We start from the raw sequence: 55,773 nt of genomic DNA on the forward strand, positions 1-55,773 counted from the left end.
GCCGGTGCCGATCTCGACCACGCGATCAGACGCGGTGAGCTGCAGCTGCTCGCAGATGCGGGCCAGCTTGCGCTCGGACGCCGCCTCCAGCGTGTCTTCCGGGCTGGCATACAGCGCCGAGGAGTACATCAGGTCCGGCGACAGGAACAGCGAGAAGAACGGATTGCCGAGGTCATAGTGCGCGGCGATGTTGCGGCGGCTGCCTTCGCGCGTGTTGCGGCGCAGCCGGTTCCAGCCTTTCAGCAGCCAGCCGCCGATGCGCGCCGGGCCACCCTCCATGCCATCGAGCAGATCCCGATTGCGCACCAGCAGCTGCACCAGCGCGACCAGGTCATCGCAGCGCCAGTCACCGCGGATGTAGGCCTCGCCTGCACCCACGCTGCCCTGTGCGGCCACCGCGCGGTAGAAACCGGGGTCGTCCACCCAGACCGTCACCTGGGGCGTGGCGTCGGGATCGCCGATCACCACATCGCCCACGGCATCGCGCAGCCGCAGATGCCCACCGCGCAGCGGTGCCAGCTGCGCCAGCAGGCGCCCGCGGAGGAACCCTTCAAGGGCGGACGGTTGCGGCACGGCCACCGCGCGTGTCATGTCGTTCATGGGGATTTTCCAGCAAGCGAAGGATGGTCGTGAACGGGGTTGCGCTTGAGCCACAGGCGCAGCGCCTGCCAGTGGATCGCGGCCACCACCTTGAGGGTCATCAGCGGGTAACGCAGCAGCACGCCCGCCAGGCCACGACCGGTGAGCGGATGGCGCTGCATCACCAGGTCGGCATCGAACTGGCACACGCCCTCTCTCCACACCTGCATATGCACGTGCAGGTCATCGCCCGGCGCGGTGAAGCGCCAGCGGTACTCGCAGTCCATCTGCATGAAGGGAGAGACGTGGAACTGCTTGTCGAAGGACCAGCACAGCGCGCGGCCCTGGGCATCGGCCTGCGCCACCGGCAGTACGTAGGCGTGGCGCTCCTTCCACGGCGTGTTGGTGATCTCCGCCACGATGCTGTCCAGCGTGGTGCCATCGGCGGCGTAGCAGTAGTAGAAGCTCACCGGATTGAACACATGGCCGGCGTAGCGCGGATGCGTAAGCAGGCGGATCGGGCCGGCAGGCGCGCGGCCCAAGGCCTCGGTGATGCGTGCACGCACGGCATCGGCCAGCGACTGATCGGGCTTACCGAGATAGTCGCTGCGGCGGAACTCGACCACGTTGCGACGGCCCACCGACCACAGCCAGCGCCGCTCGAACAGGCGCGGCAGTTCGTCCAGATCCAGCAGCAGCTGCGCGATCGGGTAGCCAAACGCGTGCGCGTGCGGCGCGTGCCGCCGATGGCGCATCCAGCCGCGATAGATCGCACTGGCGGTCATGCCGGCAGTGCCTCGGCCAGTGGCCAGTAGGACTCGGCGTCCAACGCCTGCAATGCATCGACCACGCGGCGGGCACTGCGGATGCCATCTTCGTGGAAGCCCCAGCCCCAGTACGCGCCGGCGAACCAGGTACGGCGATGGCCCTGGATCTCGGCCCAGCGCTGCTGGGCGCGCACCATCGCGTGATCGTGCACCGGGTGGGCGTACTGCAGGCGACGCAGCACGGTGGCCGGATCGACCGCCTCGCTGCGGTTGAGCGTGACCACCAAGGGCGTGGGCGTATCGATGCCCTGCAGCAGGTTCATGCAGTAACTGACCGTGCACGGCGCCATTGGGTCGCGCGGCACATGCGCGTTCCAGGCGGCCCAGGCCTTGCGGTCACGCGGCAGCAGGCTGGCGTCGGTATGCAGCACCACCTCGTTGGGCTGGTAACGGATCGCGCCCAATACCGCGCGCTCGGTGAGATCGGCATCGGACAACAAGGCCAGTGCCTGGTCGCTGTGACAGGCCAGCACCAGCTGGTCGAAGCCTTCCAACCCGGCAGCGCTGTGAACGCGCACACCATGCTCGTGGCGCTCCACGCCGAACACCGGGCACTCCAGCCGTTCGCGGACCTGCCAGCGGCGGCGCAGCGCCTCGACATACCGCGCCGAGCCGCCTTGGACCACGCGCCACGGCGCGCGCCCGGTCATCTGCAGCATCTGGTGGTTGGCCATGAACTGCACGAGGTAGCGCGCCGGGAAGGCGGCCAGGCTGGCCGTCGGCGACGACCACAGCGCCGAGGCCATCGGCAGCAGGTGTTCGTCGATGAAGGTACGGCCATAGCCGCCATCGGCCAGGAAATCGCCCAACGAAGGGCCCTCATCGTCGCTGTCCAGCAGCGCCGGTGCCTCGCGGTAGAACCGGCGCAGGTCGCGCAGCATGCCCCAGAAGCGTGGCGAGACCAGATTGCGACGCTGGCAGAACAGCGTGTCCAGCGAGGTCGCGTTGTACTCCAGCCCGCTGCGCTCGCTGTGCACCGAAAAGCTCATCGTGGTCGGCTGCGAAGCCACACCCAGCTCATCGAACAGGCCGGTCAGCAATGGGTAGTGGGCGGGGTTGAACACGATGAAGCCGGTGTCCACCGCCTGCGTGCGGCCATCGACCTCCACCTCATGCGTATGAGTGTGGCCCCCCAGGTAGTCGTTGGCCTCGAACAGCGTCACTTCGTGCTGCTGGCTCAGCCACCACGCACTGGAGAGGCCGGCGATACCCGATCCAATCACGGCGATCCGCATGTCAGTGCTCCGCCTTGGCCAGCACCCAGGCCGGCACGGGTTTGAGGTCACGCACCAGGCCGAGCGCGGCCATCGCACGCAGGCCATACCAGGTGACATCCACTTCCCACCAGTAGAAGCCCTGGCGGGCAGTCCCCGGGAAGAAATGGTGGTTGTTGTGCCAGCCTTCGCCGAAGGTCAGCAGGGCGAGCCACAGGTTGTTGCGGCTGTCGTCACCGGTATTGAAGCGCTGGCGGCCGAAGCGATGTGCCAGCGAGTTGATGGTCACCGTGGCGTGGAACAGCACGACGGTGGAGATGAAGAACCCCCACACCAGCATCTGCCCACCGCTGGTGCCCCACGACGGCGCGACGCGCTCCAGCAGCGCGCCCAGGCCGAACAATGCCGCGGCCAGCGCGACCGGCACCAAGGTGTCGAAGCGGTCCAGCCAGCGCAGTTCCGGGTACCTGGCCAGATCGGGAATGCGCGACCAGTCGGTGCGGAAGCCTTCCACCGTGAGGAACCAGCCCATGTGGCTCCACCAGAAGCCATGCACCGAGGGCGAATGCGGATCGGCGGCGGTATCGGTATGACGATGGTGATTGCGATGATGCGCGGCCCACCACAACGGGCCGCGCTGCACGCTGGAGGCGCCGATCAACGCGAAGATGAACTGCACGGCGCGCGACGTCTGGAAGGTGCGGTGGGAAAAGTAGCGGTGGTAGAAGGCGGTGATCGCGAACATGCGCACCGCGTACAGCGCGACCGCCACGCCTACCGCGACCCAGGACACGCCTACCCAGATCACCGCCAGGCAGGCCAGGTGCATCGCCGCGAACGGAATCGCACGCACCCAGTCCACGCGCTGCGGCTGGTCCGTCGCAACAGCCGCATCCGTGCTGGTGTCGAACCAGCGCAGCAACGTCGCCCAGCGACGTGGCTGTACGGTGCGTCCTGCGTCCGGGGTGGGGATGTCCGACATGTCTCGCTTCTCCTGAGGCGTTAACAGGAGATACGGCAGGGCGTGACGTTTGGATGCACGGATCCGGAAAAAAACCGCGGACGCGTGCGATTACAGGTTGGCGATGTCGCCCTTGGCGATGATCGGGCCGGTCGGAATCCCCTGCGGCGCACCGCTTGACGGTTCCAAGGTGATCGCCAGCACCGAGCCATTCACGAGGGCATCACGCAGCGAGTCCGGCACGGCAACGGTATGGGCGCGATCGATCGACACCAGACCCAGCGAGCGCGGCGCGCCGCCGGCCGGGATCAGCCACAGCTCCGGTGCACGGCCTGCCGCATCAGCGGCAGCAGGTACCGGCACCATCAGCACCTTGCCCTGGGCCCTGTCGACGGAGGCCAGCCACCCGGGCGTGCCATCGTCGTGCAACAGCGGTGTGACCGGCTTGGTAGCCTGCTCCGGCTCGGCCGGGAGCGTCGGTGGGGTCGGCGCGATCGGCGTGACCGCCACCGGCGTCGGCGCAGGTGCGGTGGGCTCCAGATCGCGCCGACTGAACACCGCCACCAGGGCCAGCGCGGCGGCCAGCGCGGTCATGCCCTGCCAGAAGCCGGTGCGCTGCCAGACCCGGGGCGAGGCGATCGTTGCTGCGGGCCAGCCGAGCGAGGTGCGGATGCGGGGCCACAGATGCGCAGGCACCGCTTCACTGCCAAACGATTCAAGCAACGGCGCGAGGCGGTTCTCCCATTGCGTCACCAACCGCGCAAAGCCGGGATCGCCGGCGAGGCGGCGTTCCACGTCGATACGTTGGGCGGCATCAAGCACCCCCAGCACGTATTCGCCGGCCAGGATGTCGGCGCTCGGCGGCTCGCCGTCGTCATGCAGATCGTGGAGGTCGCGAACGTTCATCGTTCCAGGCACACCCGCAGTTGACCCAGCCCGCGGCGGATCCAGCTCTTCACCGAGCCCAGCGGCGAACCAATGCGGCGCGCGAGTTCTTCATAGCTCGCACCATCGAGGAAGGCCAGCCGGATCAAGGATCGACGGCGCGGTTCCAGGCGCTCCAGACAGTCCTGCAGGCGCTCGTGGTCGGAGGCCTGCTCGGCGGCATGCGCAGGCTGTGGGGCGAAATCGGGAATCTCCTCCGCCACGGAGAGGTCATCCAGCGCGCGCGGCGGCGCGGCCCGCAGGCGGTCGATCGAGCGGTTGCGGGCCATCATCGACAGCCAGGTCATGGCCGCCGCCTTGGCGCGGTCGAACTGTGCCGCCTTGTTCCAGACCGTGGTGAAGACGTCCTGCAGCACCTCTTCGGCATCGCCGCGGTCGCGCAGCACATGCAGGCAGATGGCGAACAAGCGTCCCGATGACAATTGGTAGACCGATTCGAACGCCTGGCGATCACCGCCGGCGACGCGGACGAGCAGCTCGTCCAGACGGTGTGATGCGGCAGCGGCGGCGTCCAGCTCGGGCATTGCAGGCTCAATGTCGATAACGGGCGTATCGGCATCCTCCCTGCTCCCGCCGCTGCCTGCAAGGGGGCGCTCAGGCACCGCATGTCTTCACCAGCGGCTGCGTACGCGCGGCGGACAACTCGGCCGCAGGCGTGGCAACGGGAGCCGCCGGAAACTCGACCCGCACCTGCGGGTACTTGCCCTTCTCATCGCGCACGTTGCCGGTGCCGGTGAACTGCAGCAGCCGCTGGTCCGCAGTGGCATAGACCAAGGTGACCGGGGGCACCGCGAAACCGAACCACGCATCGAGCTTCATCTGCAGCTGCTCGGCCGGTTGACCCTGCCACGTCACCGCGCCGGTGCGTTGCAGTTTCAGTGGCACCAGGCGCTGACGGCTGGGCAGCAGGAACTGGAACGCCACGCTCTGACCGGCCTGCAACGCAGCCCAATGGCTGCGCACCGCCGCGTCGAAACCGGCATCCACCACCGCGCCCGGCGGAACCGCGATCGCGCGGCTGAACGTCGGTGCCTGCGCGCTGGCGCGGACCGATACCTGGCGGGTGGCGGCACCGCCGCGCACGCCTTCCTGATAGCCATCGCGGCCATCGTCCAGGGTGAAATCCGGCGTCTGCGGGCTGCCCTGCGGGGTCATCCACTTGCGCGCGAAGGGGCGACCGTCGCTGCAGCGGTACAGCACCAACCGCGACTGGGCGCTTGCCGGCCCCTGCAGCCAATGGGTCTCGCGGTAGAGCAGGCGCCCATCGGCGGTAGCGTACGCGCGGCCTTCCTGGCGCTGCACGGTCTGATCGGCGGCACCTACGGGGGCGGCGATCACCGACAGCAGCAGGAACAGGCAGGACAAGGGCTGGCGCATGGGAGTCCAAACGGGCGGGCTTGCAGGGAGATACGCAGTTGGCAGTGGTTTGGATGCAGTGGGGAACAGATCGAGCGCGCACCTCCGCCTGCTCCCCTTGACCGACGCCTCAAGTCGGCCTACCTTGTGCTCGCCGAAGGTATCCATCGCTTCATGCAGATGAAGGGATGGATTTAAACGGGAATCCGGTGAAGGCGCATCCCGCGCCCATTCCGGAGCTGCCCCGCAGCGGTGAATGGAAACGACTCCTGCCAACAGCACTGGGCCTTAGCGCCTGGGAAGCGGCAGGTACTAGGTGGGCGTTCGCGCCCGTGTCCATCAGCCCGAATACCGGCCCCGGCCGGAGGACATGACCGTCCTCCGATTCGACCTGGAACGTCCGCGGGGAGGTTGCCGGGGCCTGCCGCCATGCCGCCTGCCTGGCGCTGCCCCCGTGCGTCCGCTTCACGGCATCCGGTTCGCCCGCGGGGGCGAAGGTCGCTGGCGGGGCGGAACGGGCTGCAAGGCCCCGGACGGCGCGCGGTTCCTTCGTTCCTCAATGCCCCTACGCAATGAGGACACGTTCCAATGACCACTGTTACCAACCTGGGTTTTCCACGCATCGGCGCCAAGCGCGAACTCAAGCGCGCGCTCGAAGCCTTCTGGTCCGGCGAAAGCACCGCCGCGTCGCTGCAGGACACCGCGGCCGAGCTGCGTGAACGCCACTGGCAGCTGCAGCGCGAGGCCGGCGTGGATGTGCCGCCGAGCAACGACTTCAGCCTGTACGACCAGGTGCTGGATGCGGCCTTCCTGTTCGATGCTATCCCGACCCGCTACCGCGCGCTCGCCGATGCCGAGCCGCTGAGCGGCTACTTCGCGATGGCGCGTGGCCTGCAGCGCGATGGCATCGACCTGCATGCGCTGGAAATGACCAAGTGGTTCGACACCAACTACCACTACCTGGTGCCCGAACTACATGCCGGCCAGACCTTCGCGGTGCGCGGCGACAAGCCGCTGGCCGAGTACCGCCAGGCCAAGGCGCTCGGGATCGAGACCCGTCCGGTACTGATCGGCCCGGTGACCTTCCTGCGGCTGTCCAAGACCACCGACGGCAGCAACGCGCTGGACCTGCTCGATGCGCTGCTGCCGGTGTACGTGCAGCTGCTCGGCGAACTCAAGGCTGCCGGCGCGGCGTGGGTGCAGCTGGACGAGCCGCTGCTGGTGCAGGACCTGGACGAGGCCACACGTGCTGCCTTCGAGCATGCCTATGCGGTGCTGGCCCAGGCTGCCCGCCCCAAGGTGCTGGTGGCGACGTATTTTGGTGCGCTGGAAGACAACCTCGCGCTGGCCGCCTCGCTGCCGGTCGATGGTCTGCATGTGGATCTTGTCCGCGCGCCGGAACAGCTCGATGCGGTGATCAAGGCGCTGCCCGCCGGTCGCGTGCTGTCGGCCGGACTGGTCAACGGCCGCAACATCTGGCGCACCCACCTGGACAACGCCCTGGTGCTGGCGCGTTACGCACACGGTCATGTCGGCAGCGATGCGCTGTGGCTGGCGCCATCGTGTTCGCTGCTGCATAGCCCGGTCGATCTGGACCACGAAAAGAAGCTCGATGACGAACTGCGCAGCTGGCTGGCCTTCTCCAGGCAGAAGCTCGGCGAGCTGCGCGTACTGGCCGACGCGATCGATGCACCGGCGCGTGCCGAAGCACCACTGGCCCACTCGCGTGCGTGCATCGAATCGCGCCGTCGTTCGCCGCGCGTGCACAACCCGGCCGTCGCCGCGCGTCTTTCCGCGCTGACCCCGGCCGATGCACAGCGCCACAGCCGCTACCCGCAACGCCACCTGGCCCAGGCCGCCGCGCTGAAGCTGCCGCGCTTCCCGACCACCACGATCGGTTCGTTCCCGCAGACGCTGGAGGTGCGTGAGGCCCGCGCCCGCAACAAGTCCGGCAAGCTCTCCGATGCGGACTACGATGCGTTCCTGGCCACCCAGACCGAGCACTGCGTGCGCGTGCAGGAGCAGATCGGGCTGGACGTGCTGGTGCACGGCGAGTTCGAGCGCAACGACATGGTGGAGTACTTCGGCGAACAGCTCGATGGCTTTGCGTTCACCAAGAACGGCTGGGTGCAGAGCTACGGCTCGCGCTGCGTGAAGCCGCCGGTGATCTTCGGCGATGTGACCCGTCCGCAGCCGATGACGGTGCGCTGGTCACAGTACGCGCAGTCACTCACCCAGCGGCCGATGAAGGGCATGCTGACCGGCCCGGTGACGGTGCTGCAGTGGTCGTTCGTGCGCGATGACCAATCGCGGGCGGACACCTGCCGCCAGATCGCGCTGGCGCTGCGCGATGAAGTGACCGATCTGGAAGCGGCCGGGATCGGCGTGATCCAGATCGACGAGCCGGCGATCCGTGAAGGCCTGCCGCTGCGCCGCGCGCAGTGGCGCGAGTATCTGGACTGGGCGGTGGAAGCGTTCCGGATCAGTGCCAGCGGCGTGCGCGATGCGACCCAGATCCACACCCACATGTGCTATTCCGAGTTCAACGACATCATCCACTCGGTGGCTGCGATGGACGCGGACGTGATCTCGATCGAAACCTCGCGCTCGCGCATGGAGCTGCTGGATGCCTTCGTGCGCTTCCAGTATCCCAACGAGATCGGCCCGGGCGTCTACGACATCCACTCCCCGCGCGTGCCGGACAAGGCCGAGATGCTGGCGCTGCTGCGCAAGGCCGCCGAAGTGCTGCGTCCCGAGCAGATCTGGGTCAACCCGGATTGCGGCCTGAAGACCCGTGGCTGGCCGGAAACCCGTGCCGCGCTGGAAGCGCTGGTGGCCGCCGCGCGCGAACTGCGCGAGGAAACCGCGGACGCCAACGCCGCCTGATCTTCCCTTTGTAGACCGCCCCAAGGACCCCATCGCCGCCGTTGCCGGCGGTGGGGTCGACGAGAGACGCATGACCCCGACCCACCTGACACCCATCGACCGCCCCACCCTGTCCCTGCCCGACGGACACACCCGACTGCTGCTGCATTCGTGCTGCGCGCCGTGCTCGGGCGAGGTCATGGAGGCGATCACCGCCTCCGGCATCGACTACACGATCTTCTTCTACAACCCCAACATCCACCCGGTGAAGGAGTACGAACTGCGCAAGCAGGAGAACATCCGCTTCGCCGAGAAACATGGCGTCCCGTTCGTCGACGCCGACTACGACACCGACACCTGGTTCTCGCGTGCGCGCGGCATGGAGAACGAACCCGAACGCGGCATCCGCTGCACGATGTGCTTCGACATGCGCTTCGTGCGCACTGCCCTGTATGCGCACGAGAACGGCTTTGCGGTGATCAGCAGCTCGCTGGGCATCTCACGCTGGAAGGACATGAACCAGATCAACGACTGCGGCCACCGCGCCGCCGCGCACTACCCGGGCATCCAGTATTGGGACTACAACTGGCGCAAGGGCGGCGGTGCCGCACGGATGGTGGAGATCAGCAAGCGCGAGCAGTTCTATCAGCAGGAATACTGCGGCTGCGTGTACTCGCTGCGCGACGCCAACCGCCACCGCCGCGAGACCGGCCGCGAGCGGATCAAGCTGGGCGTGCTGTACTACGGCGACGGGACCTCGAAGCAGGGCGACGCCGACTGACCGTTGCGGGGGCGTCGGCTAGACTGGGCGCCCCCACCGCCGTGAAGCCGCCATGAGCCGTTACCCCGCCGATGTCGCGTTGGTCGTGATCGACCTGCAGCCGGACTTCATGCCCGGTGGCGCACTGGCCTGCGTGGACGGCGATGCGATCGTGCCCGACATTGCCGCCCTGCTCGCCGAACGCCGGTACGCCACCGTGGTGGCGACCCAGGACTGGCACCCGGCCGACCACGCCTCCTTCGCCAGCCAGCACCCGGGGCATCTCCCGTTCGAAGCGATCCTGCTGCACGCCCAGCCGCAGACCCTGTGGCCGGACCACTGCGTACAAGGCAGTGACGGTGCGGTGCTGCACCCGGGCGTGGACTGGACGGTGGCCGACCTGATCCTGCGCAAGGGCACCCGCCGCGCGGTGGATTCGTACAGTGCATTCCGTGAGAACCATGGCCCTGACGGCACCCGCCCCGCGACCGGTCTGGCCGGCTGGCTGCACGAACGCGGCATCCGCGAGGTGCACGTGTGCGGCCTGGCGCGCGACTACTGCGTGCTCTGGAGCGCGCAGGACGCGGTGAAATCCGGCTTCCGGGTCAAGTTCCACTGGGACCTGACCCGACCGGTGACCGAGGCCAATGACGGCATGGTGCGCGAAGCGTTGGCCAAGGCGAAGATCGCGGTGATCTGACGGGCGAGCCCGGGCGCCGGCCGGAACGACGTACCCACCAACGGTGGGTACCTACCGGTCAGCGGAATACGACGGTGCGATGCCCGTTGCGCAGGATGCGGTGCTCTACATGCCGGCGTACCGCGCGCGCCAGCACCTGCGATTCGGTGTCGCTGCCCAACCGCACCAGATCGCGCGGCGTCATCGCGTGATCCACGCGCGCCACGTCCTGCTCGATGATCGGGCCCTCGTCCAGATCCGGGGTTACGTAGTGTGCGGTGGCGCCGATGATCTTGACCCCGCGCGCGTGCGCCTGGTGATACGGCTGCGCGCCTTTGAAGCTGGGCAGGAAGCTGTGGTGGATGTTGATCGCCCGCTCGGCCAGCGCTTCGCACAGCCGCGGCGACAGAATCTGCATGTAGCGGGCCAGCACCACCAGATCGATCTGCTCGCGCTCGACCAGATCGATGATCTGCTGCTCCTGCACGGCGCGGTTGTCGGCGTTGACCGGCAGGTGATGGAACGGCACCCCGTACGAACCGGCCAACGCAGCGAAGTCGTCATGGTTGGAGGCCACCGCCGCGATGTCCACCTGCAGCTGCCGGCTGTGCGCACGGAACAGCAGGTCATTGAGGCAATGCCCCTGCTTGCTGACCAGCACCAGCAGGCGCGCGCGGCGGCGGGCATCATGCAGCTGCCAGTCCATGCCGAACTCGGCGGCCAGCGTGGCCATGCGCGCTTCCACGTCGCCCAATGACTGCTCGGCGGCACGGTCGAAATGCACGCGCAGGAAGAACCGGCCACTCTCGTCGTCGCCGAACTGCTGGGCATCGAGAATGTTGCAGCCCAGCTCGAACAGCAGGCCGGACACACGGTAGACGATCCCGGTACGGTCCGGGCATGAGAGGGTGAGGATGGAATCGGGGCGCATCCTTTCAAGTGTAAAGGAGCGCCCGGATCCGCGGCACGGTTGCTCTCAACTGCAACCATTCGGCACGGCCATCCGCGTTACCGCGGCGGATGCACCGTCCACGCCACCAGCCGCATCACCACCGGGCGCACCATGAGCACGCAACAGAACGCCGTCGGCATCGCCAACTGGTAGGCGCCAAGCACGCGCGCGGGGTAGTCCGCGCCCACGCCGGCATTGGCGGCGGTGATCACCAGGCACATCAGCATGGCCATGATCGAGGCCATGAAGAAGGCGAACACGAATGGGGTAGCGCGGGCGCCGAGCTTCCAGCGGCGCATCGCCACAGCCTGGGGAGCGGTCATGCGTAGGGTTCCTTTGATCAGGCAACCAGCGGTTGCGGGACCGGCACGATAGCCAGCGCCCGGACGGCCCGGTAGACCGCGCCGGCTTGGCGCTTTATAAAGCAATTCTTTGCAATGACCATGGAAAATGGCCTTCAGCATGAACATTCTCCAGTCAATCCGCAGTTTCATCCGCACCGCCGATGCCGGCAGCCTGGCCGCGGCCGCGCGCACGCTGGGCATCAGCCCCGCCGCGGTCGGGCAGAATATCGCCCGGCTCGAAGCCCACCTCGGCGTGCGCCTGCTCAACCGCACCACCCGCCAGCTCGCGCTGACCGAGCGCGGCGCGGTCTATCTCGCCCAGGTGCGCCACATCGAGCGTGACCTGCAGCGGGCACAGGCCGCCGTGACCGATCTGGATGCCACGCCCGAAGGCCGGCTGCGCATTGCCAGCAGCGCGGCTTTCGGCCGTCATGTGCTGGCGCCGCTGATGCCCGCATTGCAGGCACGCTATCCACGGCTGGCGATCGAACTACTGCTGGCCGACCGCAGCGTCGACCATGCGCATGAAGACGTGGACGTCAGCATCCGCATCGAACCGCAGCTGGAAGAAGACCTGGTCGCACGGCCCATCGCGCAGGTGCCGTTCGTGGTCTGCGCGGCACCGTCGTATCTCGCGCGTGCCGGCATCCCGCTCACGCCAGAGGCGCTGCGCGAGCATCGCTGCCTGCTGTTCCGCTATCCGCTGGACGGCCGCTACCTGCGCTGGGGCTTCGTGCGGGACGGCATGCGCTTCGATGCCGAGGTGACCCCGGCACTGGCCAGTGATGACATCGACGCCCTGGCCGCGATGGCGGTGGCCGGTGGCGGCATCACTCGCCTGGCAGCGTTCGTGGCCGCGCCCTATCTCGCGCGCGGCGAACTGCAGGCGTTGTTCGAACCCGGCGATGCGCAGTGCACCCAGGCCTCACCGGAACCGATGCGGTTGTTCCTGTGCGTCAGCGATCGCCGCGATCTGACGCCGAAGGTGCGGGCGCTGATGCAGCACATCATCGAGGGTCTGCCGCCAGCGTGGCGGGTGGACGTCGGCTGAGTGCAGGGGGCACCCGGGATGCCGGCCAGCGGCCGGCACCCCCTTCAGCGTGTCAGCGCTCCGGCGCGATGAACACGCCGCGGGCTTCGCGCGGTTCGCAGCGCAGGTACTGCGGTGCCGGGGCGACCGAATCGCCCAGTGCCGCGGCGGCGTGCCACGGCCAGCGCGGGTCGTAGAGGATGCCGCGGGCCAGCGCGATCGCATCGGCATGGCCATGGCGCAGGATCGATTCGGCCTGCGAAGGCTCGGTGATCAGGCCCACGGCGATGACCGGCATGCGCAGCTTGTGCGCCTTGATCGCCTGCGCGAACGGCACCTGGTAGCCCGGCGACAGCGGAATCTGCTGGCGCGGGTCGTTGCCACCGCTGGAGACGTGCAGGAACTGGCAACCACGCGCATCCAGCACGTGCGCCAGGGTCGTGGTCTGTTCGATATCCCAGCCGCCGGCCACCCAGTCGCTGGCGGAGATGCGCACACCCACCGCGATGCGATCGGAGACGGCCTCGCGCACCGCATCGAACACGCGCACCAGCAGACGCATGCGGTTTTCCAGCGAACCACCGTAGTCGTCCTCGCGGCGGTTGCTCAGCGGCGACAGGAACTGGTGCAACAGGTAACCGTGCGCGGCGTGCAGTTCGATCAGGTCCATGCCGACGCGCTCAGCGCGACGGGCGGCGGCCGCGAAGGCCTCCACCACGGCATCGATGCCGGCCAGATCCAGTTCGGTCGGCGTGGGATCGGTCTTGGCGAACGGCAGCGCGGACGGCGCGACCGTGGGCCAGGCGCGCGGATCGGACGGGTCCATCGCGCCGCCGCCTTCCCACGGCTTGTTGACCGACGCCTTGCGGCCGGCATGCGCCAGCTGCACACCGAGCGGCATCGGCGACCACTGCTTGACCGAGGCCACGACCGAGGCCAGCGCGGCTTCGGTGGCGTCATCCCACAGGCCCAGATCGGCCCAGCTGATACGGCCTTCCGGCAGCACAGCGGTGGCTTCCAGGATCAGCAGGCCGGCACCGGACTGCGACAGCTGCCCCAGGTGGATGCGGTGCCAGTCATTGGCAAGGCCGTCGGTGCAGGAGTACTGGCACATCGGCGCGATCACGATGCGGTTGGGCAGGGTCAGTGGACCGAAGGAGATGGAGGAGAAGAGCTGGCTCAAGGGGGAACTCGGGATGAGGAAAATGTAACCGGGCGCCATTGCACTCCTGTGCGGCGGCGGAGGCAACCGTGCCAGTGGATCAGTATTTCGCAGCGGCTCAGGCGGCGGCGGTTCCCGGCAGCAGGAAGGCCAGTGCCTCGGCGCAGGATTGGTCGACTTTCAGGCTCAGCAGCGCGTCGGCGCGGGTGAGGCCACGGTTGAGCGCAGCGATCGGCACCCCGGCCTGCGCGGCCGCCTGCACGAAGCGGAATCCGGAATAGACCATCAGCGAGGAGCCCACCACCAGCACCGCATCGGCCCGCTGCAGATGGTCGTGGACGGTGGCGACCCGCTCGCGCGGCACGCTTTCACCGAAGAACACCACGTCCGGCTTGAGCACGCCGCCGCAGGCCGGGCAGGCCGGCACCTGGAAGGCGGAGAAATCCATCTCCAGATCGGCATCGCCGTCGGGCGCCTGGCCGGCCTCCAGATGCTCCCAGCCGGGGTTGAGCGCCAGCAGCCGGTGCTGGAATGCCTCGCGCGGGGTGCGTGCCTCGCAGCCCATGCAGCGCACCTGGTCCAGCCGCCCGTGCAGATCGATCACCGCCTCGCTGCCCGCCCGCTGATGCAGACGGTCGACATTCTGGGTGAGCAGCAGCTCGACCTTACCCCGGGCTTCCAGTGCGGCGAGCGCGGCATGCGTGCCGTTCGGCTGGGCCCAGCCGAACCGGGGCCAGCCCAGCATGCTGCGCGCCCAGTAGCGCTGGCGCGTGGCCAGCTCACCCATGAAGGCCTGGTAGGTGACAGGCGGGCTGCGCTTCCACTGGCCATCGGCATCGCGGTAATCCGGGATGCCCGAATCGGTGCTGCAGCCCGCGCCGGTCAGCACGAACAGGCGCTGAGCGCGGTCGATGAACTCGGCGAGGGGTGTGCTCATGATCAGCAGATGGGGGCGCAGGCGCGAAGAGGCAATCGCGGTCCGCTTACGGACCCGGGATGTCACCCGGCAGCGACGGGACGCTGGTCGGGTGGCCGTCGGCATCCAGCGCGATCATCACGAAGTGCCCGCGCGTGCAGAGCTTGCGCTCACCGGTGTGGAGGTCTTCGGCAATCAGCTCGACCTCCACCTTCATCGAGCTGCGGCCCACTTCGACGATGCGGCCGACGGTCTCCACCATCTGGCCGATACGGATCGGCAGCTTGAAATCGACCTGGTCCGAGCGCGCGGTGACCACCGTGCGGCGCGAGTAGCGGGCCGCGGCCAGGAACGCCGCCTTGTCCATCCATGCCAGTGCCTGGCCACCGAACAGGGTGCCCAGGTGATTGGTGTGGTTGGGGAACACGATCTCGGCCATGCGGACTTCGATGGGCGGGACGGTTTCGGGGATGGGAGTCATGGCGGGGCCGGGAATGCTGTGGGATGGCGCGGATGATACGACAGGGGGTGGTTGAGGGTCGCGTAGAGCGTTCTTGGCGATACCAAGGGCTGCACTGATGGCCATGGCGCGTTGGTAGCAACCGCCTTTCCAACCGCAATGGAAGATCCATGGGAAGTGACCCGGGCAGGCGAATGCAGGACCGTTGGGCCGCATGGAGGCGGCCCACGAGCCTACACGGACGTATTTACGGCGGGTCCAGCATTCGCCTGCCCGGGTCACTTCTACTCGCAGCATCCGGACGCCAACGCTGTTGCCTCAACGCTTCAACGCTCAAGCAAGCAGAGCGCAAACAAAAAGCCCCGGAACATGTCCGGGGCTTTTCGACATCACGACGTAAGCGTCAGATCAGAACGACATATCGAACGACACTTCGCCCTTCACGCCCACCTGGTAGGCCGACGAACGACGCTCGAAGAAGTTCGTCAACTCCTGCACATCCTGCAGCTCCATGAAGCTCAGCGGATTGCGCACGTTGTACTTCTTCTCCATGCCCAGGCGATGGAAATGATTGTCCGCGCAATGCTGCAGATACTGGCGCATGTCACGCGTCGAAATGCCCGCCACACCACCGGACAGCACGTCCTCGGCGAACTGCACCTCGCACTCGATCGCCTCGGCCAGCATGTCGTACACCTGCTGCTTCATCGCATCGTCGAACAGGTCCGGCTCTTCCTCGCGGATCACGTCCACGCACTCGAACGCGAACTCCATGTGCGCGCTCTCGTCGCGGAACACCCAGTTGGTGCCCGAGGCCAGACCGTTGAGCAGACCGCGCGAACGGAAGTAGTAGACGTAGGCAAAGGCCGCGAAGAAGAACAGGCCCTCGATGCACGCCGCGAAGCAGATCTGGTTGAGCAGGAACTGGCGACGCTCGTCACGGGTCTCGATGCGCTTCAGGTTCTGGATCGAATCAATCCACTTGAAGCAGAAGTCCGCCTTCTTCTTGATCGAATCGATGTTCTCCACCGCGTCGAACGCCTTGGCGCGCTCGTCCGGATCCGGCAGGTAGTTGTCGAGCAGGGTCAGGTAGAACTGCACGTGCAGCGCTTCTTCGTACAGCTGGCGCGACAGGTACATGCGCGCTTCCGGCGCATTCAGATGCTGATACAGGTTCAGCACCAGATTGTTGGACACGATCGAATCGCCGGTGGCGAAGAACGCGACCAGGCGGTGGATCAGGTGGCGCTCGCCCGGCGACATCTTGCCGTGCAGGTCGCTGATGTCGATCTGGAAGTTGATTTCCTCGACCGTCCAGGTGTTCTTGATCGCGTTGCGATACATGTCATAGAACTGCGGGTAGCGCATCGGGCGCAACGTCAGTTCGAAACCTGGATCGAGCAGCATTTGGCTGGGCTTGTCGGCCATGGTGTTTCGTCCTTCTTGGCGACTACCGACCAACGGTCGGCAGCTACCGAATGTGTGATTTTCCAGCGGTGGCGGCTCGGTGGGCCGGCACGCCTTGTTTACTGGCACGCCTCGCAGCTTTCCGGGTTTTCCAGCGAGCAGGCGACGGCTTCGACCGGGGTGTAGCTGCTGACGGTCGTCTTGGCGATCTTGGTCGCCGGGCGCGAACGCAGGTAGTACGTGGTCTTGATGCCCTGCTTCCAGGCATACATGTACATGGAAGACATCGCGCCGATGTTCGGGCTTTCCATGAACAGGTTGAGCGATGCGGACTGGTCGATGAACGCGCCGCGGTCGGCGGCCATGTCGATCAGCGAACGCATCGGCAGTTCCCAGGCGGTGCGGTACACGTGGCGCAGCGTTTCCGGGATCTGGGTGATGCCCTGGATCGAGCCTTCGGCCAGCTTGATCGCGTCGCGCATTTCCGGGGTCCAGTGGCCGAGCTTCTTCAGCTCGTTCACCAGGTAACGGTTGACCTGCAGGAAGTCGCCGGACAGCGTTTCGCGCTTGAACAGGTTGGACACCTGCGGCTCGACGCACTCGTAGCAACCGGCGATCGAGGCGATCGTCGCGGTCGGGGCGATGGCAATCAGCAGCGAGTTGCGCAGGCCGTGTTCCTTGATGCGCTCACGCAGGGCGTCCCAACGCGCGGTGTCTTCGGGCACCACGTTCCAGGCATCGAACTGCAGCTCGCCGCTGGCCGCACGGGTATCGGCGAAGGACGGGTGCTTGCCGCGTTCCTGGGCCAGCTCGCACGAGGTTTCCAGCGCGTGGAAGTAGATCGTCTCGGCGATCTGCTTGGACAGCGCGCGGGCTTCGGCACTGTCAAAGGCCAAACGCTTGCGGAAGAACACGTCCTGCAGGCCCATGCAGCCCAGGCCGACCGGACGCCAGCGCAGGTTGCCGCGGCGGGCGGTTTCGATCGGGTAGAAGTTCAGGTCGATCACGCGGTCGAGCTGACGCACGGCCAGGCGCACGGTGTCGGCCAGCTTGTCGAAATCGAACTCGCCGTGGCCGTCGAAATGATTGCCCAGGTTGATCGAGCCCAGGTTGCACACCGCGGTCTCTTCGGCCGAGGTGATTTCCAGGATTTCGGTGCACAGGTTGGACAGGTGGATCACGTTGCCCGGACGCAGGGTCTGGTTGCTGGCGCGGTTGCACTTGTCCTTGAACGTCATCCAGCCGTTGCCGGTCTCGGCCAGGGTACGCATCATCCGCGAGTACAGCTTGCGCGCGGAGATCGTGCGCTGGGCCTTGCCCTGGGCTTCGGCCTGCAGGTAGGCCTGCTCGAAGGCTTCACCGAACAGATCGGTGAACTCAGGCACCACGCTCGGATCGAACAGCGACCATTCCTGGTCGGCCTCCACCCGCTGCATGAACAGGTCCGGCACCCAGTTGGCCAGGTTCAGGTTATGCGCACGGCGCGATTCGTCACCGGTGTTGTCACGCAGTTCGAGGAAGTCCTCGACGTCGGCGTGCCAGGTTTCCAGGTACACACAGGCCGCGCCCTTGCGCTTGCCGCCCTGGTTCACCGCCGCCACGGACGAATCCATGGTCTTCAGCCACGGCACGATGCCGTTGGAATGGCCGTTGGTCGATTTGATCAGCGAACCACGCGAACGCACGCGGCTGTAGCTGACGCCGATGCCGCCGCTGAACTTGGACAGCTGGGCGATATCACCGTACTTGGCGTAGATCGACTCCAGCGAATCCTGCGGCGAATCCAGCAGGAAGCACGAGGACAGCTGCTCATGCGTGGTGCCGGAGTTGAACAGCGTCGGGCTGGACGGCAGGTAATCCAGGTTGCCCATGCGCTTGTACAGCGCGAGGGTTTCCGGCACGTCTTCGCTCAGCGCGCTGGCGATGCGCAGGAAGAACTGCTGCGGGGTCTCGATCACCTTGCGGGTGTGCGGATGACGCAGCAGGTACCGGTCGTACAGGGTACGCAGACCGAAGTAATCGAAATGCAGGTCCAGCGACGGATCGATCGCGTCGTTGAGCTTGCGGGCGTTGATCTGCACGAAATCGAGCAGGCGCGCGTTGATCAGGCCCACTTCGTGGCCGCGGCCGACCGACTGCGAGAACGCATGGATTTCCTGGCCGGACACTTCCTTGGCGATGAAGTTGGCCAGCAGGCGCGCGGCGAGGCGGCCGTACTCGGGTTCTTCACCGATCAGCAGCGCCGAGGTGCGGATGGACAGTTCGTCCAGCTCCTGGGTGGTCGCGCCGTTGTACAGGCCGGAGATGGTGCGGGTCGCCACGCGCATCGGATCCACCGCATGCAGACCTTCGCAGCAGCGCTGCACAGCGCGCACGATCTTGTTCAGGTCCACCAGTTCGGTCGTGCCATTGCGCTTGGTCACGCTCATGGCGGTCGCCGTGGGCGGCGAGGTCAGCAGGAATTCGCTTTCCTTATCGATGTCGGTGCTGGTTTCGATGCTCACGGCGTTTTCCTCTGGGCGTGATTGGAAGTGGTACAGCGTCGCCTGCCTTGCAGGCCGAACCGGCGCACGGATCTACAGGGTGGACCTGCGGCGTCGCAGGAGCCGCGACAGCGCAGGCAGGCCTGCGGGCGGATTCCCCTGCGTCACCGGTCCTCTCCCCCCGGAGAGTCGTGCGACCGGCACCACACGCTGTACGTGCGTGCGGTTGTCAGTAGGTCTTCAGGCCATCGGCGTGAAGGCGATACACCCGTCGACTTGTGGTCGGCGGGACCGACGGCCACAAGATAGTGGGGGTACCAGGTGTCGTCAACGCCAAATGTAGTGAATTTCCCTAATCCCTTGTGGCGCAAGGACCGGGCCGGAAAGGCGTCCGACGAACGGTCTGGACCTGTCGAAAGCGAGTGCGCAGTCAAGGGCAAATGGCCGGATTGTCCTCTTCGAAAACAGAACAACGCCCGCTCACACAGCCCTAACGAATGGCCGCCGGTCAGGGTGACTTCCGACCCGCGCCGGGGTCGCCCCGGAGTGCCACGCTCCAATACGCCTCCTTTATATGAACGCGACCATGCGCCTGCCCCTGATCGGCTGTCTGATGTTGGGCCTGACCGTGGCCGGTACCGCCGCGGCGGGCGAGAGCAAAGGCCCGCAGCTCTCCTCGCGCCAGTGCGGGGTGAGCACGCCTTACAACGTGCTGGTGGACAGTGGCGGGATCTGGCTGCGCAACCGCGAGCAGGTGCCGGCGGAGATCTTCTTCCACGATGGCGAGCTGAACATCGATCGCCAGCCGATCCCGGTCAGCGACGCCGACGCCGACGCCCAGCGCCTGCGCCAGCTGGAATGGGGCACCCGCCAGCTGGTGCCTGCCGTGGCCGGGGTGGCCGGCGAGGCCACGGACATCGCCTTCGATGCGCTGGGCGCCACGGTGGAGATCATGACCGGCAGCCGCCGCAAGGCGCGCGAGGTGGACGGGCTGCGCAAGGATGCCCATGCGTACGTCGGCCGTACCCTCGGCCGCGGTATCTGGGAGCAGGATCTGTTCGGGGAACAGTTCGAGGCGCGCATCGAGCAGGCGGCCGAGTCGATGTCGGCCTCGCTCGCCCGCGGCGTGATGTGGACGATGCTGACCGGCGGCGCCGGCCGGATCGAGGCCCGCGCCGAGAAGATGGAGGCCGACCTGGAGCGTCGCATGGAGGCACGGGGGCAGGCGCTGGAGGCACAGGCCCAGTCGCTGTGCACGCAGGTGCTGGCGCTGGATGCGATCCAGCAGTCGCTGGAGGTGCGCTACCAGGGCAAGCCGCTGGCGATGATGGTGATGGACCGCGAGGAGGACGCGGCCGCGCCGATCGCGCACGAACAGCCGCGCGGGAACGCGTTGGTGTTGCCGCCGATCTAGAAAGAATCCACGCATGGCGTGGATCTACATTGCGGCCTATTTACGCCCAGCGTGGAGTTACGCGCGGTGCGGGGTGCCCAGATACTCGGCGCTCTGCATTTCGATCAGGCGCGAGGCGGTACGTTCGAACGCGCCCTGCAGCCGGACGCCCGAATACAGCCCGACCGGTGAATCGGTCGCGGTGCAGACCAGGTTGACGTGGCGGTCGTACAGCTCGTCGATCAGGTTGACGAAGCGGCGCGCGGCATCTTCGTTGAGTTTGTCGAAGTGCGGGATGTCGCCGAGCAGCACGGTGTTGAATTCGTGCGCGATCTCGATGTAATCCGAGGGGCCACGCGGGCCTTCGCACAGCGCCTTGAAATCGAACCAGACGATGCTCTTGCCGCGGCCACGCACCGGGATCTTGCGCGCTTCGATCTCGATGTTGCCCGCCTTGGCCGGCTGCCCACCGCTGAGCTCGGCCCAGCGCCCGGCCAGCCAGGCATCGCTGCCGGCATCGATCGGCGACTGGTACACCGGCGAGCGGGTCAGCGCGCGCATGCGGTAATCCTCGGTGCCTTCGGCGTAGAGCTCCACGCAGTAGGTCTGCAGCAGCCCGATCGCGGGCAGGAAGCTGTCGCGCTGCAGGCCGTTGAGGTACAGGTTTTCCACCGCCGTGTTGGAGGTGGTCACCAGGGTCACGCCCTCGGCGAACATGCGCTCGAGCAGGCGCGCCAGCAGCATCGCATCGCCGATGTCGGTGACGAAGAATTCGTCCAGCACCAGCACGCGCAGCTTGCTGCGCCACTCCTGGGCGATCTTCGCCAGTGGGTCGCTCTGCCCCTGGTGCTCGCGCAGGCGCTCGTGGATGCCGCGCATGAAGCGGTGGAAATGCGTGCGGTACTTCTGTTCGATCGGCAGGCCGTCATAGAACAGATCGACCAGGAAGGTCTTGCCACGCCCCACCCCGCCCCAGAAGTACAGGCCCTTGACCGGCTCGGGCTTCTTCCAGAATGCGGAGAGGCGATCCAGCCAGCCGTCCTGCGCGCTGTCGACCAGCGCGAGATGGATGCGGTCCAGCTCGGCCAGGGCGGCGTGCTGGGCCGGGTCGTTCTGCCATTCGCCCCGGGCCACGCCATCGGCGTAGCGCTGCGACGGGGTCATCACGGTGTCGCTCATGCCGCGTCGGGGGCGGGGTTGGGCAGCCACTGCTTGACGCCATGGATGAGCGCGCCGCGCAGGTCGACGATCTTGCGGTGGAAGAAGTGGCTGGTATCGGGCATGCGCACCAGTTCGTGCGGTGCGTCCAGGCCGTCCAGCCAGTCATAGACCGCCTGCGGATCGACGATCTCGTCTTCCTCGCCCTGGATCACCAGCCACTGGGCCGGGGGCTGCATGCCCTCGAAGTCCCAGCGCCCGGCCGGCGGCGCGATCGAGATCAACGTGGTCGGCTGCAGGTCGCCCGCCGCGCGCAGCGAGACGTACGCACCGAAGCTGAAACCGGCCAGCCACAGGTCCTGGCCCGGCCGCTGTGCACGGACCCAGGCGGCGACGGCCTTGAGGTCGTCCTGCTCGCCCACGCCGTTGTCGAACGTGCCGGCCGAGTCGCCGACGCTGCGGAAGTTGAAGCGCACGGTGGCGATGCCCAGGTCGCGCAGCGCGCGCGCGGCCATGGTCACCACCTTGTTGTGCATGCTGCCGCCCTCGGTGGACAGGGGGTGGCAGACGATCGCCACCACCGGCTGTACCGCGACATCGGCCTCGGGCAGATCAACCACGACATCCAGCGGACCGACCGGTCCGTCCAGCGTCAGCGCACCGCTTTCTTGGGGAAATGGGGGATTGTGCATGGCGTCATAATACCGTCCCTCCGCGTGCTTCACCGCCGCCCCCGCCGGATCCGTACATGCACTTTCTGGTTTTCAGCGTTCTCTGCAGCGTGCTGGTCTCGGTCCTGCTGAAGCTGGCGCCGCGCCAGCGGCTGGACATGCCGCAGGTGGTGACCTGGAATTATCTGGTCGCCAGCGTGCTCAGCGCGGTGCTGCTGCAGCCCTCGCTGGCGTCACTGCAGGCCGCGCATGCGCCGTGGGCCGCCCTGCTCTGCCTGGCCGTGGCGCTGCCGGCGATCTTCCTGATGATGGCCCGCGCGGTGACCCGCGCCGGGATCGTGCGCAGCGATGTGGCCCAGCGGTTGTCGCTGCTGCTTTCGCTGCTGGCTGCGTTCCTGGTGTTCGGCGAGACCGCCAACGGCTGGAAGCTGGCCGGCCTGGGGCTGGGCCTGCTGGCGATCCTGGGGATCAGCGTTCGCCCGCGCGCCGGCGCGGCCGAACCCACTGGCGGGCGGGCCTGGCCGTGGCTGCTGGCGGTCTGGGTGGGCTACGCCCTGGTCGACATCCTGCTCAAGAAGGTGGCGTTGTCGGGTACGCCTTCGATGGCGGCACTTCTGGTCAGTTTCAGCCTGGCCTTCGTGCTGATGCTCATCCTGCAGCTATGGCGTCACCTGCGCGGCATTGCCCGCCTGCAGTGGCGCAACCTGGTTGGCGGCGCCCTGCTCGGGGCGCTCAACTTCGGCAACATCCTGTTTTACGTGCGCGCCCACCAGCACTTGCCGGACAGCCCGGCGGTGGTGTTCGCCGGCATGAACATCGGCGTGGTGGTGCTGGGCGCGCTGGTGGGCATCATCGGTTTCGGCGAGCGCACCAGTGTGTGGAACCGGGTGGGCCTGGCGCTGGCCGTGGTGGCGATCGGGTTGATCGCGTGGGGGACGTGGTGAGCACCTGTTGCTGGATCACACCCTGCATGGGCTTCACGGACGCGAATGCGGGGCCAACGCGCGTTCAACCATGCGAAGCGAGAGCTTTCCGGTCATGAAGATGAAAGCGGTAGAAACAAGGCATGGCGTCATCTACGGCCGTAATGCACTGATCGTCACGGCCACTGACCTGACCGTCCATCCAATGACGTTGACGGTCAAAGCGTCGCTATCTCTGTCCAACTGCATGCCCGAAATTCTCGACGCACCCGACGTAAACGTCACGTTCGTGTTTACAGACATCGAGCACCTGTCCGTATGTGGCGTAGAGGCTTATCCGAACGAAGAGTACACCGACTCAAGCTTCGATCTCGTTGAGGGTACGTATGGCAACGATAGAAAGCGGATCGTGCTCAGTTCGTACGATCATGTTTTCGATGTGGTCGGTCAGTGTGACGTGATCTACGGGTAGCCCGCGTACGTCGGTCGCCCAGACTACAGGCGGAAGGCGCCGGGAATGTCCATCACGCCCGGCGCCATGGTTCCCTCAGCGATCAAACCCCAGCAGCAGCGGATCGTGATCCGAGCTGCGCCACGGACCCGCTTCGTTGCGGTCGCGGTAACCGACATCGTCCGCCTCATCGGCGTTGATATGCCACTCCGCCGCCGCGCGCAGGCGCTTGGCCATGCCCGGGCTCAACAGCGCATGGTCCAGCCGGCCGGTCATGCCGTTGTAGACATAGCTGTAAGGCCGTTCGACCTTGGCGACCGCAAACGCATCCCGCCAGCCGGCCGCGTGCAGGGTGCGGATCGGGTCTTCCATCGCGTACGCGTTGAAATCGCCCAGCAGCATCGCATCGCGGGTGCCCGCGCCGGTGGGGTCGGTCGCCAGCCACTGGTCCAGCAGCGTGGCCGAGGCGACGCGGGTGGCATTCCAGCAGGCCTGGCCGTCCTTCTGATCGGCATCGGCGCCGGTCGCGTCCGAGCAGCCCTTGGATTTGAAGTGATTGGCCACCACCACAAACGGCTCGCCTTTGCCCGCACGGAAGGCCTGCGCCAGCGGCACGCGGCTGCGCTCACCGAAGGGTTCCTTCTCCAGCACAGCGGGGGCGCCGACCGGGGTCACGCGCGTGGCGCGGTAGATGATGCCGACCCGGATCGGGTTGTCACCCGGCCCCTGCTTCGCGTCGATGAAACGCCAGTCGGCACCCTGGCCCCGGTCCGCATTGAGCGCATCGACCAGCTGGGCGATCGCCGACTGCGGGCCGTAGCCGTCATTCTCCAGTTCCATCAGCGCGGCGACATCGGCACCGAGCGCGTTGATGGTGGCGACCAGCTTGGCTTTCTGCGCGTGATGTTCGGCCAGGGTGCGGGCGCCACGCAGGGTCGGGTAACCGCCGCCCTGGCCGTCGCCATTGAAGAAGTTCTCCAGGTTGAACGCCGCCACATGCAGGGCACCGGCCACCACCGGTACCGCCGGGCGGTCCAGCGCGGGCAGGTTCAGGGGGCGGGTCACCTGCAGGCGGGCGTTGCCTTTGGGATCGATGCGGACGATGCCTTCCACGTTGCGCAGGACCATGCCGGTGCGCAGGTTCGCCGCTGCCGGCAGGTAGGCCACCGGGCCGGGATCCCGGGCGTCGCTGCCATCGTCGAGCACCAGCCGGCGACGCAGGTTGTCGGCCACCTCATGGGCGTGCTCCGGGCTGCCGGGTGCGGCCACTTCGCTGGGCTGCCACAGGCGACCACCGAAGGCCACGGTCAACTCACCAAAGCGCGACAGGCCATCGGTGCCGGCCAGGGTCAGCGGCGCGGCGATGCGGACCTGCTGACCGTCCAGCGTGCGCCAGTCGGTGGGCGGCGCGGTCAGGGTGAGCGTGGCCGACGTGGTCGGCGCCGGACGCACCTGCGGCGAGGTGGCGGGCTGCGGCTGGGCGGCATGGACCGCGCCGGACAGGGCCAGCGCGAGAGCGAACACGAGGGGGGTACGGCGCATCGGAAGCAGGACTCCAGGGAAGTGCGACAAGGCTAACCATATAAAGTGAAACGCCGCCCTTCGGCGGCGTCGGTGACCTGATCCGGCAAAGCCGTTATTTCAGGTTGGCCAGCATCCAATCGACCGTGGCATGGATCTGCTCCTCGGTCAGCGCCGGATTACCGCCCTTGGGCGGCATGATGCCACCGTCCGGGCCGGTATAGCCCTCCACCGCATGCTTGTAGAGCGTGTCCTTGCCCTGGGCGATGCGCGCATCCCAATGCCCGTGATCCAACGTCGGCGCCTTGCCGACGCCATTGGTATGGCAGGCGGTGCAGAGGTTGTCGTAGATCACCTTGCCGTCGGTGGTGCCACCGTAGGCGACCTGCGAGGCGGCTTTGACCAGCGCGGCGGCCTGGGCAGCCGCCTGGGCGGCGGCACCGGTACTGCCGGCGTACACCGCACCGGCCGGCGCGATGCGCTGTTCCGTGCGTTTGGCCGCCATCGGCGAGACTTCAGGGGGGATGCTGGTATGCAGGTAGGCCGCGAAGATGATGAGGCCGAGTGTGATGGCCATCAGCAGCGCGATGACCATGGAGAAGCGTTTCAGGAACTCGAGGTCGTAATTCCGCACTCTCTATACCCCTGGCTGGTAGTCGTTGGACCACGGCTTGTCGGCCGAGTATGACCAGCGTCGGCGGCGCTGCGCAAGCGACCGCCGGGTGTCGCAATGCAGCATCGGCGCGACTCAGGCGCCCGCGGCACGCAGGCAGAAAACACAGATCGACTCGACCAGCGCATCTTCATCGCCGTGCGCATCGCGGCTCAGAGCGGTCGGTCCGACCAGCGCCTCGGTGAACGCCCCAACGATGCAGGCCGCTGCGACATGGGTGTCCTGCTGCGGGAAGGTGCCTGCCTCGACGCCATCGGCGACGATGCGCCGGAACACATCGCCGAACAGACGGCGGCAGCGGATGCGCTCGGCTTCCACTTCCGGATCGACCGGCTCGGCGATGAAGGCATAGGCCAGCCCGGGGCCGGCCAGCGCGCGCCGCACGAAGGCGGTGATCGCCCGGCGCAGGCGCTCCGGCGCGGGCAGCGGCTCGGCCGCGATCGCCTCGAAGATGCGCAGTTCGTGGTCCACCGCGGCGGTCAGCACCTCCACGAACAGCTCGGCCTTGGAGGGGAAGTGCCGATAGATCAGGCCGGTGGACACGCCGGCTTCGGCCGCCACCGCCGTCACCGGGGCGTTGCGGTAGCCGCCGGCCGCCACCAGCGCACGGGTCGCCAGCAGGATGCGTTCGCGGGCGCCGGCAAGGCGTTCTTCCATCAGGGCGGAGCGTTTATAGGCCATTTGTTGATTCTATGTTCAATTTTTGAATTTGTGTTCACTTCTTTCCCGAACCCGGCTACGCTGGGGGTACATCGCCCGCGGGACGGCCCTGTCAGCCCGTCCATCCCTCCCGGCGCGTCCCATCCCTTGTTGTTGCGGAGTCGCCCATGCACGTCCCGACCATGAACTTCGATCTCGGCGAAGAGATCGACCTGCTGCGCCAGAGCGTGGCCCATTTTGCCTCTGCTGAAATCGCGCCGCTGGCGGCCCAGGCCGACGAAGAGAATCTGTTCCCCAATGCGCTGTGGCGCAAGCTCGGCGAGCAGGGCCTGCTCGGCCTGACGGTGGAAGAGGAATACGGCGGCAGCGGCATGGGCTACCTCGCGCATGTGGTGGCGATGGAAGAGATCTCGCGTGCCTCCGGTGCCATCGCGCTGTCCTACGGTGCGCACTCGAACCTGTGCGTGAACCAGCTGCGCAAGAACGGCAACGAAGATCAGAAGAAGCGCTACCTGCCCGGCCTGTGCAGCGGCGAGCTGGTCGGCGCGCTGGCGATGAGCGAACCAGGCGCCGGCTCGGACGTGGTCTCGATGAAGCTGCGCGCGGACAAGCGCGGCGATCACTACGTGCTTAACGGCAACAAGATGTGGATCACCAACGGCCCGGATGCCGATGTGCTGGTGGTCTATGCCAAGACCGATCCGGATGGCGGCGCCAAGGGCATCACCGCGTTCCTGATCGAAAAGGGCATGAAGGGCTTTTCCACGGCGCAGAAGCTGGACAAGCTCGGCATGCGCGGCTCCAACACCTGTGAGCTGGTCTTCCAGGATTGCGAAGTACCCGAAGCCAACGTGCTTGGTGTGGTCGGCGGTGGCGTCAAGGTGCTGATGTCCGGCCTGGACTATGAGCGCGTGGTGCTGTCCGGTGGCCCGCTCGGCCTGATGGCTGCGGCCATGGACGTGGTGATGCCGTACGTGCACGAGCGCAAGCAGTTCGGCGAGGCGATCGGCACCTTCCAGCTGATCCAGGCCAAGCTGGCCGACATGTACGTGGGCCTCAACGCCTGCCGCGCCTATGTCTACGCGGTGGCACGCGCCTGCGACCAGGGCCGCACCACGCGTCAGGACGCAGCCGGCGCGATCCTGTATTCGGCCGAGAAGGCCACCTGGCTGACCGGCCAGGCGATCCAGATCCTGGGCGGCAATGGCTACATCAACGAGTACCCGACCGGACGGTTGTGGCGCGATGCCAAGCTGTATGAAATCGGCGCCGGCACCTCGGAGATCCGCCGCATGCTGATCGGCCGCGAACTGTTCCAGCGCACCAAGTAAGGGCCCTGCCATGACCGTATTGAGCACCCAGCTGCAACCGGGCAGCGACACCTTCGAGGCCAACCGCGCCGCGCTGCAGGCGGTGGTCGACGACCTGCGCGCCACCCTGGCGCAGACCGCGCTGGGCGGCAGCGAAGCGGCACGCGCCAAGCACACCGCACGCGGCAAGCTGCTGGTGCGCGACCGCATCGATGCCCTGCTCGACCCGGGCAGCGCCTTCCTGGAAATCGCCCCGCTGGCCGCGCATGGCATGTATGGCGACCCGATCCCCAGCGCCGGCGTGGTTGCCGGCATCGGCCGGGTCTCGGGCGTGGAGTGCGTGATCGTGGCCAACGATGCCACGGTCAAGGGTGGCACCTACTACCCGATGACGGTCAAGAAGCACCTGCGTGCGCAGGAAGTGGCCGAGCAGAACCGCCTCCCCTGCATCTACCTGGTGGATTCGGGCGGTGCATTCCTGCCGCTGCAGGACGAGGTGTTCCCGGACCGCGACCATTTCGGTCGTATCTTCTACAACCAGGCCAACCTGTCCGCGCAGGGCATCCCGCAGATCGCCTGCGTGATGGGCAGCTGCACCGCCGGTGGCGCCTACGTGCCAGCGATGAGCGATGAAACGGTGATCGTGCGCGAGCAGGGCACCATCTTCCTCGGCGGCCCGCCGCTGGTGAAAGCGGCCACCGGTGAAGTGGTCACCGCCGAAGAACTGGGCGGTGCCGATGTGCACACGCGCATCTCCGGCGTGGCCGACCACATGGCCGACAACGACCTGCAGGCACTGGCGCGGGTCCGCGCGATCATCGCCCAGCTCAACTGGCGCAAGCCCGAGCCGGCGCTGGCAGTGCAGGCCCCGGTGGAACCGCGGCATCCGGCCCACGAGCTGTATGGCGTGATCCCGGCTGACACGCGCAAGCCCTATGACGTGCGCGAAGTGATCCTGCGCCTGGTGGACGATTCGCGCTTCGATGAGTTCAAGCCGCGCTACGGCAATACGCTGGTCACCGGCTTCGCGCACCTGCACGGCTACCCGGTGGGCATCATTGCCAACAACGGCATCCTGTTCTCCGAGTCCGCGCTGAAAGGCGCGCACTTCATCGAACTGTGCACGCAGCGCGGCATTCCACTGGTGTTCCTGCAGAACATCACCGGCTTCATGGTTGGCCGCAAGTACGAGCACGGCGGCATCGCCAAGGACGGGGCCAAGCTGGTCATGGCCGTAGCCTGCGCCAAGGTGCCCAAGTTCACCGTGGTGATCGGCGGCTCGTTCGGTGCCGGCAACTACGGCATGTGCGGCCGCGCCTACTCGCCCAACTTCCTGTGGATGTGGCCGAACGCGCGCATCGGCGTGATGGGCGGCGAGCAGGCCGCCAGCGTGCTGGCCACGGTCAAGCGCGATGGCATCGAAGCCAAGGGCGGGCAGTGGTCGGCCGAGGAAGAAGACGGCTTCAAGTCGCCGATCCGCGCGCAGTTCGAATCGCAGGGCCACCCGTACTACGCCAGCGCCCGGCTCTGGGATGACGGCGTGATCGATCCGGCCGACACCCGTCGTGTGCTGGGCCTGGCGCTGTCAGCCAGCCTCAACGCCCCGGCGAAGAAGACCGACTTCGGCGTGTTCCGCATGTAATGCACGGGCGGTGCCGCCTGGCACCGCCGCCCCTGGCCCGCGCAACGAGACCACCATGTTCACCAAGATCCTGATCGCCAACCGTGGCGAAATCGCCTGCCGCGTCATCGCTACCTGCCAGCGCCTGGGCATCGCCACCGTGGCGGTGTACTCCGACGCCGACCGCAACGCGCGCCACGTGCGCCTGGCCGACGAGGCCATCGCGATCGGCCCGGCGCCGGCGCGTGAGAGCTACCTGCGCGGCGACGCCATCCTGGAGGCCGCCCGCCGCACCGGCGCGCAGGCGATCCATCCCGGCTACGGCTTCCTCTCGGAGAACGCCGGCTTCGCGCAGGCCTGCGCCGAGGCGGGCATCGTGTTCATCGGCCCCTCCGCTGCGGCGATCCGCGCGATGGGCGACAAGAGCGCGGCCAAGGCGCTGATGCAGCAGGCCGGCGTGCCGCTCACCCCGGGCTACCACGGCGACGAACAGATCCCCGAGTTCCTGCGCAAGCAGGCCGACAGCATCGGCTACCCGGTGCTGATCAAGGCCAGCGCAGGCGGCGGTGGCAAGGGCATGCGCCGCGTGGACGACAGCGCGACCTTCACCGAGGCGCTGGCCAGCTGCCAGCGTGAAGCGCAGTCCGCGTTCGGCAACGCACACGTGCTGGTGGAGAAGTATGTGGAGCGTCCGCGCCACATCGAGATCCAGGTGTTCGGCGACAGCCACGGCAACGTGGTGTACCTGTTCGAGCGCGACTGCTCGGTGCAGCGCCGCCACCAGAAGGTGCTCGAAGAAGCGCCCGCGCCCGGCATGACGCCCGAGCGCCGCGCCGCGATGGGCAAGGCCGCCGTCGATGCCGCGCGCGCGGTCAACTACGTCGGCGCGGGCACGGTGGAGTTCATCGCCGGCCCGGATGGCGATTTCTACTTCATGGAAATGAACACCCGCCTGCAGGTGGAGCACCCGGTCACCGAGTGCATCACCGGCACCGACCTGGTCGAGTGGCAGCTGCGCGTGGCCAGCGGTGAACCGCTGCCGCTGCAGCAGGATCAGCTGCAGATCCGCGGCCATGCACTGGAAGCCCGCCTGTACGCCGAAGACGCCGACCGCGGTTTCCTGCCGTCCACCGGCACCCTGCGCCACCTGCGCCTGCCGGCCAACACCGCGCACGTGCGCGTGGATGCCGGTGTCGAACAGGGCGATGCGATCACCCCGTTCTACGACCCGATGATCGCCAAACTGATCGTCTGGGACGTCGACCGCGACGCCGCACTGCGCCGCATGCAGCAGGCGCTGGCCGAATGCGAAGTGGTTGGCGTGACCACCAATGCCGCCTTCCTGCGCCGCTTGGTGATGACCGATTCGTTTACCCAGGCCAAGCTGGATACCGCGCTGATCGAGCGCGAGCAGGCCGCGCTGGCCCCCAACGACGGCGACAGCGATGCGGCACTCTGGGCGCTGGCCGCGATCGCCGGCGTGGCCACCAGCGAGGCTGCCAGCCGTGACGCGCGTGACCCGCACTCACCGTGGCAGGCCCAGGATGGCTGGCGCCTCGGCGCGCCGGCCGCACGCGCGCTGACACTGGAGCACCGGGGTGCGCAGCGCAGCGTGGCCGTGCAGGGCGCGGGCGAGCAGTGGACCGTGCGCATGGAGGGCAAAGCGCTGCAGGGCAGCGGGCGCCTGACCGGTGATGCACTGCGCGTGCAGATCGGCGAGCAGCTGCACCGTGCCACCGTCATCCGCGACGGCAATGAGCTGTACCTTTTCGGCAGCGAGGGCGTGCAGCGCTTCACCCTGCATGATCCGGTCAGCGAAGCGGACCAGTCCGTTGCCGATGCCGGCAGCCTGGTCGCGCCGATGCCGGGCCGTATCGTGGCCACACTGGTGGCACCGGGCACGGCGGTCAAACGCGGCGCGCCGCTGCTGGTGCTGGAGGCGATGAAGATGGAGCACACGCTGCAGGCGCCGGCCGATGGCACCGTGCAGGGTTACCGGGTCAAAGCCGGGGACCAGGTGGGCGATGGGGCGGTGTTGGTGGATTTCGAGGCGGGTTGATCGCGTATGCGAAGGGCCACGTCAGGGAACCCGCTCCCATACTCGCTCAACGGGATCGAACTCTGTCGTGGCCATCTGAGCGCTGCGGTGACCGAATCCGCATACGGCCAACACGCCTTGCTCCATTCCATCCAAGTCCAGCGCGGCTTCAATATCTTTCTCGTTGATTGCGGCGGTGACAAACGCGCCTAACCCCTGTTCCGTTGCACAGGTCAACAGCAACTGTGACAGATGCCCTACGTCCAGGATCACGGCCCGGTAAGCCTTGGCGTGATTTCTGTATTTCCAGTGTGATCGCGCGAAGCGTGCCACCAGAATCACCTGAACGTGCGCATCGGAGAACCACGGTTGCCCCGCACAGATCTTTTTAGCCAAGCCAATATGGATGGCAGATTGGTCTTCAAGACGGGTCAATGCGTGGTCAAGGGGGTGATAGTGATACAGGCCCGGCGTGATGCCATCCACGTGCTGAATGAGTAGATACGCCTCGGTGGGATGAAGCCCTCCAGCTGAGGGCGCGTTCTTTTTCAGGAAAGTGCTGTCTGCATCGAGGACGTAGGTTCCCGTCGCTCCAAAGCATCGCTGCAACATGCGCACAAGCGTGTCCTTCGACAAGGAACGCTCTCGGTCAAAGTTACGGCACGTGCTGCGCGATTGCAGCAGGATGTCGGTCTCATCCAGATCGAGGTTTGGAAGGTCGATCCGGCTACCGCGGGGTGGCACCGTCGCGGGCGGTGGCGGGCCCAGCCGGTCACGGAGACCGGCTGCAGTCTGCAGCCCGGCGACGCCCAACGCCACTCCACTGTCACGTCCTTGCCACCGGGACTGCCAATGCATCATGGCAGCAGGTCCCCACCAATCCAGGCTCCGCAAGCGCTCGTCCGCCAGTGCCTCTGGAGTGATGGACCCCTCTTGCAGAACAAGTCCGTGCTGTAGCAGTGCTTCCAGTTCCACATCGATGCCTCCGCAGCGCTGAGCTTGCCACGCGTCCGGATCAACTGCCTCAAGCCGTTGCATCATGGCAATGGAGACTTCCACCGGGGCATTCAGATGCGGGGCCAAGGCATGCCAGGCGGAGCGCACCTGAAAACCGCTGCCGCCATCGATTACTGCCTGCAATGAAAACTCGCGGCATTGCCAGGGCTCAAGGTAAAGATGTCGGCAGCGTCGGATACGAGGGAGGGGCACGTTCTGCTTCCGGGGAGAAGTGGGCTGTTACATTGTCGGCTGCAGTCCCGAGGAATGAAGCGTCGATCAGCATCAGGTCAATGCTAAAGAGGATGTACAGGTGGCCGATATTGCAGTTGCCGTTGAAGTGGCACTCACTCAACCCACTCTTCACCCAATGTGACCGACATGACCGCTGACAAGAAGCCGCTTTCCCCAGAAGATGCGGTTCGCCTTCTGGATCTTTTGTGCACCGATGATGATTTTCGCAGCCAGTTTGCCGTGGATCCCGCGTCCGCGATGACCCAGGTCAGCGACGAAGCCGCCGCTTCGTGTCACACGTGCGAGCCGGCAGGGAAACTGGCCAGCAAGGAAGAGTTTGCGCAGGCGCGCACCGAGCTACTCAAGTACCTGGCCTCGCACGCCTCATTTTATGTGCCGCATTGCTTTGTCGCAGGCAAGGTAGACGAACAAATGAAACGTAAACCCCGCCCCTGACGGTCGCTACTGCTGGCGCGCACTATGCGCGTCAGTAGCATTGAGTGCCATCAGGGAATAAGTACCGGCGTTCTCCGCATACACCAGCCCACGATGCCTGGAAAGCCATACGCGTTCGCGCTCGGCTGATGCCTGATCACCCTTGTCCAGGTAGGCCATGTGCAACGCCACATGTACCTGGAACAACTCCGCACCATCCACCAGTGCACTCAGTCGTTTGATGCTGGTATCGATGCGGCCCGATCTTCGATCGATTTCCGCGCTGGCAAGTTCGGCCATCTGCCGGGCTCGCGGATCACCAAGTTCACTCGCCATTCTGGTGAACACCGGCGACCAACGTTCGGCAACCGTACTCTCCCCCGCGCGCTGGGCCAGGTATACGCCCGCAGAGCCCATGTACAGCCATTCAGCCCGGTCACTACCAACGGCCGCCATTGCCTGCTGGTGCATGTTGGAAAGGGCTTGCCCAAACTCGTCGCCGCGCGGAGCGGAGCCCGAAACAGTTCTGAGCGCCAATTCCTGAAGCGAAAGTGCATTACAGACGTGGCCCTCAATGTCGCACGACTTACGCGCCCTGCGCGCATTGCCCAGCGCCTCATCCGCCTGACCTTGATCGGCGGCAATAGCTGTTCTCTGAAACCATGCCGGCAATGAGTCGTTGGGGATCGCATCCAAGACCCTGGATGCTCCGACAAAATCATCTCGAGCAGCAAGCACCGAAGCGAATTCGCGATTGGGTTGCCCTCGCCCCGCGCTCTCCACCTGCCGATACGTCTGAAGCGCCTGATCCAGCTCCTCCTGCGCCAACTGCGTTCTGGCCAACATTTGCAGGGCGACGTTGTACATTGGATTCTGTGTCACAGCAGCAAGGCGGGCCACCGCCTCGGCGTCTCCGTAACGGCCGAGGGAGAAGAGGGCATTTGCACGGTTGGCGTGTGCGGCATGGTAGTCAGGGTACAGGTCACCAAGCAGCTTCCATTTATGCGCAGCAACAGCAACGCCTGCATCGTTGAGTTCAGATGCCCAGGCGTCCAGATAAAGCGCATCGCGCGGCGCCATCTTTGCCTTCAATGCCAGTGTACGTTTCAGCAACTGTCGCGCGCGGATCGTTTCGCCACGAGCGAAATAAACGCGCATTTGGCCAATGTACGCAAAGGCGAACTCGGGATCGAATCGTGCGGACTGCTCAAAGAATGCCAGCGCGTCCGGATATCGATACTCTCCGTATGCCTTGAGACCAGCGGCGTACGCATGCAACGCATCCAGATTGCTGGTGGCTACCTCGGGCAGAGGAGCGGACGTCCGGCTGACGTCCTTCATTGCCTCGCCCAAGCGCGTGCGTAAGGACGCAACCACACTGTCAGTGGAAGCGAGCGCCGAGTCCACACCTCGCCCGTCCGCGTACTCGGAGTAGACCGTCGCCCCTGTTCGGGGATCTACGATTTCCACTGCAACCCGCAGACTGCCGTTGACCTCCATGACAGACGGCATGATGACCGCGCGCGCGCCCTCTCGAATCGCAACTTCGTTGGCCGTGCGCCTGTCCATGGGCATGTCGGGTTTGCGCTGCATCCGGTGAAGCGTGTCGCGCACCTTCAGATCGCCAAGTACGTTTACGTACCGTGATTGCTCCAAGCTGATACGAAATGCCTGTTGCAGCGAATCATCAAGCAGAGCGTTGTCGGTCATGTTGCTGACATCACCCAGTACTACCCAATCCCGCTCAGCAAATGCTATTGCGGGCTCCGGACGGAACATTGCCCAAGCGCCAATAGCCAGCATGACCAGGACGGCCGTTTCTGCGGCCAATGCCGCTGGCTGCCGCCATAAGGGAATGTCGCGCCGCGCCTTAGCGTTGCTACGAGGCATTCGAAGAGGAGCAAAGCCTACTTCGCCAACCTCAAAGACCTCCTGGCTGGTCGGTACGCCTTTGAAGCGCCACCGCCCGTGCGACTTCCACAGCAGGTTTTTACCGCGCTCACCCAGTTCAGCAGTCGCCCGGTGGGTGAGCGATTCGGCCACCGCCGACAGCAGAATCTGCCCGGGTCGCGCCAACGTCATCAATCGGGCCGCCATGGGCTTGGCCAACCCTTCCACTTCCACCGACTTCGCCCCCACCTTGACCGCTTCCGCACTGTTTTCCCATGTGAGGATCTCGCCCACATGGAGGCCGGCGCGCGCGCGAAGCATGATGGAGCGCGCCTGCCCCAAACGCTGCAGTCCGCGCTGGTAGTCCAACGCGAAGCCGAGCGCATCTATGGCCCGCTCGAACAACAGAAACAGCCCGTCCGAACGATCGATCTGGTGCCCGTTCCACTGCTGCTGCAACGCCAGCACCAGCCGGTCATGCTCCTGGAACAGCTCAGCCGCCGCCGCATCACCGATGCGCTCCACCAGGATCAGCGAGTCGCACAGATCGGTGAACAACAGCGCCCGCATCTGCGGGGCCTGGGTCGACGTTCCGTTGTCGCCGTTCATGCCGATCTCCCGATCAGGGTGTGGCGGTCGCCGAGCGCGACCAGTGCAATCGGTTGCCGCCCAGGCGCTTGGCCTGGTACAGCGCGTTGTCGGCGCGAGCGTACCACTCGCTCCAGTCGGTACGGGGGTCGATCAGGCACACGCCGATGCTGACCGGGCACAGGTGCGGCACGCCCTGCGCGCGCCCCATCAGGCCGTGCACGGCGCTGAGGATGAACTCGGCCGCGTGCTGGAGGCTGTCCGGGTTGACGTGGCGCAGCAGCAGGCAGAACTCGTCACCCCCGAGTCGGCAGGCAATGTCCAGCTCGGTGGTGACCGAGCGCAGGATGTTGGCCACGCTCTGCAGCACGCGGTCACCGGCCTGGTGGCCATGCTCGTCATTGACCTGCTTGAAGTGGTCGCAGTCGATCAGCAGCAGGCCCTGCGGCGCGCTGTCTTCCTGCGCGCGGCATTCCTGCAGGTACAGGGCCAGGCCACGCCGGTTGTGCAGGCCGGTCAGCTCGTCGGTGCGCACCAGCTCACGGGTGTGGGTGAGCTGGTGGGTGGTGACGTAGAGATTGTCCAGCGCGGTTTCGAGATCGTGGTTGCGGCGGCGCAGCTGGCGGATCAGCACCTGCTCGTTGCCCACCACGCGCATGATCGTGCGGCGCAGGAAATAGGCGAGCAGGCTGGGGTCACGGTTGACCAGGCGCTGGAAATCATCGTGGTCCAGTTCGAGCACGACGCTGTCTTCGACGGCACGTGCACCGGCACTGCGCTGGTGGTCGCCGATCAGCAGACCCAGCTCGCCGAAGAACTCATTGGGGCCCAACGACTTGACCACCAGGTCTTCGCCGAAGTCCAGTTCGATGCAGCCGCTGACGATGACGTACATCGTGCTGCCGGCATGGCCGCGGTGGAACAGGTGCGTGCCTTGGTCCAGCTTGCGCTGGCGGCCGAACTCGGAGAACAATGCGGACTCGCCGCTGCTCAGGATGGCGTGCACGATCTCAGCCATCGCCTTTCGGTCGATGTCTGTTTCTCGTTCGCACATGATCGCCGCCGCACCCTTGCCGGTCATTTCCGAACACCCGCTTTCCAGCGCCCCCTGGTGAGCGATGGAGGATAGCACTCCTCAAAACTGTGCGCCCTATCCCATTTCCGACTATTACGCCCCAAAATCGTGAAACGGTGCACGTTCTGCCGCCTTCGACCCCGTGAAGACCGGGCTGCGGCACCCGAAAAGGGCGGCCAGTCCCCCGACTGATCGCCCTGCTGGCCCTCCCTGCCCCCTGCCCGGACGGGGTCAGGCCGCCCGGTCGGCGTTGAACTGCTCTTCCTCGGTGGACCCGCTCAGTGCGGTCGTCGAGGACTGGCCCTGCTGGATCGCCTGGGTCACCGCGTCGAAGTACCCCGTGCCGACTTCGCGCTGGTGCTTGACCGCGGTGAAGCCCCGGTCGGCGGCGGCGAACTCGGCTTCCTGCAGCTCCACGAAGGCGCTCATCTGGCGGCGGGCGTAACCGTGGGCCAGGTTGAACATCGAGTAGTTCAGGGCGTGGAAGCCGGCCAGGGTGATGAACTGGAACTTGTAGCCGTAGGTGGCGATCTCCTTCTGGAAGGTCGCGATGGTGGCGTCGTCCAGGTTCTTCTTCCAGTTGAAGCTGGGCGAGCAGTTGTAGGCCAGCAGCTTGCCGGGGAACTTCGCATGGATCGCCTCGGCGAACTTGCGGGCGAACTCCAGGTCCGGCTTGCCGGTCTCGCACCAGATCAGGTCGGCGTAGGGCGCGTAGGCCAGGCCGCGGCTGATCGCCTGGTCCAGGCCATTGCGGGTCTTGTAGAAGCCTTCCACGGTGCGTTCGCCGGTGGTGAACGGCTGGTCGTTGCCATCCACATCGCTGGTCAGCAGGTCGGCGGCCTCGGCGTCGGTACGCGCCACCAGCAGGGTCGGGACGCCCATCACGTCGGCGGCCAGGCGCGCGGCGTTGAGCTTTTCGATGGCCTCGCGGGTCGGCACCAGCACCTTGCCGCCCATGTGCCCGCACTTCTTGACCGAGGCCAGCTGGTCCTCGAAGTGCACGCCCGCCGCGCCGGCCTCGATCATCGCCTTCATCAGTTCGAAGGCGTTGAGCACGCCGCCGAAACCGGCTTCGGCATCGGCCACGATCGGCTGCAGGAAGTCGATGTCATCCTTGCCTTCGGCATGGTGCAGCTGATCGGCACGCAGCAGGGTGTTGTTGATGCGTTTGACCACCGCCGGCACCGAATCGGCCGGGTACAGCGACTGGTCCGGGTACATCTGGCCGGCCAGGTTGGCATCGGCGGCAACCTGCCAGCCGGACAGGTAGATCGCGTTCAAGCCGGCCTTGACCTGCTGCATGGCCTGGTTGCCGGTCAGCGCGCCGAGCGCGTTGACGAAGTCCTTTTCCTGCAGGTACGTCCACAGCTTCTCCGCGCCCAGCCGCGCCAGCGAGTGCTCCACGTGCACGGTGCCACGCAGGCGCACCACATCGGCGGCGGTGTAGTTGCGGGTGATCCCGGCCCAGCGCGGGTCGGTGTTCCAAGCGTGCTGGATCTGTTCGGCGGTCTGCAGGGTGCTCATGTCGAATCTCCAAAGGGAACGGATGCGGTAACAGCAGGTGGATGGATGGCGGTCAGTCGAGACGGTCGTAGGCAGGCAGGGTCAGGAAGTCGGTGAGCTCCTCGCGGCGGCTGAGCGCGGCCAGCAGCGCGATGGACTCGGGGATGCGGGCGCTGCCCGGCAGCGCGGTGGTGTCACCCAGCCGCGCCGGCAGTTGGGCCAGGGTGGCGTCGAGCAGGGCCAGGTCGATGGCGGTGCCGTCGTCCAGGTGCTGGCCGGGGGTATGCAGCCACTGCCACAGCTGGCTGCGGCTGATCTCGGCGGTGGCCGCGTCCTCCATCAGGTGGTGGATCGGCACGCAGCCGTTGCCGTCCAGCCAGGCGGCCAGGTAGCGCACGCAGACCTCGACGTTGCCCTCGAAACCGGCGCGGGTGATGGTGCCGGTGGGCGCGGCGATCAGATCATCGCGGCCCACCTGCACATCGTTGCGCAGCACGCGATGCTGGTTCGGCCCGGACATGTGTTCGTCGAAGATCGCCTGCGCGACCGGGATCAGCGCGGGGTGGGCGACCCAGGTCCCGTCATGGCCGGCGGTGACTTCGCGCAGCTTGTCCGCTCGCACCCGCGCCATCGCCTGCTCGTTGGCGGCCGCGTCATGGTTGATCGGAATCTGCGCGGCCATGCCACCCATCGCATGCGCGCCACGGCGGTGGCAGGTACGGATCAGCAGCTCCGAATAGGCCTTCAGGAACGGCTGGGTCATCGTCACCTGGCCGCGCTCGGGCAGCACCTTGTCGGCGTGGCGGCGGAAGGTCTTGATGTAGGAAAAAATGTAATCCCAGCGGCCACAGTTCAGGCCGACGATGCGGTCGCGCAGCGCATGCAGGATCTCGTCCATCTCGAACACCGCCGGCAGCGTTTCGATCAGCACCGTGACCTTGATCTGGCCGTGCGGCAGGCCGAGCATGCCCTCGATGTGCGACAGCGCGGTCTCCCACAGCGCGGCCTCTTCCATGCTCTGCAGCTTGGGCAGGTAGAAGTACGGCCCACGCTGCCTGCACATCAGCGTGCGGGCATTGTGGAAGGCGAACACCGCCGCATCGAACAGGCCACCGGCGATCGGCTGGCCATCGATGCGCACGTGCTTCTCATCCAGGTGCCAGCCACGCGGGCGGACGATCAGCACGGCCTGCTCGTTGAACGGACGCAGGGTGTACTGCTTGCCCGGCTTCCCATCCACGGACGGGCCGGTGTAGGTCAGATCGCCACGCACCGCGCCGATCAGCGCCTGCTGGCCGGCCAGCAGGTTGCGCCAGGCCGGGGCGGTGGAATCCTCGAAGTCGGCCATGAACACCTTGGCGCCGGAGTTCAGCGCGTTGATGACCATCTTCGGGTCGGTCGGGCCGGTGATCTCCACCCGGCGGTCCTGCAGCGCCTCCGGCAGCGGGGCGACGTGCCAGTCGCCGGCGCGGATCTCGGCGGTATCGGCACGGAAGTCCGGCAGGCCGCCGCCATCGAAGAAGGCCTGGCGCGCGACCCGTGCCTGCAGCCGGCGCTGACGCTCCGGCTCCACCGCCCGGTGCAGCGACACCAGCAGCGCCAGCACCCCCGCCGGCAGCAGCGCGGACTGGCCGGCCAGCTGGGTGGTGAGGGCAATGCCGGGGGTGGCCGGTGCATCGGCAGGGGTGGGCTGGGCGGTGGCGTAAGCGACGGCGGACATGGCGGACTCCTGCGGTGCGGTTGAGCTCCACCGTGCGCCGCCGCGCCGATATTTGACAAAGCAGTTATTGCAATAGCTTACATAAGGTGTGCTTATACTCATGACGCCATGACCACGCCGCGCACGCCAAGCCCCCGGTTTTCCTACAAATCCGATCGGCTCAAGCCGCTGCGGGCGTTCTGCCAGACGGTCCGCCTCGGATCAGTCTCACGAGCTGCTGAGGCGCTGTTCGTCAGCCAGCCGGCCATCAGCCAGCAGTTGCAGGCCTTGGAGCGAGAACTCGGCGTCAACCTGTTCGAGCGCAGCGGCCGCCGTCTGGTGCCAAGCCGCGAAGGCCAGTTGCTGTATGACATGGCGCTGCCACTGGTGGAGAACCTGGACGGGCTGGAGGCCAGCTTCCGCGACAAGGTGAAGGGGCTGGATGCCGGCGAGCTCAACATCGCGGCCAACAGCTCGACCATCCTGTACCTGCTGCCGCGCATCGTGGAGCGCTTCCGCCAGCGCCACCCGGATGTCCGCCTGACCCTGCACAACGCGATCAGCGCCGATGGCACCGACCTGCTGCGCAGCGATGCGGCCGACCTGGCGGTGGGCTCGATGACCGACGTGCCGGCCGACCTCAGCTACGCCCCGGCCTACCGCTTCGAGCAGGTGCTGATCGCCCCGCCCGAGCATCCGCTGGCGCACGGCGAACTGAGCCTGGAGGCGATCTCGCAGTATCCGCTGGTGCTGCCGCCGAAACGACAGATCACCTACCGGCTGGTGGACCAGGTGTTCCAGCGGCATCGGCTGCCCTACACCGTGGCGCTGGAGGTCGGCGGCTGGGAAGTGATCAAGCAGTACGTCGCGATGGGCATGGGCATCTCGATCGTGCCGGCGCTCTGCCTCCACGATGCCGACCGCGAGAAGCTGGTGACGCGCTCGATGAGCGCGTGGTTCCCGGAGCGCAGTTACGGGGTGATCGTGCGGCGCGGGCGGTTTCTGTCACCGCAGGCGCGGGCGTTCATCGAGCTGATCCAGCCGGACCTGTTCAGTCCGCGCAGCTATGACGAGAGTGGACATTCGGAGCGGTGACGCGATTGTGGGGTAGGTACCAGTGATCGTGATCGTTGGACCGGCCAGAGTTTCATGGCCACTCAGGAGCTGTTCTGCGCTTAGCGCCGCTCGATCTCTACCGGTGACAGCTCGCCAATCGAACTCTGCCGGCGGACTGGGTCGTAGAACATCTCGATGTGGTCGAAGAGCACCAATCGTCGCTGGTGAGCTGGCTGCGAAAAACCATGCGCTCATGGACCGCTCCTGAACTCGCGCACAAGATTTCCAGGGAAGCAGGCTCCTCCTTCCACGTACGGGGCTAAGGCTGCCCGCTCAGTGCACTCGAAGACATGATGCGCATCCGAACATTTCTGCGGAGGCAGATACATGGCCTTTTCTTGATGATGTCCCCCACTTTCACCTGAGACATTTCCTTGCAAGTTGGCTCCGCCTTTTCGGCCGCTCCCGAACGCACACATCGAAGCCTGTTGGTTTGAACTATTCGCAGCTGACAAGCAAGTTTTCCATCTTCAGAACCTGCTCAACTGGACCCAGATCAGGCGCCATGAACATCACATACATCGGCCCCTCCCTGTCACCCCGCTCATAGGCGAACAGTACTTTGTCCTGCTCATCGCTTGTCTCCCTGCCCAGCAGCTTGAACCCACCTCTTGCCGCTACGCCCCTCTTGATGACCCGGTGGGAGAAGCTTGGGTGACCGCCAATAAAGACATCAACAGTCAACCCTTCTGCCTTCAACTCACCCAGATCGAAGTCCGGGCCAGGCGCGGCAGGCAGGAAAGAAGTAGTGAGCGGAAGGTTTGCACAAACACGATAGCGCTCGCTGAGGGTAGTGACGCTTTGATCAGCGTGGCACCCAGAAAGAACCGCCAACGCTACCGCAACAAAGCACCTGGTTGAGTCCACAATCTGTAATCTCCTCGTTGACTGCCTTCGAAGTATTTCTGATTTTCTGCTCACTGACGGGAACAGTGAAGTCACACTCCAGGACCATATTCACTCGCGTTAAGCACGTACAGCAATTTTTCCGATTTCCGCCTGCCTACCAGCCATAGGTTATCTCGGCCCCCTCAGGCCCTACCGGGGTCATAATCCCCCCATGTCCATCGAACTCCGCCACCTGCGCTACTTCCTGGCCGTCGCCGAGACGCTGCACTTCGGCCGGGCGGCCGAGCGGCTGGGGATGTCGCAGCCGCCGCTCAGCCAGCAGATCCGTCAGCTGGAAACACTGCTCGGTGCGCGATTGTTCCTGCGCGCGAACCGTCGCGTGGAACTGACCGATGCCGGGCGCGTGCTGCAGGAGCAGGCGCGAGACGTGCTGGCCCGGGTGGATACCGCGATCGATCTGACCCAGCGCGCGCAGCGCGGGGAAACCGGTGAGCTACGCATCGGGCTGACCCGGGCCACGCCGCTGTCCACGCAGATCCCGCGCGCGATCTTCGCCTACCGCCAGCAGTTTCCGCAGGTGCAGTTGAAGCTGCGCGAGATGAATACCCTGCAGCAGATCGATGCGCTGATGGCCGGCGAACTGGATGTCGGGTTGATCCGCAAACGTGCCCTGCCCGCACCGCTGATGTCACGCAAACTGTTCAGTGATCCGCTCGCGCTGGTGGTGCACGACCAGCATCCGCTGGTACGTGAGTTGCCGGCCGATGCGGCGGTGGCGCTGCGTCTGTTCGCGCATGAGCCGTTCGTCGGGTTCCTGCGCGAGGTGGGTGCGGGCATCCACGATCATGTCATCGCGCTGTGCCGCAGCGCGGGGTTCACCCCGCGCATCGTGCAGGAGGCAGGCGAAGCCTCGACACTGATCAGCCTGGCGGCCTCGGGGTTGGGGGTAACGGTGCTGCCCGCCTCGTGCTGCCATATCCAGGTGGACGGTGCGCGCTTCGTCGCGCTCAGTGATCGCGCGGCCAGTTCGGAAGTGCACGTGGCCTGCCGCCGCGGTCCAGCGTCGCCGCTGATCGGTCACTTCACCCGGCTGCTGCAGGGCGTCAGCGGCTGAGCGCGAGCGCGGCGCTGGCCGGTTGCACGCGCTGGCCCAGACGCCAGGCGATCACGCCCCCGGCGAGGGTCAGCACGCCGACGAAGCCGCACACACCCAGCCAGTCCCAGCGCGTGTAGAACACGCCGCCGAGCACACCGGCCACGCTGGAGCCCAGGTAGTAGGCAAACAGGTACAGCGCGGACGCTTCGGCGCGCATCGCACCGGCGCGGCTGCCGACCCAGCTGCTGGCCACCGAGTGACCACCGAAGAAGCCGAAGGTCACCAGCGCGATGCCGACCGCCATGCAGCCCAGCCACGGCATCGCCAGCAGGACGATGCCCAGCGCGATCAGTCCATAGCAGATCGCCAGCACGCGGCTGCGGCCATGGCGGTTGGCCTGCTGCCCCATCCAGGCCGAGCTGAAGGTGCCGACCAGATACACGCTGAAGATCAGGCCGACGACGGTCTGGCTGAGGCCATACGGCGGCGCGAGCAAATGGAAGCCGAGATAGTTGTAGAGGGTGACGAACACGCCCATCAGCACGAACGCGGTGGCGAACAACCACGGCAACCCGGGATCGCCGAACAGGCTGCGCCAGCGCGAAGGCAGTTCGCGCAGGCCGCCACGGCGGCTATGGAAGTGGCGTGACGGCGGCAGTTGGATCCACAGCAGCACGGTACTGAGCAGTGCGATCAATGAGACCACGCCGATACCCCAGCGCCAGCCCCAATGGTCGGCCACGATACCTGCGATGAGACGGCCGCTCATGCCGCCGATCGCGTTGCCGCCGATGTACAGGCCCATCGCCAGGCCCAGCGCGCGGCTGTCCATTTCCTCGGCGAGGTAGGTCATGCCCACTGCCGGGACGCCACTGAGCGCGATGCCAAGCAGCGTGCGCAGCACCAACAGCGTGGTCCAGTCATCCACCATCGCGGTGGCGACAGACAACACGCTGGACGCCAGCAACGCCGCGATCATCACGCTGCGGCGGCCGATGCGGTCGGAGATCAATCCCGCGATCAGCATCGAGACCGCCAGCAGACCGGTGCTCAGCGACAGGGTCAACGCGCTGTTGGCCGCGGAGACACCGAAGTGGCGACTGAATTCCGGCAGCAGCGGCTGCACCGTGTAGAGCAGCCCGAAGGTGGAGAAACCGGCCAGGAACAGCGCGGCCGCCGTACGCCGGAAGGCCGGGGTGCCCTGCTGGATCTGATCGCCGGGCGCCGCTGCTGCGGTGATGCCCGAGGGGCTGCGGTCGGGGACCGCTGCGGTGTCGCCATTCATGCCGGTAAGGCCCGCGTGGACGGGCCGGAGGGAAAAGTCAGCGCTCAGGATAGGCAGCGCCTGCAGGTCGATCCATAACCTGAAATGTCTGAATCGAGACGTTTCAGATATCGATTCAGATGGCGATGGGAATTACAGCGTCTGCCAGGTCAGGCCTTCACCGCGCCGGTAGTAGACGTGCGAGGCCTTGCCGTACAACGCGCTGGCCTGTACCAGCCCGAAGAAGCGGCCGTCGGCACTGTTGCCGCGGTGGTCGCCGAGCATCAGCACCTGACCTGCGGGCACGGTCAAGCCGGTGATGTCCGGGCCACCGCCCTGGCCCAGATCCAGCTGAGCCAGATGCTGACCGAAGTCTTCGATCTCACCCACCCCGGCCTGCGCCAGCGGATGGCCGTTGATGCTCAGGTGACCGTCGTGCAGCTCGACCCGATCCCCGCCGACCGCCGCGATGCGCTTGATCAGCCGGGTGCCGTCCTGCGGTGAATCGAAGACCGCCACGTCACCGCGCTGCGGCTGGCCTGTGTGCAGCAGCTCCACCGAGGTGAACGGCAGGCGCACGCCGTAGGCACGCATGTCCACCACCACCCGGTCGCCCGGCATCAGCGTGTGCTGCATCGAGCCGCTGGGCACCTGGTAGTGGTTGGCCAAGGTGTCGCGCGCCGCCGCGAGCAGGCCGAGCATCACCAGCAGCGGCAGGGCCTCCTTCTTCAGCCAGCGCAGCAGTCGGTGGTCGGTGGGGGCAGCGGCGGCGGCAGGGGTGTCCATACGGGCGCTCCAGGAAGTGTGTGGCTGTGACCGGACAGACGGCAGGCAAGTTCCCTGCCCCGCGCTGAAAAAGCTACGCACTGTTTACGCCGCGCCCGCCCGGCCGGCATCGCGGTTTTACGGGGCGCAGCCGCATCGTGGCGACACCGCGCCGAAGGGCGCTTAGAAGAGACGCTCCATGACCATCCTGCTGATCCGGCATACACCGTCGAACGCCGTGCCGGACGCGTCGCCGCTGCCTGCGCGGGTCGCCGGACACCGCCTGGCCTGCCGCGACTGCGACTCCCTGCCGGCGCTGGTGCGCTGCCTGCAGCGTGCCCAGCGCAGCCGCCCGGCGCTGGTCCTGATCGCCACCGCGGCGGTGGATGCACCGCAGTGGGCGCGCTACGGCCAGGCACTGCGCACCGCGCTGGACGAGCTGCCGGCGCCCTACATCGAGATGGCCAGCAACGATGACGATGCGCTGGACGAGCACCTGCATCCGCAGCATGCCCCGGCCGCGCGGGTGGTGTGCAGCAGCGGCCCTCAGGACGCCTGCCGCCTGTCGTTGGCGATCGCCGCCCATCGCCTGCAGGCCGTGGAGGGCTGAGCCATGTCGATCTTCATCATCCGTGGGCCGGAAGCGGCCGGGCAGCTGATCCGTACGGCGCAGCCGCTGCCTCCGCTCGTTCTCAAATCCCTGGTGCACCGCGCGATCGATGCAGGCACCACGGTGGCGATCCGCGCCTGTGGCTCGGAGCAGGAACTGCTGGATGCCCTGCGCGTGGCCGACCACAGCCGCGGCGAAGTCACCCTGCTTGATCCCGGTGCCTGCGTGGACAGCGCGCGCCTGCAGCGGCTGCTGCCGCATCTGCACAACGCCTACGTGGAAGTGCACGACGACGATGCGCGCGCCCCGGAGGCGTGCCTGCCGGCGGATGTGGGCCAGCGCATCGGCGTGGCGCGCGGGTACTGCGCGCAGAGTTACATGCACGCGCTGGAGATCGCGCTGGATCACCTGGGGTGCAGTGAGATCGCCGAGGGCGTGCACGTGGGGACGTGATGCGCCGGGTCGGTGGGGCGGGCGCTGGGCCCCTATGCCCTTGGAGGCGAAATAAAGGGGGAGGAGGCGGCCGCAGGCCGACGCCGGAGGACATTCGCCGGAAAGGGCATAGGGGCCCAGTGCCCGGCCCAGCGGATCAGCAACCCAGAAAAAACGGCAGGGTCTCCCCTGCCGTTTTCGTTTCAGCGTGTACCGGTGGCAGGCGTACCGACCAACGGTCGGTACCTACCGGGATGCCGCGATTACTTCAGGCCACGGTTCACCAGCAGCGGTTCCACCGACGGATCCTTGCCGCGGAACTCGCGGTACAGATCGGCCAGCTCCACGCTGTTGCCGCGCGAGAGGATCTTGTCGCGGAACACCTGGCCGTTCTCCGGGGTCAGGCCACCATTTTCCTTGAACCACTCGAAGGCGTCATGGTCCAGCACTTCAGCCCAGAAGTAGGCGTAGTAGCCGGACGAATACCCGCCACCCCAGATGTGATCGAAGTAGCTGGTGCGGTAGCGCGGCGGCACCTGCGGCAGGTCGACCTTGAACTTCTTCAGCGCGGCCGCTTCAAACGGGGCGACGTCCTGCAGCTTGGCGTCGGCCGGCTGGGTGTGCCAGGCCAGGTCGAGCAGTGCCGCCGAGAGATACTCGGTGGTCGCATAGCCCTGGTTGAAGGTACGGGCCTTGAGGATCTTGTCGACCAGCGCCTGCGGCATCGGCTCGCCGGTCTTGTAGTTCTTGGCGTAGTTGGCGAACACCTTCGGGTCCAGCGCCCAATGCTCGTTGAACTGCGAGGGGAACTCGACGAAATCGCGCGAGGTGCTGGTACCGGCGATGGACGGGTACTTCACCTTCGAGAACATGCCGTGCAGCGCATGGCCGAACTCATGGAACATCGTGGTCACGTCATCGAAGCTCAGCAGCGCGGGCTGGCCGGCGGCGGGCTTGGTGAAGTTGCACACGTTGTAGACCACCGGCTTGGCACCGGTCAGGCCGTCCTGTTCGACGAACACATCCATCCAGGCGCCGCCGGACTTGCTGTCACGCTTGAAGTAGTCGGTGTAGAACAGGGCCAGCGAGGTGCCGTCCTTGTCGAACACTTCGTAGACCTTCATGTCCGGGTGGTAGGTCGGGATGTCGGTACGCGGCTTGAACGTGATGCCGTACAGCTGCGTGGCGGCGTAGAAGACGCCGTTCTGCAGCACGTTGTCCATCTCGAAGTACGGCTTGATCTGCGACTCGTCCAGGTCGTACTGCGCCTTGCGCACCTGTTCGGCGTAGAAGTCCCAATCCGAGGCAGCCAGCTTGAAGCCGCCCTTCTGCGCGTCGATCACCTTCTGCATTTCGCTGATCTCACCACGCGCCTTGGCGGTGGCGGCCGGCACGGTGTCGGTCAGCAGCTTGAGCGCGGCGGCCGGGGTCTTGGCCATCTGGTCGGCCAGGCTGTAGGCGGCGTAGTTCTCGAAGCCGAGCAGCTTGGCCTTCTGCGCACGCAGCTGGGCCAGGCGCTGGATGGTCTCGCGGGTGTCGTTGGCGTCGCCCTTTTCGGCGCGGGTTTCCGACGCCTTGAGCACGGCAGCGCGCTGCTCGCGGTCGCTCAGCGAGCCGAGCACCGGCTGCTGGGTGGTGTTCTGCAGCGGCAGCAGGTACTTGCCATCGAGGTTGCGGGCCTTGGCATCGGCGGCGGCGGTGTTGATCGCATCCTCGTCCAGGCCTGCCAGCTTGGCCTTGTCATCGACGACCACGGCACCGGCGGCGGTCGCAGCCACCAGGCGGGTGTGGAACTGCGTGGCCAGCGTGGTTTCTTCCACGTTGAGCTTGCGCAGCGAGGCCTTGTCGGCATCGTTCAACTGCGCACCGGCACGCACGAACTCCTGGTAATCACGTTCGACCAGGCGCTTCTGCACCGGGTCCAGGCCCAGCGCGTCGCGCTGGTCGTAGATGGTCTTGATGCGGGCGAACAGCTTCGGGTCGAGGTTGATCTCGTCCTGGTGCTCGGCCAGCTTCGGGGCGACTTCTTCCTGCACTTTCTGGCGTGCATCGTTGGTGTCGGCCTGGACCAGGCCGAAGAAGATGCGCGACACGCGGGTCAGGGTTTCGCCGCTGCGCTCCAGCGCTTCGATGGTGTTGTCGAAGGTGGCCGGCTCGGGGTTGTCGGCGATCTTGCGGACCTCGGCCAGGTGCTGCTTCATGCCTTCGTTGAAGGCCGGCAGGTAGTCACTGTCCTTGATCTTGTCGAACGGCGGCGCCTGGAACGGCAGCGTGCTGGCGCTCAACAGCGGGTTGGCGGACGCATCGGCCGGCTGCTGGGTCGGGGCGGGCTGGGTATCGGTCACGGGGGTGGACTCCTTGCCGGAACAGGCCGCCAGCGCCAGGCTGATGGCAGCGGCCAAAACTACGGTACGCGACATGAAACGGGCTCCTTGGATGAGGGCGCGGGACGGAAAATCCCGCAGCCGATCACCCTACTCCCAAAGCCCGCAGGCGGCATGTGCCGGTCGTGGCGCGTGGCTGTGCGGGCCGTGGGGGCTGCCCCGTCCGGCCCGCCCGGCGGCACTCAGACGGTGCCGCGGGTCTTGCCCTGCCAGGGGCGGTAGTACTCGCGGATCGCCGCCATGTCGGCCACGTCGTTGCCGGTGGGATGGAACAACGGGCCGATGCCGATGGTCTTTTCCGGGTAGTGGAAGTACGCGGCCAGCACCGGCACATCGGCCATGCGCGCGATCTTGAGGAAGCCGGCCTTCCAGTGCTGCACCGCCTTGCGCGTGCCCTCCGGGGTGATCGCGTACCACAGGCGGTCCGAGCCACGGATCAGGCTGACCGCCTGCTCCACGGTGCCCTGCGGCGAGCTGCGGTCCAGCGGGATGACGCCGAGCTTGCGCAGCAGCGGGCCCAGCGGCCACCAGAACAGCGAGGCCTTGCCCAGCACCTTGACCTGCATGCCCAGCGCGATCTTCGCCGCCATGCCCCAGAAGCCGTCCCAGTTGGACGAATGCGGGGCGATGATGAACACCACTTTGGGCACATCGGGCAGGGTGCCGGTCACTTTCCAGCCCCCCAGGCGCAGCGTGCAGCGGGCCAGCCAGCGGAGGAAGCGGTTCGGTTTGACCTGCGGCATGTTCGGCGGAACCACCGGCAACAACGGACTTCGGTTGTTCAAGCAATCACTCCCAATTGCGTGTGGTGCGCCCGCGCTTGATCTGCGCGCGCCCCTTTTTGGCGTCCAGACGACGCAGTTTCGACCCGTAGGTCGGCTTGGTGGCCACGCGTGCCTTGGGCACGCTCAGCCCCGCCTGGATGAAGGCGGCCAGTCGATCGCGCGCGTCCTCGCGGTTACGGTCCTGGGTACGGAAACGCTGTGCATCGATGACCAGCACGCCTTCGCCGGTCATGCGCCGGTCGCGGCGGGCCAGCAGGCGCGCGCGCAACGGCTCGGGCAACGAAGGCGAGCCGGCCACATCGAAGCGCAGTTCGACGGCGGTGGAGACCTTGTTGACGTTTTGGCCACCGGCACCGCTGGCGCGCACGAACCGCTCGACGAGTTCCGTATCCGGAATCGTCAGGTGCGCGCTGATGGTGACTGGCCCGTTGCCCATGGGCCGCATTGTAAGGGGAGGACCGTCGGCTGGGTGACTGCAACGTGCGTGGATGTCGCCGATAACGTCCGCAAATACGGTCTGATGACGCCATCGCGGGTATTCTCCGGACTCCACGCAACGCAGGATGCTTCGCAATGTCCCTGATCCGACCGATGGCCCGCCGCGGCCTGACCCGCCTCACTCTGGCCCTGGCGCTGGGCCTGGCCGCGATCGCGCCGGCCATGGCTGCACCGCCGTCGGATGCCGACATCAACCGGCTGCTCGCCGCCTCGCGCGCGCAGAGCATGCTTGACACGATGCTGCCGCAGATCGAGGCGATGCAGCGCCAGCAGTTCCAGCAGGTGGCGCAGCAGCGTCAGCTGGACGCGACGCAGCAGGCGCAGCTGCAGCGGATCGAGCAGCGGACCAGCCAGACGGTGCGTCAGGCGCTGTCCTGGAAGGAGCTGCGGCCGATGTATGTGGATCTGTACAAGCAGACCTTCAGCAAGGAAGACGTGCTGGCGATGGCGGAGTTCTATGAGAGCTCGGCGGGCCAGAGCCTGTTGGACAAGACGCCGGCGCTGATGCAGAACGTGATGGTGGCGATCCAGGCCAAGATGCAGCCGCTGTTCGTGGATCTGCAGAAGGACCTGGAGGCGATCGTCAATGAGCCGGCGCCGGCGGCCGCGCCTGCGAAGAAATAAACGGTAGAGCCGACCGCTGGCCGGCTATCGCACGTCCCAGCCGAACAGATCCATCGCCTTGCGGAATTCGCCGTCCACCGGTGCGCTGATATCCATCGGCGTGCCGTCCGGATGCGGGAAGCGCAGGCGCTCGGCGTGCAGGAGCATGCGGTGGATGCCCTGCATGCGGAAGCTGCGGTTGTGACGGCCGTCGCCGTGGCTGGTGTCGCCGATCAGGTGATGCGAGAGGTGCTTGAGGTGGCGGCGGATCTGGCGGAAGCGGCCGGTCTGCGGCTGGCAGCGCAGCAGGGCGTAGCGTGAGGTCTCGAACTCGCCCATCGGGATGGCGATCTCGCCCACGGCGACGCGCTGGAAGTGGGTGATCGCCTGCTTCTTGACCGGCTTGCCGGGGCCGCCATCGAGGTCGTGGTCGACGGTGAAGGCCTCGTCGGCCGGCCAGCCCCGGCAGATCGCGAGGTAATCCTTGGTGACGTCGCCGCCCATCAGTGATTTGCCGAGCACGCTGGCGCTTTCGCGATCGAACGCGAGCAGCAGGCAGCCGCTGGTGGCGCGATCCAGACGGTGGACGAGGAAAATCGGCTTGCCGAGCTGCTCGCGCAGGCGGTCGGCGAGGAAGTCGTCTTCGCCCCGGGCGAGCTTGCTGTCGTGGACCATCAGCCCGGCAGGCTTGTTGACCACGGCAAGCTGGTCGTCCAGGTGCAGCAGTTGCAGGGGCGGAAGCGCCGCTGGCGCCTCGGCGATGGCCTCGGCCTGCAGCTCGATCGCACTCATCGGCGCCACCAGGCACTGGCCAGCGAGAACACGCCCGCCGCGCCAGTCACCCAGCTCCACACCGGGGCATCGCCGAAGTACCAGCCACCCGGCTGCAGGCCGTACAGCACCGCAGCGACGATCATCAGGCCGACGCCGGCGATCGCGGCCACCGCGCGCTTCTGCAGTTTCTGCACGCTGACGTTCAGCGCCGCCAGATCGCGCGAGCGCATCGACAGTTCGTGATCACCTTCCACCTGCTGGCGCAGCCAGGCATGCACCAGACGCGGCATGTCCGGCGTATGCGTCATGATTTCAGGCAGGCGCTTGCGCACTTCCTTGAGTACGCGGCGCGGGCTGTAACGCTCGCGCAGGATGCGTTCCAGCACCGGCCGCGCGACCGCCCAGATATCCAGCTCGGGATCGAGCTGACGGCCGACACCTTCGATATTGAGCAGGGTCTTCTGCAGCAGGATCAGCTGCGGCTGCAACGTGAGCTCATAACGCTGGGCCACGCGGAACAGCTTGATCAGCACCTCGGCCAGCGAGATCTGCGACAGCGGGCGGGTGAAATAGGGCTCGCACACCGAACGCGCGGCCGCTTCGAGTTCATCGATGCGCACGTTGTTGGGCATCCAGCCGGCTTCCACATGCAGCGCGGCCATGCGCCGATAGTCCTTGTTGAAGATGGCCATGAAGTTCTCGGCCAGGTAGTACTGATCTTCTTCGGACAGCTGGCCCATGATGCCGAAATCCAGCGCGATGAAGCGCGGGTTGTCGCGGCGCGCCGGATCGGTGTCGACCCAGATGTTGCCGGCGTGCGCATCGGCGTGGAAGAAGTTGTCGCGGAACACCTGGGTGTAGAACACCCGCACGCCCTTGGCGGCCAGCGCCTTGCGGTCGATGCCGGCCTTGTCCAGCGCGACGATGTCATCCGACGGAATGCCCCACACGCGCTCCAGGGTCAGCGCGCGCTCGGCGGTATGGCTCCAGATCACTTCCGGTACGTACAGATCGTCCGAGTCGATCCAGTTGCGGCGCAGCACGCTGGCATTGGCACCTTCGCGCTGCAGATCCAGTTCGGCGGCCAGGGTGTTTTCGACCTCGGCGACCACTTCGCGTGGGCGGATCTTGTCAGCGCGCGGGTGGGCGCGTTCGATCAGTGCGGCGGCAGATTTGAGCAGCGCGATGTCCGCGTCGATCTGCTTTTCGATGTCCGGGCGCAGCACCTTGACCACCACCTGGCGGCCATCGGCGAGCGTGGCCGCGTGCACCTGCGCGATCGAGGCCGAGGCCAGCGGCTGCAGATCGAAGCTGGCGAAGGCTTCGCTGACCGGGCGGCCGAGCGCACGTTCGACGATGGCCTGCGCGGCGGCGCCATCGAACGGCTTGACCCGGTCCTGCAGCAGGGTGAGTTCGTTGGCGACGTCGGCGGGGATCAGGTCACGGCGGGTGGAGAGGATCTGGCCGAACTTGACGAAGATCGGGCCAAGGTCCTGCAGCGCCAGGCGCAGACGCGCGCCGCGCGACTGTGCGGCGATGTCGGCCGAGGCACGTGGCACGAACGGCTTGGCCAGGCGCAGCCAGCGTTCGGCCGGGGTGCCCTGGAGCAGATCGTCGAGGCGGTAGCGCAGGATGATGCGGCCGATGCGGCTGGCCCGGAAGATCGCCTTCATGCGCCCACCTGCCGCAGGCGCTGGACGCGCACGGCCATGCGTTCAACGTCGTCGCGCATTACGTCCACATCGTCGTGGAAGGCATCCAGTTCTGCTCGGGGTACCACGTCGCGCGACTCCTCGGTGACAAATTCAGCGGCGCTGTGCGCCAGGTCGGACGCGCCGCGGCGCGCATGCTGCAGTGCCGAGCGCAGGGTGTTGGCGATCTGCACGCCCATCACCTCGCCGAACACGCGCACGAACGGCTGCTGCCAGTCCGGATCGAAACGGGTCGCCAGCTGCTGCAGGCGGCGGGCCAGCTCGGCATCGCCGGAGACCTTGACCCGCCCGGCCGGCGCATCACCACCACGGCGTGCATTGGCCAGGAAGGGCAGCTGGGCCAACACCCCGCCCAGCGTGCTGCGCACGGCCAGGTCCGGCTCCTGCTGCGGATCGACCGGGCCGACCGTGAGGCGCTCACCGTCCACCCCGATCCGCATCGCCAACGCAGGCGATTCCAGGGTCAGGGCGATGTGGCGGCCATCCAGCGCGGCCAGCGCGCGGCGGGTGTCCGGGTCCAGCGCCAGCGCGCGGTTGAGCGTGAGCTGCAGCGCATTGCCAGCCAGCGGCTTGAGGGAAGAGAGCAGGGAACGGGCCATCACCGCATTCTACCGTGCCCCCTTGAACGGCGGGCGTGCGCAGGCATCACGCGCTGCACGTTTTGCCATGCACCGCGCGCCGGTCCATCCTGTGTGGTTCCAGAAGACGCAGGAGCGGCAACAGGCATGGGCAAGACCCGGGTAGGCATCATATTCGGCGGCCGTTCGGCCGAGCACGAGGTCTCGCTGCAGTCGGCGAAGAACATCCTCGATGCGCTGGACAAGGACCGCTTCGAGGTCAGCCTGATCGGCATCGACAAACAGGGCCAGTGGCACGTGAGCGACCCGCGCGACTTCCTGCTCAATGCCGGCGACCCGGCACGGATCGCACTGCACCGCTCGGGCAATGCGGTGGCGGTGCGGCCGGGCCTGGAGCGCCAGCAGCTGGTTCCGACCGATCCGGCCACCGCACTGGAGCAGATCGACGTGGTGTTCCCGATCGTGCACGGCACGCTGGGCGAGGACGGCTCGCTGCAGGGCCTGCTGCGTATGGCCAACCTGCCCTTCGTGGGCTCGGGCGTGCTGGGCTCGGCAGTGGCGATGGACAAGGACGTGGCCAAGCGCCTGCTGCGCGATGCCGGGCTGGCGGTGGCGCCGTTCGCCTGCTTCAACCGGTTCACTGCGGCCCGGGCCGATTACACCGCGCTGGTCGCCGCGCTGGGCACGCCGCTGTTCGTGAAGCCGGCCAACCAGGGCTCCTCGGTGGGTGTGAGCAAGGTGCGCAACGAGGCGGACTTCCATATCGCCCTCGCGCTGGCGCTGTCGTTCGATCACAAAGCGCTGGTGGAAGCGGCGATCGACGGCCGCGAGATCGAGTGCGCGGTGCTCGGCAATGAACACCCCGAAGCCAGCGTCTGTGGCGAGGTGGTCGTGCACGATGATTTCTATTCGTACGACACCAAGTACATCAGTGAGACCGGTGCCGACATCGTGGTGCCGGCGGCCATCACCGATGAGGAGCAGTCCCGTATCCGGGAGATCGCCGTGCAGGCCTACCAGGCACTGGAGTGTGCCGGCCTGGCACGCGTGGATGTGTTCCTGACCGCGGCTGGCGAGGTGGTGATCAACGAGATCAACACGCTGCCCGGCTTCACCCGCATCAGCATGTACCCGAAGCTGTGGGCGGCCAGTGGGCTGGATTACACCGCGCTGATCACGCGGCTGCTGGAACTGGCACTGGACCGCCATGCCCACGAGCGCGAGCTTCAAAGCTCCATCGCAACGACGGCCTGAACATCGTTGCCGATGTCAGGCCGTCATGGTTTCCGCAGCGCGTCCCACACCGGAGAGAGGTGGCGCGGGACGCGCCGGACACTAGGTCCGCTTGCGGAACATCGAGACCACAGCCAGGATCAGGAAAACGACGAACAGGATCCAGGCGACGTTGCTGGCGGCGCCGGCAATGCCCGAGAAACCAAGCACCGCCGCGATGATGGCGATGACAAAAAAGATGACGGCGTAATGCAGCATGTCGACCCTCGCGTTGATGCGTGCCGGAGTTGGCGTGGGGCCATGTTCACCAACCTGCGGTGTTCAGGGAGTGATGGAATCCTGTGCGTTCGATGAAGATGCCAGCAGGGCGAGCCCTTCTTCGATGCTGACCACGGGTACATAACCGAAATCGCGGCGAGCCGGTTCCATGCTGTACCAGTGCGGGGTGCACAGCTGCTCGGCGAGGAAACGGGTCATCGGCGGCTCGCCGCGCAGGCGCAGCAGCGGCCACAGCCGTTCGCAGACCGCGCCGATCCGGTACGCCGCCTTGAAGCTGATCGACTTCGTCACCGGCGGGGCATCCACCGCGGCCAGCAGCTTGTTGAGCAGCTCGCGCATCGGCAGCGGCTCGCCGTTGGAAATGAAGTAGGCCTTGCCGGCGCAGGCCGCGCCCGGGGCCAGGTGGTCCAGGGCCAGGAAGTGGGCCAGCGCGGCGTTGTCGATGTAGGTGGTGTCCACCTTGTTCTGCCCATCTCCGACGAAGCGCAGGCGGCCGGCGCGGGCGCGCTCGGCCAGGCGCGGCACCAGCTGCTGGTCGCCCGGGCCCCAGATCAAGCGGGGCCGCAGCGCCACCGTGGCCAGCTGCGCATCGTTGGCCGCCAGCACGCGCTGCTCGGCGATGGCCTTGGTGGCCGCGTACGGCGCCTGGAAGTTCTCGCCATACGGCACTTCGTCCGCACCCAGGCCTTCGACCGGATGGGTGGCCCGATGGGTCACGCTGGGCGTGGAGGTGTAGACCAGCTTGCCCACGCCGTGTGCGCGGCAGGCGGCGATCACGTTGTCGGTGCCGAGCACATTGGCCTGGTGATAGCTGTCATAGCTGCCCCAGGCGCCGGCCTTGGCCCCGTTGTGGAAGACCGCATCGACCCCGGCCACCGCGTGCAGCACCGCCTGCGCATCGGCCAGATCACCGCGGATCTGGCCCACACCCATCGCCTGCAGTGCGGGGTAGTGGCCGCGGTTGAACGCCAGCACCTGATGACCGCGTGCGATCAGCCCCTTGCACAGGGCCTGGC

52 protein-coding genes and 1 riboswitch (2 of these 53 only partly in view) are annotated in these 55,773 nt (G+C 66.5%); of the genes, 17 read left to right on the forward strand and 35 right to left on the reverse strand.

Features of this window, described 5'->3' with window-relative positions; all coding sequences use genetic code 11:
• From ABE464_RS08120 to ABE464_RS08150, 7 genes are all read right to left on the reverse strand, one after another.
• Positions 1 to 600, reverse strand: the 5' end (the start) of a protein-coding gene (locus tag ABE464_RS08120) for a cyclopropane-fatty-acyl-phospholipid synthase family protein (protein ID WP_346471526.1). It extends 657 nt beyond the left edge of the window; only the first 600 of its 1,257 coding nucleotides appear in the window; the start codon lies at positions 598 to 600; the stop codon falls past the left edge of the window.
• On the reverse strand, positions 597 to 1,364 hold the full coding sequence (locus tag ABE464_RS08125) for a DUF1365 domain-containing protein (RefSeq protein ID WP_346471527.1): 768 nt from the start codon (positions 1,362 to 1,364) through the stop codon (positions 597 to 599). Before ABE464_RS08125 ends, ABE464_RS08120 begins: the two co-directional genes overlap by 4 nt.
• Positions 1,361 to 2,641: an FAD-dependent oxidoreductase gene (locus ABE464_RS08130; protein WP_346471528.1), complete on the reverse strand. Its 1,281-nt coding sequence runs from the start codon at positions 2,639 to 2,641 to the stop codon at positions 1,361 to 1,363. Before ABE464_RS08130 ends, ABE464_RS08125 begins: the two co-directional genes overlap by 4 nt.
• Position 2,642: 1 nt before the next feature.
• Entirely contained in the window at positions 2,643 to 3,602 is a 960-nt protein-coding gene (locus ABE464_RS08135) for an acyl-CoA desaturase (RefSeq protein ID WP_346471529.1), read from the reverse strand.
• 90 nt (positions 3,603 to 3,692) lie between these two features.
• The gene (locus ABE464_RS08140; RefSeq protein WP_346471530.1) at positions 3,693 to 4,487 is read right to left on the reverse strand and encodes an anti-sigma factor; all 795 of its coding nucleotides are present in this window, start codon (positions 4,485 to 4,487) and stop codon (positions 3,693 to 3,695) included.
• The gene (locus ABE464_RS08145) at positions 4,484 to 5,050 is read right to left on the reverse strand and encodes a sigma-70 family RNA polymerase sigma factor (RefSeq protein ID WP_346471531.1); all 567 of its coding nucleotides are present in this window, start codon (positions 5,048 to 5,050) and stop codon (positions 4,484 to 4,486) included. Before ABE464_RS08145 ends, ABE464_RS08140 begins: the two co-directional genes overlap by 4 nt.
• Before the next feature lie 70 nt (positions 5,051 to 5,120).
• Positions 5,121 to 5,903: a hypothetical protein gene (locus ABE464_RS08150; RefSeq protein WP_346471532.1), complete on the reverse strand. Its 783-nt coding sequence runs from the start codon at positions 5,901 to 5,903 to the stop codon at positions 5,121 to 5,123.
• A 120-nt stretch (positions 5,904 to 6,023) separates the two neighbouring features.
• Positions 6,024 to 6,257, forward strand: a riboswitch (cobalamin riboswitch).
• A gap of 213 nt (positions 6,258 to 6,470) precedes the next feature.
• Here ABE464_RS08150 and metE point away from each other — a divergent pair.
• From metE to pncA, 3 genes are all read left to right on the forward strand, one after another.
• Positions 6,471 to 8,768, forward strand: a complete 2,298-nt coding sequence (metE, locus tag ABE464_RS08155) for a 5-methyltetrahydropteroyltriglutamate--homocysteine S-methyltransferase (protein WP_346471533.1) — start codon at positions 6,471 to 6,473, stop codon at positions 8,766 to 8,768.
• Positions 8,769 to 8,838: 70 nt separating this feature from the next.
• Complete coding sequence (locus ABE464_RS08160; protein ID WP_346471534.1) at positions 8,839 to 9,528, forward strand: epoxyqueuosine reductase QueH; 690 nt, start codon at positions 8,839 to 8,841, stop codon at positions 9,526 to 9,528.
• Between the two features lie 52 nt (positions 9,529 to 9,580).
• On the forward strand, positions 9,581 to 10,207 hold the full coding sequence (gene pncA, locus ABE464_RS08165; protein ID WP_346471535.1) for a bifunctional nicotinamidase/pyrazinamidase: 627 nt from the start codon (positions 9,581 to 9,583) through the stop codon (positions 10,205 to 10,207).
• Positions 10,208 to 10,265: 58 nt separating this feature from the next.
• Here the strand turns inward: pncA and purU are convergent, their stop codons facing one another.
• Together purU and ABE464_RS08175 are read right to left on the reverse strand one after the other, a co-directional pair.
• Positions 10,266 to 11,117, reverse strand: a complete 852-nt coding sequence (gene purU / locus ABE464_RS08170) for a formyltetrahydrofolate deformylase (protein ID WP_346471536.1) — start codon at positions 11,115 to 11,117, stop codon at positions 10,266 to 10,268.
• A gap of 77 nt (positions 11,118 to 11,194) precedes the next feature.
• Entirely contained in the window at positions 11,195 to 11,461 is a 267-nt protein-coding gene (locus ABE464_RS08175) for a DUF2798 domain-containing protein (RefSeq protein WP_123731102.1), read from the reverse strand.
• A gap of 139 nt (positions 11,462 to 11,600) precedes the next feature.
• Between ABE464_RS08175 and ABE464_RS08180 the strand changes: the two genes are divergently transcribed.
• On the forward strand, positions 11,601 to 12,533 hold the full coding sequence (locus ABE464_RS08180) for a LysR family transcriptional regulator (protein ID WP_346471537.1): 933 nt from the start codon (positions 11,601 to 11,603) through the stop codon (positions 12,531 to 12,533).
• A 52-nt stretch (positions 12,534 to 12,585) separates the two neighbouring features.
• On the opposite strand, the gene ABE464_RS08185 is transcribed toward ABE464_RS08180, so the two are convergent.
• The 5 genes from ABE464_RS08185 to ABE464_RS08205 form a co-directional block, all read right to left on the reverse strand.
• Positions 12,586 to 13,734, reverse strand: coding sequence for an NADH:flavin oxidoreductase/NADH oxidase (locus tag ABE464_RS08185; protein ID WP_346471538.1), 1,149 nt, complete (start codon positions 13,732 to 13,734; stop codon positions 12,586 to 12,588).
• Between the two features lie 58 nt (positions 13,735 to 13,792).
• A complete protein-coding gene (locus tag ABE464_RS08190) occupies positions 13,793 to 14,611 on the reverse strand; it encodes an NAD-dependent protein deacetylase (protein ID WP_346471539.1) in 819 nt (272 codons plus the stop codon).
• 46 nt (positions 14,612 to 14,657) lie between these two features.
• Positions 14,658 to 15,071, reverse strand: a complete 414-nt coding sequence (locus tag ABE464_RS08195; protein WP_346471540.1) for an acyl-CoA thioesterase — start codon at positions 15,069 to 15,071, stop codon at positions 14,658 to 14,660.
• 387 nt (positions 15,072 to 15,458) lie between these two features.
• The gene (locus ABE464_RS08200) at positions 15,459 to 16,478 is read right to left on the reverse strand and encodes a ribonucleotide-diphosphate reductase subunit beta (RefSeq protein WP_179460508.1); all 1,020 of its coding nucleotides are present in this window, start codon (positions 16,476 to 16,478) and stop codon (positions 15,459 to 15,461) included.
• 98 nt (positions 16,479 to 16,576) lie between these two features.
• Positions 16,577 to 18,961, reverse strand: coding sequence for a ribonucleoside-diphosphate reductase subunit alpha (locus tag ABE464_RS08205; protein WP_346471541.1), 2,385 nt, complete (start codon positions 18,959 to 18,961; stop codon positions 16,577 to 16,579).
• A gap of 565 nt (positions 18,962 to 19,526) precedes the next feature.
• Between ABE464_RS08205 and ABE464_RS08210 the strand changes: the two genes are divergently transcribed.
• On the forward strand, positions 19,527 to 20,354 hold the full coding sequence (locus tag ABE464_RS08210; protein WP_346471542.1) for a DUF2884 family protein: 828 nt from the start codon (positions 19,527 to 19,529) through the stop codon (positions 20,352 to 20,354).
• A 57-nt stretch (positions 20,355 to 20,411) separates the two neighbouring features.
• Here the strand turns inward: ABE464_RS08210 and zapE are convergent, their stop codons facing one another.
• Together zapE and ABE464_RS08220 are read right to left on the reverse strand one after the other, a co-directional pair.
• A complete protein-coding gene (gene zapE, locus ABE464_RS08215; RefSeq protein ID WP_102788834.1) occupies positions 20,412 to 21,512 on the reverse strand; it encodes a cell division protein ZapE in 1,101 nt (366 codons plus the stop codon).
• A complete protein-coding gene (locus tag ABE464_RS08220) occupies positions 21,509 to 22,183 on the reverse strand; it encodes a CocE/NonD family hydrolase (protein WP_346471543.1) in 675 nt (224 codons plus the stop codon). The genes zapE and ABE464_RS08220 overlap by 4 nt, the downstream gene beginning before the upstream one ends.
• Before the next feature lie 56 nt (positions 22,184 to 22,239).
• On the opposite strand from ABE464_RS08220, the gene ABE464_RS08225 reads away from it, so the two are divergent.
• Complete coding sequence (locus ABE464_RS08225) at positions 22,240 to 23,106, forward strand: EamA family transporter (protein ID WP_346471544.1); 867 nt, start codon at positions 22,240 to 22,242, stop codon at positions 23,104 to 23,106.
• A gap of 7 nt (positions 23,107 to 23,113) precedes the next feature.
• Positions 23,114 to 23,557, forward strand: coding sequence for a hypothetical protein (locus ABE464_RS08230; RefSeq protein ID WP_346471545.1), 444 nt, complete (start codon positions 23,114 to 23,116; stop codon positions 23,555 to 23,557).
• A gap of 75 nt (positions 23,558 to 23,632) precedes the next feature.
• Here ABE464_RS08230 and ABE464_RS08235 read toward each other — a convergent pair whose 3' ends face one another.
• The 3 genes from ABE464_RS08235 to ABE464_RS08245 all read right to left on the reverse strand — a co-directional run bounded on the left by ABE464_RS08235 (position 23,633) and on the right by ABE464_RS08245 (position 26,411).
• Positions 23,633 to 25,078, reverse strand: coding sequence for an ExeM/NucH family extracellular endonuclease (locus ABE464_RS08235; RefSeq protein WP_346471546.1), 1,446 nt, complete (start codon positions 25,076 to 25,078; stop codon positions 23,633 to 23,635).
• 94 nt (positions 25,079 to 25,172) lie between these two features.
• A complete protein-coding gene (locus tag ABE464_RS08240) occupies positions 25,173 to 25,691 on the reverse strand; it encodes a c-type cytochrome (RefSeq protein WP_046272290.1) in 519 nt (172 codons plus the stop codon).
• 114 nt (positions 25,692 to 25,805) lie between these two features.
• On the reverse strand, positions 25,806 to 26,411 hold the full coding sequence (locus tag ABE464_RS08245) for a TetR/AcrR family transcriptional regulator (RefSeq protein ID WP_123731088.1): 606 nt from the start codon (positions 26,409 to 26,411) through the stop codon (positions 25,806 to 25,808).
• 146 nt (positions 26,412 to 26,557) lie between these two features.
• On the opposite strand from ABE464_RS08245, the gene ABE464_RS08250 reads away from it, so the two are divergent.
• From ABE464_RS08250 to ABE464_RS08260, 3 genes are read left to right on the forward strand one after another with little or no spacing between them, the layout of a single operon-like run.
• A complete protein-coding gene (locus ABE464_RS08250; protein WP_121044350.1) occupies positions 26,558 to 27,721 on the forward strand; it encodes an isovaleryl-CoA dehydrogenase in 1,164 nt (387 codons plus the stop codon).
• 10 nt (positions 27,722 to 27,731) lie between these two features.
• Positions 27,732 to 29,342, forward strand: coding sequence for a carboxyl transferase domain-containing protein (locus ABE464_RS08255; protein WP_070426393.1), 1,611 nt, complete (start codon positions 27,732 to 27,734; stop codon positions 29,340 to 29,342).
• Between the two features lie 55 nt (positions 29,343 to 29,397).
• Positions 29,398 to 31,380 (forward strand): acetyl/propionyl/methylcrotonyl-CoA carboxylase subunit alpha, encoded by a 1,983-nt coding sequence (locus ABE464_RS08260; RefSeq protein WP_346471547.1) that lies wholly within the window; start codon positions 29,398 to 29,400, stop codon positions 31,378 to 31,380.
• Between the two features lie 21 nt (positions 31,381 to 31,401).
• Here ABE464_RS08260 and ABE464_RS08265 read toward each other — a convergent pair whose 3' ends face one another.
• Entirely contained in the window at positions 31,402 to 32,568 is a 1,167-nt protein-coding gene (locus ABE464_RS08265) for a putative peptide maturation dehydrogenase (RefSeq protein ID WP_346471548.1), read from the reverse strand.
• A 168-nt stretch (positions 32,569 to 32,736) separates the two neighbouring features.
• Between ABE464_RS08265 and ABE464_RS08270 the strand changes: the two genes are divergently transcribed.
• Positions 32,737 to 33,045 carry an NHLP-related RiPP peptide gene (locus ABE464_RS08270; RefSeq protein ID WP_265309949.1) on the forward strand — a complete coding sequence of 103 codons (309 nt, stop codon included), beginning with the start codon at positions 32,737 to 32,739 and terminating at the stop codon, positions 33,043 to 33,045.
• A 6-nt stretch (positions 33,046 to 33,051) separates the two neighbouring features.
• On the opposite strand, the gene ABE464_RS08275 is transcribed toward ABE464_RS08270, so the two are convergent.
• From ABE464_RS08275 to aceB, 4 genes are all read right to left on the reverse strand, one after another.
• Positions 33,052 to 35,523, reverse strand: coding sequence for a putative peptide modification system cyclase (locus ABE464_RS08275; protein WP_346471549.1), 2,472 nt, complete (start codon positions 35,521 to 35,523; stop codon positions 33,052 to 33,054).
• Positions 35,524 to 35,536: 13 nt separating this feature from the next.
• Complete coding sequence (locus ABE464_RS08280; RefSeq protein WP_265309948.1) at positions 35,537 to 36,583, reverse strand: GGDEF domain-containing protein; 1,047 nt, start codon at positions 36,581 to 36,583, stop codon at positions 35,537 to 35,539.
• Positions 36,584 to 36,808: 225 nt separating this feature from the next.
• Positions 36,809 to 38,101, reverse strand: coding sequence for an isocitrate lyase (aceA, locus tag ABE464_RS08285; RefSeq protein WP_346471550.1), 1,293 nt, complete (start codon positions 38,099 to 38,101; stop codon positions 36,809 to 36,811).
• 52 nt (positions 38,102 to 38,153) lie between these two features.
• Positions 38,154 to 39,800, reverse strand: coding sequence for a malate synthase A (aceB, locus tag ABE464_RS08290; protein WP_346471551.1), 1,647 nt, complete (start codon positions 39,798 to 39,800; stop codon positions 38,154 to 38,156).
• Between the two features lie 108 nt (positions 39,801 to 39,908).
• On the opposite strand from aceB, the gene ABE464_RS08295 reads away from it, so the two are divergent.
• Entirely contained in the window at positions 39,909 to 40,874 is a 966-nt protein-coding gene (locus tag ABE464_RS08295) for a LysR substrate-binding domain-containing protein (RefSeq protein ID WP_179460522.1), read from the forward strand.
• Positions 40,875 to 41,333: 459 nt separating this feature from the next.
• Here ABE464_RS08295 and ABE464_RS08300 read toward each other — a convergent pair whose 3' ends face one another.
• Entirely contained in the window at positions 41,334 to 41,837 is a 504-nt protein-coding gene (locus tag ABE464_RS08300; RefSeq protein ID WP_346471552.1) for a hypothetical protein, read from the reverse strand.
• 118 nt (positions 41,838 to 41,955) lie between these two features.
• On the opposite strand from ABE464_RS08300, the gene ABE464_RS08305 reads away from it, so the two are divergent.
• Positions 41,956 to 42,858 carry a LysR substrate-binding domain-containing protein gene (locus ABE464_RS08305; protein WP_346471553.1) on the forward strand — a complete coding sequence of 301 codons (903 nt, stop codon included), beginning with the start codon at positions 41,956 to 41,958 and terminating at the stop codon, positions 42,856 to 42,858.
• Here the strand turns inward: ABE464_RS08305 and ABE464_RS08310 are convergent.
• Together ABE464_RS08310 and lepB are read right to left on the reverse strand one after the other, a co-directional pair.
• Complete coding sequence (locus ABE464_RS08310) at positions 42,848 to 44,125, reverse strand: MFS transporter (RefSeq protein WP_346471554.1); 1,278 nt, start codon at positions 44,123 to 44,125, stop codon at positions 42,848 to 42,850. The genes ABE464_RS08305 and ABE464_RS08310 overlap by 11 nt on opposite strands.
• Positions 44,126 to 44,257: 132 nt before the next feature.
• Positions 44,258 to 44,890, reverse strand: a complete 633-nt coding sequence (gene lepB / locus ABE464_RS08315; RefSeq protein ID WP_346471555.1) for a signal peptidase I — start codon at positions 44,888 to 44,890, stop codon at positions 44,258 to 44,260.
• A 178-nt stretch (positions 44,891 to 45,068) separates the two neighbouring features.
• On the opposite strand from lepB, the gene ABE464_RS08320 reads away from it, so the two are divergent.
• Both ABE464_RS08320 and ABE464_RS08325 read left to right on the forward strand, forming a co-directional pair.
• Complete coding sequence (locus ABE464_RS08320) at positions 45,069 to 45,479, forward strand: hypothetical protein (RefSeq protein WP_346471556.1); 411 nt, start codon at positions 45,069 to 45,071, stop codon at positions 45,477 to 45,479.
• A gap of 3 nt (positions 45,480 to 45,482) precedes the next feature.
• Positions 45,483 to 45,932: a 3-dehydroquinate dehydratase gene (locus ABE464_RS08325; RefSeq protein ID WP_019184864.1), complete on the forward strand. Its 450-nt coding sequence runs from the start codon at positions 45,483 to 45,485 to the stop codon at positions 45,930 to 45,932.
• A gap of 242 nt (positions 45,933 to 46,174) precedes the next feature.
• Here ABE464_RS08325 and dcp read toward each other — a convergent pair whose 3' ends face one another.
• The 3 genes from dcp to arfB all read right to left on the reverse strand — a co-directional run bounded on the left by dcp (position 46,175) and on the right by arfB (position 49,516).
• Positions 46,175 to 48,331, reverse strand: coding sequence for a peptidyl-dipeptidase Dcp (dcp, locus tag ABE464_RS08330; RefSeq protein ID WP_046272277.1), 2,157 nt, complete (start codon positions 48,329 to 48,331; stop codon positions 46,175 to 46,177).
• A gap of 146 nt (positions 48,332 to 48,477) precedes the next feature.
• Entirely contained in the window at positions 48,478 to 49,038 is a 561-nt protein-coding gene (locus ABE464_RS08335) for a lysophospholipid acyltransferase family protein (RefSeq protein ID WP_259260783.1), read from the reverse strand.
• A gap of 46 nt (positions 49,039 to 49,084) precedes the next feature.
• Complete coding sequence (gene arfB / locus ABE464_RS08340; protein ID WP_121044396.1) at positions 49,085 to 49,516, reverse strand: alternative ribosome rescue aminoacyl-tRNA hydrolase ArfB; 432 nt, start codon at positions 49,514 to 49,516, stop codon at positions 49,085 to 49,087.
• A gap of 137 nt (positions 49,517 to 49,653) precedes the next feature.
• Between arfB and ABE464_RS08345 the strand changes: the two genes are divergently transcribed.
• Positions 49,654 to 50,202, forward strand: coding sequence for a DUF2059 domain-containing protein (locus tag ABE464_RS08345; RefSeq protein ID WP_346471557.1), 549 nt, complete (start codon positions 49,654 to 49,656; stop codon positions 50,200 to 50,202).
• A 24-nt stretch (positions 50,203 to 50,226) separates the two neighbouring features.
• Here the strand turns inward: ABE464_RS08345 and ABE464_RS08350 are convergent, their stop codons facing one another.
• The 3 genes from ABE464_RS08350 to ABE464_RS08360 are packed head-to-tail and all read right to left on the reverse strand — an operon-like array spanning position 50,227 to position 53,266.
• Positions 50,227 to 50,973, reverse strand: a complete 747-nt coding sequence (locus ABE464_RS08350; RefSeq protein ID WP_346471558.1) for a pseudouridine synthase — start codon at positions 50,971 to 50,973, stop codon at positions 50,227 to 50,229.
• On the reverse strand, positions 50,970 to 52,628 hold the full coding sequence (ubiB, locus tag ABE464_RS08355) for a ubiquinone biosynthesis regulatory protein kinase UbiB (protein ID WP_259260576.1): 1,659 nt from the start codon (positions 52,626 to 52,628) through the stop codon (positions 50,970 to 50,972). The genes ABE464_RS08350 and ubiB overlap by 4 nt, the downstream gene beginning before the upstream one ends.
• On the reverse strand, positions 52,625 to 53,266 hold the full coding sequence (locus ABE464_RS08360; RefSeq protein ID WP_123731073.1) for an SCP2 sterol-binding domain-containing protein: 642 nt from the start codon (positions 53,264 to 53,266) through the stop codon (positions 52,625 to 52,627). The genes ubiB and ABE464_RS08360 overlap by 4 nt, the downstream gene beginning before the upstream one ends.
• A gap of 126 nt (positions 53,267 to 53,392) precedes the next feature.
• On the opposite strand from ABE464_RS08360, the gene ddlA reads away from it, so the two are divergent.
• Positions 53,393 to 54,499 (forward strand): D-alanine--D-alanine ligase, encoded by a 1,107-nt coding sequence (gene ddlA, locus ABE464_RS08365; protein ID WP_346471559.1) that lies wholly within the window; start codon positions 53,393 to 53,395, stop codon positions 54,497 to 54,499.
• 81 nt (positions 54,500 to 54,580) lie between these two features.
• Here ddlA and ABE464_RS08370 read toward each other — a convergent pair whose 3' ends face one another.
• Positions 54,581 to 54,736, reverse strand: coding sequence for a DUF1328 domain-containing protein (locus tag ABE464_RS08370; RefSeq protein WP_019184873.1), 156 nt, complete (start codon positions 54,734 to 54,736; stop codon positions 54,581 to 54,583).
• 63 nt (positions 54,737 to 54,799) lie between these two features.
• A protein-coding gene (gene oleD, locus ABE464_RS08375; protein ID WP_346471560.1) for a 2-alkyl-3-oxoalkanoate reductase crosses the window boundary here: on the reverse strand, positions 54,800 to 55,773 show its 3' portion. It continues 37 nt past the right edge of the window; only the last 974 of its 1,011 coding nucleotides appear in the window; its start codon lies beyond the right edge, outside the window; it ends in the stop codon at positions 54,800 to 54,802.

The organism is Stenotrophomonas sp. TWI587 (genome assembly GCF_039674145.1).
GTDB classification, from domain to species: Bacteria; Pseudomonadota; Gammaproteobacteria; order Xanthomonadales; family Xanthomonadaceae; genus Stenotrophomonas; species Stenotrophomonas maltophilia_AY.

Excerpts from the sequence above, each read along its gene's own strand:
- ABE464_RS08125 (WP_346471527.1), bottom strand. The coding sequence starts at position 1,364 with ATGACCGCCAGTGCGATCTATCGCGGCTGGATGCGCCATCGGCGGCAC.
- ABE464_RS08130 (WP_346471528.1), bottom strand. The coding sequence starts at position 2,641 with ATGCGGATCGCCGTGATTGGATCGGGTATCGCCGGCCTCTCCAGTGCG.
- ABE464_RS08135 (WP_346471529.1), bottom strand. The coding sequence starts at position 3,602 with ATGTCGGACATCCCCACCCCGGACGCAGGACGCACCGTACAGCCACGT.
- ABE464_RS08140 (WP_346471530.1), bottom strand. The coding sequence starts at position 4,487 with ATGAACGTTCGCGACCTCCACGATCTGCATGACGACGGCGAGCCGCCG.
- ABE464_RS08145 (WP_346471531.1), bottom strand. The coding sequence starts at position 5,050 with ATGCCCGAGCTGGACGCCGCCGCTGCCGCATCACACCGTCTGGACGAG.
- ABE464_RS08150 (WP_346471532.1), bottom strand. The coding sequence starts at position 5,903 with ATGCGCCAGCCCTTGTCCTGCCTGTTCCTGCTGCTGTCGGTGATCGCC.
- metE (WP_346471533.1), top strand. The coding sequence starts at position 6,471 with ATGACCACTGTTACCAACCTGGGTTTTCCACGCATCGGCGCCAAGCGC.
- ABE464_RS08160 (WP_346471534.1), top strand. The coding sequence starts at position 8,839 with ATGACCCCGACCCACCTGACACCCATCGACCGCCCCACCCTGTCCCTG.
- pncA (WP_346471535.1), top strand. The coding sequence starts at position 9,581 with ATGAGCCGTTACCCCGCCGATGTCGCGTTGGTCGTGATCGACCTGCAG.
- purU (WP_346471536.1), bottom strand. The coding sequence starts at position 11,117 with ATGCGCCCCGATTCCATCCTCACCCTCTCATGCCCGGACCGTACCGGG.
- ABE464_RS08175 (WP_123731102.1), bottom strand. The coding sequence starts at position 11,461 with ATGACCGCTCCCCAGGCTGTGGCGATGCGCCGCTGGAAGCTCGGCGCC.
- ABE464_RS08180 (WP_346471537.1), top strand. The coding sequence starts at position 11,601 with ATGAACATTCTCCAGTCAATCCGCAGTTTCATCCGCACCGCCGATGCC.
- ABE464_RS08185 (WP_346471538.1), bottom strand. The coding sequence starts at position 13,734 with ATGGCGCCCGGTTACATTTTCCTCATCCCGAGTTCCCCCTTGAGCCAG.
- ABE464_RS08190 (WP_346471539.1), bottom strand. The coding sequence starts at position 14,611 with ATGAGCACACCCCTCGCCGAGTTCATCGACCGCGCTCAGCGCCTGTTC.
- ABE464_RS08195 (WP_346471540.1), bottom strand. The coding sequence starts at position 15,071 with ATGACTCCCATCCCCGAAACCGTCCCGCCCATCGAAGTCCGCATGGCC.
- ABE464_RS08200 (WP_179460508.1), bottom strand. The coding sequence starts at position 16,478 with ATGGCCGACAAGCCCAGCCAAATGCTGCTCGATCCAGGTTTCGAACTG.
- ABE464_RS08210 (WP_346471542.1), top strand. The coding sequence starts at position 19,527 with ATGCGCCTGCCCCTGATCGGCTGTCTGATGTTGGGCCTGACCGTGGCC.
- zapE (WP_102788834.1), bottom strand. The coding sequence starts at position 21,512 with ATGAGCGACACCGTGATGACCCCGTCGCAGCGCTACGCCGATGGCGTG.
- ABE464_RS08220 (WP_346471543.1), bottom strand. The coding sequence starts at position 22,183 with ATGCACAATCCCCCATTTCCCCAAGAAAGCGGTGCGCTGACGCTGGAC.
- ABE464_RS08225 (WP_346471544.1), top strand. The coding sequence starts at position 22,240 with ATGCACTTTCTGGTTTTCAGCGTTCTCTGCAGCGTGCTGGTCTCGGTC.
- ABE464_RS08235 (WP_346471546.1), bottom strand. The coding sequence starts at position 25,078 with ATGCGCCGTACCCCCCTCGTGTTCGCTCTCGCGCTGGCCCTGTCCGGC.
- ABE464_RS08245 (WP_123731088.1), bottom strand. The coding sequence starts at position 26,411 with ATGGCCTATAAACGCTCCGCCCTGATGGAAGAACGCCTTGCCGGCGCC.
- ABE464_RS08250 (WP_121044350.1), top strand. The coding sequence starts at position 26,558 with ATGCACGTCCCGACCATGAACTTCGATCTCGGCGAAGAGATCGACCTG.
- ABE464_RS08255 (WP_070426393.1), top strand. The coding sequence starts at position 27,732 with ATGACCGTATTGAGCACCCAGCTGCAACCGGGCAGCGACACCTTCGAG.
- ABE464_RS08260 (WP_346471547.1), top strand. The coding sequence starts at position 29,398 with ATGTTCACCAAGATCCTGATCGCCAACCGTGGCGAAATCGCCTGCCGC.
- ABE464_RS08270 (WP_265309949.1), top strand. The coding sequence starts at position 32,737 with ATGACCGCTGACAAGAAGCCGCTTTCCCCAGAAGATGCGGTTCGCCTT.
- ABE464_RS08275 (WP_346471549.1), bottom strand. The coding sequence starts at position 35,523 with ATGAACGGCGACAACGGAACGTCGACCCAGGCCCCGCAGATGCGGGCG.
- ABE464_RS08280 (WP_265309948.1), bottom strand. The coding sequence starts at position 36,583 with ATGACCGGCAAGGGTGCGGCGGCGATCATGTGCGAACGAGAAACAGAC.
- aceA (WP_346471550.1), bottom strand. The coding sequence starts at position 38,101 with ATGAGCACCCTGCAGACCGCCGAACAGATCCAGCACGCTTGGAACACC.
- aceB (WP_346471551.1), bottom strand. The coding sequence starts at position 39,800 with ATGTCCGCCGTCGCTTACGCCACCGCCCAGCCCACCCCTGCCGATGCA.
- ABE464_RS08295 (WP_179460522.1), top strand. The coding sequence starts at position 39,909 with ATGACCACGCCGCGCACGCCAAGCCCCCGGTTTTCCTACAAATCCGAT.
- ABE464_RS08305 (WP_346471553.1), top strand. The coding sequence starts at position 41,956 with ATGTCCATCGAACTCCGCCACCTGCGCTACTTCCTGGCCGTCGCCGAG.
- ABE464_RS08310 (WP_346471554.1), bottom strand. The coding sequence starts at position 44,125 with ATGAATGGCGACACCGCAGCGGTCCCCGACCGCAGCCCCTCGGGCATC.
- lepB (WP_346471555.1), bottom strand. The coding sequence starts at position 44,890 with ATGGACACCCCTGCCGCCGCCGCTGCCCCCACCGACCACCGACTGCTG.
- ABE464_RS08320 (WP_346471556.1), top strand. The coding sequence starts at position 45,069 with ATGACCATCCTGCTGATCCGGCATACACCGTCGAACGCCGTGCCGGAC.
- ABE464_RS08325 (WP_019184864.1), top strand. The coding sequence starts at position 45,483 with ATGTCGATCTTCATCATCCGTGGGCCGGAAGCGGCCGGGCAGCTGATC.
- dcp (WP_046272277.1), bottom strand. The coding sequence starts at position 48,331 with ATGTCGCGTACCGTAGTTTTGGCCGCTGCCATCAGCCTGGCGCTGGCG.
- ABE464_RS08335 (WP_259260783.1), bottom strand. The coding sequence starts at position 49,038 with ATGCCGCAGGTCAAACCGAACCGCTTCCTCCGCTGGCTGGCCCGCTGC.
- arfB (WP_121044396.1), bottom strand. The coding sequence starts at position 49,516 with ATGGGCAACGGGCCAGTCACCATCAGCGCGCACCTGACGATTCCGGAT.
- ABE464_RS08345 (WP_346471557.1), top strand. The coding sequence starts at position 49,654 with ATGTCCCTGATCCGACCGATGGCCCGCCGCGGCCTGACCCGCCTCACT.
- ABE464_RS08350 (WP_346471558.1), bottom strand. The coding sequence starts at position 50,973 with ATGAGTGCGATCGAGCTGCAGGCCGAGGCCATCGCCGAGGCGCCAGCG.
- ubiB (WP_259260576.1), bottom strand. The coding sequence starts at position 52,628 with ATGAAGGCGATCTTCCGGGCCAGCCGCATCGGCCGCATCATCCTGCGC.
- ABE464_RS08360 (WP_123731073.1), bottom strand. The coding sequence starts at position 53,266 with ATGGCCCGTTCCCTGCTCTCTTCCCTCAAGCCGCTGGCTGGCAATGCG.
- ddlA (WP_346471559.1), top strand. The coding sequence starts at position 53,393 with ATGGGCAAGACCCGGGTAGGCATCATATTCGGCGGCCGTTCGGCCGAG.
- ABE464_RS08370 (WP_019184873.1), bottom strand. The coding sequence starts at position 54,736 with ATGCTGCATTACGCCGTCATCTTTTTTGTCATCGCCATCATCGCGGCG.